The organism is Enterobacter sp. MGH 24 (assembly GCF_000493015.1).
In the GTDB taxonomy this organism is placed as follows: Bacteria; Pseudomonadota; Gammaproteobacteria; order Enterobacterales; family Enterobacteriaceae; genus Enterobacter.
This window is the reverse complement of the sequence record NZ_KI535657.1, coordinates 889,459-947,129: the sequence shown is the minus strand read 5'-3', so window position 1 is coordinate 947,129 and position 57,671 is coordinate 889,459. Positions and strand designations below refer to the sequence as shown.

The window sequence follows — 57,671 nt, the reverse complement described above, 5'->3', positions numbered from 1 at the left end:
TGCTGCACTCGCTTGAGCAGGCACTGAGTAAAGATCGCGTGAAAACCAGCATCAACGGCTTCTCACAGCTGGGGCTGGTGGAGATGACGCGTAAGCGTACCCGTGAAAGCGTTGAGCATGTGCTGTGTAATGAATGCCCAACCTGCCATGGACGCGGAACGGTAAAGACGGTTGAGACCGTCTGCTATGAAATCATGCGTGAAATCGTCCGTGTTCATCATGCCTACGACTCCGATCGTTTTCTGGTCTATGCTTCCCCTGCGGTGGCTGAAGCGCTGAAAGGCGAAGAGTCGCACGCGCTGGCGGAAGTGGAAATCTTTGTCGGCAAACAGGTAAAAGTACAAATTGAACCGCTCTATAACCAGGAGCAGTTTGACGTCGTGATGATGTAAGACGCAGTACGCTGCGTGACAAAAGCTGACAAGGAGAGATGCGTGAGGCGATTGCCGGGGATTTTATTGCTTACAGGGGCAACGCTGGTCGTGATTGTCGCGTTGCTCGTGAGCGGGCTACGCCTCGTATTACCGCATCTGGACAGCTGGCGTCCGCAGCTGCTGGCTAAAATCGAATCCACCACCGGCGTGCCGGTGAATGTAAGCCAGATTAGCGCTAACTGGCAGAATTTTGGCCCGACGCTCGATGTCCGGGATATCAACGCCAGCCTGAAAGATGGCGGCCATCTCAAAATCAAACGCGTGACTCTGGCGCTGGACGTCTGGCAAAGCCTGCTGCATCTTCGCTGGCAGTTTCGCGATCTCACCTTTTATCAACTCCAGTTTCTGACCAATACGCCGCTGTCTGGCGGCGATAGCGGTCAGGGTCTTGAGGCCAACCGCTTCAGCGATCTTTTCCTCCGCCAGTTCGATCATTTCGATCTGCGCGACAGCGAAGTGAGCTTTATTACCCTTTCCGGCCAGCGCGCCGAACTGGCGATCCCCCAGCTGACCTGGCTCAACGGCAAGGATCGGCACCGCGCCGAAGGGCAAGTCAATCTCTCAAGCCTGAACGGCCAGCACGGCGTGATGCAGGTGCGCATGGATCTGCGGGACGATGACGGCCTGCTAAACAACGGCAAAGTCTGGCTTCAGGCCGATGATGTGGACGTGAAGCCGTGGCTGGGCGACTGGATCCAGCAAAATATGCAGCTGGAGACAGCCCGTTTCAGCCTTGAAGGCTGGCTGACTCTGACCAAAGGCGAATTTGCCAGCGGCGATATCTGGCTCAAGCAGGGGGGCGCAAGCTGGAAAGGTGAAAAACAGCAGCATCAGCTTTCCGTCGATAACCTCACCGCGCACGTGACGCAGGAGAAAGAGGGCTGGCAGTTTGCCATTCCCGATACCCGCATCACCATGGACGACAAGCCGTGGCCGCGCGGTGCGCTAACGCTGGCCTGGATGCCGGAGCAGGATGTCGGCGGCACGGCCAGTAAACGCAGCGACGAGCTGCGCATCCGCGCCAGCAACCTCGATTTGGCTGCCATTGAAGGCCTGCGCTCGATGGCGGCAAAGATATCTCCGGACCTGGGCGAGATCTGGCTGGCAACGCAGCCGAGCGGGAAAATAGACGCCCTGGCGCTGGATATCCCGCTTCAGGCGACGGAAAAAACCCGTTTCCAGGCAACCTGGAAAGATCTTGCCTGGAAGCAGTGGAAGCTGCTGCCGGGGGCAGAGCACTTTAGCGGCAAGCTGGAAGGCAGCGTGGAAAACGGCAGGCTGACGGTTGATATGCACGATGCCAAAATGCCTTACGAGACGGTCTTCCGCGCGCCGCTGGAAATCGAACAGGGCAGCGCGGTGCTTAACTGGCTCCGTAACGACAAGGGTTTCCAGCTTGATGGCCGCCATATCGATGTGAAAGCTAAAGCGGTGCATGCGCGCGGTGATTTCCGCTATATGCAGCCTGAAGGTGATGAGCCGTGGCTCGGCATTCTGGCGGGGATCAGCACCGATGACGGCTCTCAGGCCTGGCGCTACTTCCCGGAAAACCTGATGGGAAAAGCGCTGGTGGACTATCTCAGCGGCGCGATTCAGGGCGGTCAGGCGGACAATGCCACGCTGGTCTACGGCGGTAATCCGCATCTTTTCCCGTACAAACATAATGAAGGCCAGTTCCAGGTGCTGGTGCCGCTGCATAACGCGACCTTTGCGTTCCAGCCCGGCTGGCCCGCGCTGAAAAACCTGGATATCGAACTCAACTTCCTCAATGACGGACTATGGATGAAGTCCGACAGCGTGGCGCTGGACGGCGTGACGGCCAGCAACCTGACGGCCAACATCCCGGACTACTCAAAAGAGAAGCTGCTGATTGATGCCGACATCAACGGTCCCGGCAAAGCGGTGGGACCGTACTTTGAAGAGACGCCGCTGAAAGAGTCGCTAGCGGCGACGCTTCAGCAGCTGCAGCTTGATGGCGATGTGAATGCTCGCTTACATCTTGATATCCCGCTGGACGGGGAGATGACCACCGCCAAAGGCGATGTCCACCTGAAGAACAACAGTCTGTTCATCAAACCCCTTGAGAGCACGCTGAAAAATCTCAGCGGGCAGTTCAGCTTTGAGAACGGTAACCTTAAGAGCGAGCCGCTTACGGCGAGCTGGTTTAATCAGCCCGTTAATATTGACTTCACGACTACCGAGGGTGAAAAGGCTTATCAGGTGGCCGTCAATCTGGATGGCAACTGGCAGCCAGCGCGTATGGACGTCCTGCCAAAGCCAATTGAGGCGTCAGTGGAGGGGGCGGTTACCTGGCAGGGTAAAGTGGCAATCGACCTGCCTTATCATGCGGGTGCCCGGTATAAGGTCGACATCACGGGCGATCTGAAAAACCTTCAGAGCCAGCTGCCTGCGCCGCTGGATAAACAGGCCGGACAGCCGCTGCCGGTAAAGCTGAACGTCGATGGCAACCTGAACAGCTTCGAGCTGACCGGCAGCGCGGGTGGGACAAACCACTTCAACAGCCGCTGGCTGCTTAATCACAAGCTCACCCTCGACAAAGCCATCTGGACAACGGATAGCCGCTCCACGCCGCCGCTGCCGGAGCAGCCGGGCATTGAGCTGAATCTCCCACCGATGGACGGTGCAGAGTGGCTGGCGCTTTTCCAGAAAGGCGTTGGGCAAAACGTTGATGAAACCGCCCAGTTCCCGCAAGCCATTACCGTACGTACGCCTTCTCTGATGCTGGGCGGACAGCAGTGGAACAACCTGAGCATTGTCTCGCAGCCTGGCGCTAACGGCACGAAGGTGGAGGCCCAGGGAAGGGAGATCAACGGCACGCTGACCATGCGCAATCACGCGCCGTGGCAGGCGGCGATCCGCTATCTCTACTACAACCCGGCAAGCGCGAGCGGAAAAGACCAGCCGGCAGGGACATCGCCGTTGAGTAAGACATCCCGCATCGATTTTAGCGGCTGGCCCGATCTCCAGCTGCGCTGTGCGGAGTGTTGGCTGTGGGGGCAGAAATATGGCCGTATTGACGGTGATTTTGCTATTCATGGAAACTCGCTAACGCTCACCGGTGGGCTGGTCGATACCGGTTTTGGCCGCATGACGGCCGCAGGAGAATGGGTGAATAACCCGGGCGAGCAGCGAACTTCCCTAAAGGGCGACATTAAAGGCAACAAGCTGGATGCGGCAGCCAATTTCTTTGGTATCAGCACGCCGCTGCGCGGCTCGTCATTTGACGTCGATTACGATCTTCACTGGCGTGACGCCCCATGGAGGCCGGATGAGGCCTCGCTGAACGGCATTCTGAAAACCCACTTTGGCAAAGGTGAAATTGCCGACGTGAGCACCGGGCGCGCCGGGCAGATCCTGCGCCTGCTGAGTTTTGATGCGCTGCTGCGCAAGCTGCGCTTCGATTTCAGCGATACCTTCAGCGAAGGTTTCTACTACGATTCCATCCGCAGTACGGCGTGGATCAAGGACGGCGTTCTGCACACGGACGACACGCTGGTGGATGGCCTGGAAGCGGATATCGCCATGAAAGGCTCCGTCAACCTCGTGCGCCGCGAGCTGGATATGGAAGCCGTGGTAGCGCCGGAAATTTCCGCAAGCGTGGGCGTTGCGGCGGCCTTTGTGGTGAACCCGATAGTCGGTGCGGCGGTGTTTGCCGCCAGTAAAGTGCTGGGTCCACTCTGGAGCAAGGTCTCCATTCTGCGCTACCGCATTACCGGTCCGGTGGATAAACCGCAGATTAACGAGGTGCTGCGCCAGCCGCGCAAAGATGCACAGCAATGATTTGACGTGGGCAGGTAATTGCCTCACTCTCAATAAATACGATTTTTATACCGCCACGGGCGGCAACGAACGAGTAGCAATACGATGAGTCTGAACCTGGTAAGTGAACATTTGCTCGCAGCGAACGGCCTGAGCCATCAGGACCTGTTCTCCATTCTTGGTCAACTGACCGAACGCCGTCTCGACTACGGCGATCTCTATTTCCAGTCGAGCTATCACGAATCCTGGGTTTTAGAAGACAGCATCATCAAAGATGGCTCCTACAACATCGACCAGGGCGTCGGCGTCCGCGCCATCAGCGGCGAGAAAACCGGTTTTGCCTATGCCGATCAGATAAGCCTCACCGCACTTGAGCAGAGCGCGCAGGCCGCACGGACCATTGTGCGTGATACCGGCGATGGCCGCGTGAAAACCCTGGGAGAAGTGCAGCACTCTGCGCTCTATACCAGCATCGATCCGCTGCAGAGCATGAGCCGTGAAGAGAAGCTGGATATCCTGCGTCGCGTGGACAAAGTTGCCCGCGCGGCGGACAAACGCGTGCAGGAAGTTTCTGCCAGCCTGAGCGGCGTGTATGAGTTGATTCTGGTTGCGGCAACGGACGGTACCCTGGCGGCAGATGTACGTCCGCTGGTGCGTCTCTCTATTAGCGTGCAGGTCGATGACGACGGCAAACGCGAGCGCGGCTCAAGCGGTGGCGGCGGTCGTTTCGGCTATGACTGGTTCCTGGGCGATGTTGACGGTGAAGCACGCGCTGACGCGTGGGCAAAAGAAGCCGTACGCATGGCGCTGGTGAATCTGAATGCCGTCGCGGCGCCGGCGGGTTCATTCCCGGTGGTGCTGGGCGCTGGCTGGCCGGGCGTGCTGTTGCACGAGGCGGTGGGCCACGGCCTGGAAGGCGACTTTAACCGTCGTGGGACCTCCGTGTTCAGCGGTCAGATCGGGCAGCTTGTCTCCTCGGAACTGTGCACCGTGGTGGATGACGGCACCATGCTCGATCGTCGCGGCTCGATTTCTATCGACGATGAAGGTACGCCAGGCCAGTACAATGTGCTGATCGAAAACGGCGTGCTGAAAGGTTATATGCAGGACAAACTCAACGCGCGCCTGATGGGCGTAGCGCCGACGGGCAACGGACGCCGTGAATCTTACGCGCACCTTCCGATGCCGCGCATGACCAACACTTACATGCTGCCGGGCAAATCCACGCCGCAGGAGATTATCGAATCCGTTGATTACGGTATCTTTGCACCAAACTTTGGCGGCGGCCAGGTGGACATCACCTCCGGTAAGTTTGTTTTCTCCACCTCAGAAGCGTATCTGATCGAGAAAGGCAAAGTGACCAAAGCGGTGAAAGGGGCGACGCTGATTGGCTCCGGTATTGAAGCCATGCAGCAGATCTCCATGGTCGGTAACGATCTGAAGCTGGATAACGGCGTAGGCGTCTGCGGTAAAGAGGGCCAGAGCCTGCCGGTTGGCGTGGGTCAGCCAACGCTGAAAGTGGACAACCTGACGGTGGGCGGTACAGCCTGACCTGACCCTGCATAAAAAAATGGCGCTACTGATGTAGCGCCTTTTTTTTAACGTAAGCTACCCAGCGGTATCTCAGGATCCGGCTCGTGAGTGATGCGGTTACGCAAGTCACGACGAATGATTTCGATCGACCAGAACCAGACCAGATGGCCCACGATCTCTGAAACGTGTTCATACCACGGTAGCTCAAACAGCGGTGGCGTCAGGCCCATCAGCGGGAAAGAGATCATATGCACAAAGAGTTGAGCCAACGCACCCGCGAGCAAACCCTGCCAGAGTTTAATTTTCGGGAAGACTTCAGCAACGACACAATAACCAACAGCGAAGACGATTGAGAAAATAATATGCGTCACGCCAACCCAGTTAAATATATGTCCGGCAAATGTATAAACCGCCGCGTTAGGATCGGCCACGCCCAGCCAGTCGCGTAAAAATACATAGGGAGGGTTTAAAAAATTACGAGAACAGTCAATCTGGCTAGCGGCTCTTAATAATTGCTCAGGCCCGCATGCGCCGGTGAATAAATCGGTGGGGCTGCGTGGCGGAAGCGGCACCTCGGCTCCCCATTTGACAAACGCGGAGACAATCCCTGCAATTAAACCAATGAACGCGGCGAGTCCATAGCGCCTGCGTGAAGGCGGAGTTTGTTCAAATAGATTCATTTCTTTTCCTTGTTTAACGTCATCCTGCGAAATACATTTTATTATTCAAATCAGCAACAAATTAATAACAGCCCGAAAGGCAGGCTTTTTATAAGGTAAAGGGCAGGCGGCAGCAGTGTCAATTAGCTATTCCTGATAGTGGCGAAGGAATATTCCAGAATGCAGAGGGGTTGCATCCCGGAAATATTCATCACTCATATACTTTCGGCGTTAAATCGATTATTCCTTTCTTCTTCCCCGCATCCCCTGAAACAGTTCCGCCACGTCCACAAAATACTCGGTCAGATAGTTAATACACACCTGTACCTTGAGCGGGAGCTTGTCTTTTTCGGTATACAGGGCGTACACCGGACGCGGATCGGACTGGTAGCGCGGGAAGAGGATCTCCAGCACGCCGCTGTTGATCTCGTTGATCACCCACATTAGCGGCACGTAGGCGATCCCGGCGCCGGCCACCAGCCAGCGCGAAATGGTCATCGGATCGTTAGTGACAAACCGTCCTTCCGGCAGCAGCCTGGTGGAGATCCCTTCCGGGGCAATCAGCTCGAATTCATTATCGGGCCGCACGCTGTACTCCAGCCATGAGTGGTTGGTGAGATCGGCGGGTTTCTCCGGAACGCCGTACTGCGCCAGATAGCTTTTCGATGCACAGACCACCATCGGCATGCTGCCCAGCCGTCGCGAGAACAGGCTGGAGTCCTGCAACGCGCCGACGCGGATCACCACGTCCAGCCCGTCGGCAATCAGGTCCGGTGCCGGGATACCCGTCACCAGATTGACGGTAAGCCCGGGATACTCTTTCAGCATATCCGCCGTCATGGCAGCGAGAACATTTTGTGCCATAGTTGAAGAACACCCGATGCGCAGCGTGCCGATGGGGGTGTTGTTGAAGGCATAGAGCTGTTCGTGAACATCCTGCACTTCAAGCAGCATGCGGCGACAGCCCTGATAGTAAATTTTGCCCGCTTCCGTCAGCCCAATGCTGCGGGTACTGCGGTTGAGCAGCTTGACCTGAAGCTCATCTTCCAGTTTGGACACCGTCTGGCTGATGGATGAGACGCTCATCTGAAGCTGGCGTGCAGCGGCGGTAAAAGAGCCCAGTTCAACCACTTTGGCGAAGACCGACATGCGTTTTAAACGTTCCATTGTTCACTCTGGCTTAAAAGTGATTTAGATCACATATTATAGATAACAGCATAACAGTTACGTTAATATATTATTAATTACATAACGGCTGCGCCATTCTCGCCCGGCGTTTCTTGCTCTCCTGCGGTGGCGTGCGCTTAAAAATTCTGAAGCCTGCACTCTCTCTTATCAAGGTCAACATGAGTCTGTTTCCCGTTATCGTGGTGTTCGGTCTGTCGTTCCCACCGATATTTTTCGAGCTTCTTTTATCACTGGCGATCTTCTGGCTGGTGCGCAAGGTGCTGGTCCCTACCGGGATCTACGATTTCGTCTGGCACCCTGCATTGTTCAATACCGCGCTGTATTGCTGCCTGTTTTACCTGATATCGCGCATGTTTGTCTGAGGTTGATGTGAAAACGCTAACAAGAAAAATCTCCCGCACTGCCATCACGATGGCGCTGGTTATCCTCGCCTTCATCGCTATTTTCCGCGCCTGGGTTTATTACACCGAATCACCGTGGACGCGTGATGCACGCTTCAGCGCCGATGTGGTGGCTATAGCCCCTGACGTGGCCGGTCTTATCACGGCGGTCAACGTCCACGATAACCAACTGGTGAAGAAAGATCAGGTCCTGTTCACCATCGACCAGCCTCGTTATCAGAAAGCGCTGGAAGAGGCGGAAGCGGACGTGGCCTATTACCAGGCGCTGGCTGCGGAGAAACGCCGCGAGGCAGGCCGTCGTAATCAACTGGGCGTTCAGGCAATGTCCCGCGAAGAGATTGACCAGTCCAACAACGTGCTGCAAACCGTGCTGCACCAGCTGGCGAAAGCGCAGGCAACGCGCGATCTGGCGAAGCTCGATCTCGAACGCACCGTGATCCGCGCGCCGTCCGATGGCTGGGTGACCAACCTGAACGTCTATGCCGGGGAATTCATTACCCGTGGTTCAACCGCCGTGGCGCTGGTTAAACAGAACTCTTTCTACGTGCTCGCCTATATGGAAGAGACCAAGCTGGAAGGTGTGCGTCCGGGTTTCCGGGCGGAAATTACGCCGCTGGGCAGCAACCGCGTCATTAAAGGTACCGTCGACAGTGTTGCCGCTGGGGTGACTAACTCCAGCAGTTCTAACGATGCCAAAGGGATGGCGACGGTAGACTCCAACCTGGAGTGGGTGCGTCTGGCCCAGCGCGTGCCGGTGCGCATCCATCTGGATGAACAGCAGGGAAATCTGTGGCCTGCGGGTACCACGGCGACGGTGGTCATCACCGGTGAAAAGGACCGGGATGCCAGCCAGGACTCGTTCTTCCGTAAAATTGCCCACCGCCTGCGCGAGTTTGGTTAATCGCCATGGGTATCTTTTCCATCGCCAGCCAGCACATTCGCTTCGCCGTGAAGCTGGCGTGCGCCATTGTGCTGGCGCTGTTTGTCGGCTTCCACTTCCAGCTTGAAACCCCTCGCTGGGCGGTGTTAACGGCCGCCATTGTCGCGGCGGGGCCTGCCTTCGCTGCGGGCGGGGAGCCCTATTCTGGCGCGATCCGCTATCGCGGGATGCTGCGTATCATCGGGACGTTTATCGGCTGTTTCGCGGCGCTGACCATTATTATTTTGATGATCCGCACCCCGCTGCTGATGCTGATGGTCTGCTGCATCTGGGCGGGTTTCTGCACCTGGATCTCGTCTCTGGTGAAAGTGGAGAACTCCTACGCCTGGGGGCTGGCGGGCTATACCGCGCTAATTATTATCATCACCATTCAGTCTGAACCGCTGCTCGCCCCGCAGTTTGCGGTGGAGCGCTGCAGCGAAATTGTGATTGGTATTGTCAGTGCGATTGTCGCTGACCTGCTTTTCTCCCCGCGCTCCATCAAGCAGGAGGTTGACCGTGAGCTTGATGCGCTGATTGTTGCCCAGTATCAGCTGATGCAGCTGTGTATTAAGCACGGTGACAGCGAAGAGGTGGATAAAGCCTGGAGCGGGCTGGTACGTCGTACGCAGGCGCTGGAAGGGATGCGCAGCAACCTTAATATGGAGTCCTCGCGCTGGGCTCGCGCGAATCGTCGCCTGAAAGCCCTCAACACCGTCTCTCTGACGCTGATTACCCAGGCATGTGAAACCTATCTGATTCAGAACACCCGCCCGGAAGTGGTCACCGATACGTTCCGCGAGCTGTTCGCAGAGCCGGTAGAAACGGTGCAGGACGTGCACAAGCAGCTGAAGCGTATGCGCAGGGTTATCGCCTGGACCGGGGAGCGCGACACGCCGGTAACTATCTACACCTGGGTCGGCGCCGCGACGCGCTACCTGCTGCTGAAGCGCGGCGTGATCGGGAATACCAAAATCAGCGCGGCGGAAGAAGAAGTGTTGCAGGGCGAAGTGGTGATCAAGGCGGAGTCCGCCGAGCGCCATCACGCCATGGTTAACTTCTGGCGTACGACGCTTGCCTGCATGCTCGGCACGTTGTTCTGGCTGTGGACGGGCTGGACGTCCGGCAGCGGCGCAATGGTGATGATTGCCGTCGTGACCGCACTGGCGATGCGTCTGCCTAACCCGCGTATGGTCGCCATTGATTTCCTCTACGGCACCATTGCCGCTCTGCCGATAGGGGCACTTTATTTCCTGGTCATCATCCCGTCGACGCAACAGAGCATGCTGCTGCTCTGTATTAGCCTCGCGGTAATGGCGTTCTTTATCGGCATTGAAGTGCAAAAGCGGCGCCTGGGATCGCTGGGGGCGCTGGCGAGTACGATTAACATCATCGTGCTTGATAACCCAATGACCTTCCATTTCAGCCAGTTTCTCGACAGCGCGTTAGGTCAGCTGGTGGGCTGTTTCCTGGCCATGATGGTGATACTGCTGGTTCGGGATAACTCGCAGGCAAGAACGGGCCGCGTGCTGCTGAACCAGTTCGTGTCGGCTGCCGTGTCGTCGATGACAACCAACACCGCGCGCCGTAAAGAGAACCACCTGCCCGCGCTTTACCAGCAGCTGTTTTTGCTGCTGAACAAGTTCCCGGGCGATATCGCGAAGTTCCGCCTGGCGTTAACCATGATCATCGCGCACCAGCGTCTGCGTAACGCCCCCGTGCCGATCAACGACGATCTGTCGGCCTGGCACCGCCAGCTGCGTCTTACCGCCGATCACGTGCTTTCCGCCAGCAGCGATGATAAACGGCGTCGTTACTTTACGCAGCTGCTTGAAGAGCTCGATATATACCAGGAGAAGCTCAAGCACTGGGAGGCACCGCCTCAGGTGACCGAGCCGGTAGGTCGGCTGGTGTTTATGCTGCATCGCTACCAGAATGCCCTCACGGATAACTGACAGAAGTAAAAAAACCGACGCCAAAAGCGTCGGTTTTTTTGTGGCTATACTTATTCCAGCACGTTCTTACATTTCAGAAAGGGAGAACACATGACGACCCAGGCGCTTCAGGACCACATCCTTTTTCAGACCGGTTATCTGGTCAACGGAATCTGGAAAACGCTGGATACAACCTTTGATGTGCTGAATCCCGCGACCGGTGAGGTAATCGCGAAAGTTGCGAAAGCGGGTAAAGCGCAAACTGAAGAAGCGATCGCAGCTGCAACCAAAGCCTTCCCGGCATGGCGTGCCAAAACCGCGAAGGAACGCTCGGCCATTCTCTACCGCTGGTACGAACTGATTATTGAGAATAAAAGCTGGCTCGGGCGGTTAATGACCACCGAACAGGGTAAACCCCTGAAAGAGGCGGAGGGAGAAGTCGAGTACGCTGCCAGCTTTATCCAGTGGTTTGCCGAAGAGGCCAAACGCGCGAACGGTGAAATTATTCCGCCGATCAAACCCGGCTCACGCATACTGGCGACCCGTGAACCCATTGGCGTGGTCGCGGCGATTACGCCGTGGAACTTCCCGATGGCCATGCTCACCCGCAAGTTAGGCCCGGCGCTGGCAGCAGGATGCACCGGTGTGATCAAACCGGCCAATAACACGCCGCTCAGCGCCTTTGCGCTGCTTACGCTGGCGAAACAGGCCGGAGTGCCCGACGGTGTTCTCAATGCCGTGGCCGGGAATACGCATGAAATCAGCGATGCAATCATGGCAAGCCGCGACGTGCGTAAAATCTCCTTTACCGGCTCAACCTCCGTCGGCAAAACGCTGGTGCGTAACGCCGCAGAAACCATGAAAAAAGTCTCGATGGAGCTGGGGGGAAATGCCCCGTATATCGTTTTTGAAGATGCGGACATCGACGCAGCGGTTAAGGGAGCGATCGCCAACAAGTTCCGCAATGCCGGGCAGGTCTGCGTCAGCGTGAACCGTTTTTATATTCAGGAAACCGTCTACGACAAATTTGTGAATAAGCTCGCCGATGCGGTGAATGCCCTGAAGGTGGGTAATGGTCTTGAGGAGGGGGTGGTCGTCGGGCCGCTGATTGAACCTTCTGCGGTCAACAAGGTGCGTGAGCATGTCGACGATGCCGTTGCCCGGGGCGCAACCGTACTGGCTGGCGGTAAGCCCCATCCGCTTGGCGGGAATTTCTGGATGCCAACCGTACTGGGCGACTGCCATGAAGGCATGAAGCTGGCAGAAGAAGAGACGTTTGGCCCGGTGGCGGCGTGCTTCCGTTTCACCTCGGAAGACGAAGTCATCCAGCGCGCCAACAATACGCCGTATGGGCTGGCGGCTTACTTCTACACCCAGAACCTCTCACGGGTCTTCCGCGTTTCACAGGCCATCGAGAGCGGGATGATCGGCATTAACGAGTGCGCCGTCTCCACGGAGCTCGGTCCCTTTGGCGGCGTGAAAGAGTCAGGCCTTGGACGAGAGGGCTCCGTACTGGGGCTGGAAGAGTATCTGGAAGTTAAAACCCTGCATATTGGGGGATTATAATAGACAGGGCGGCATCTGCCGCTCGCCTGGACTGGGTGGCTGGCAATGAAAACCTATACGTTTGATTTTGACGAGATCGACAGTCAGGAAGACTTCTACCGTGAATTTATCCGGGTGTTTGATCTTGAACGGGAAAGCGTGACGAATCTGGATACGCTGTGGGACGTGGTCACCGGCAGTCAGTTGCCGCTACCGCTGGAAGTTGAGTTCATCCATTTGCCCGACAAGCTTCGCAGACGTTTTGGCGCGCTGATATTGCTGTTTGATGAAGCGGAAGAAGAGCTTGAAGGGCAGCTGCGCTTTAACGCGCGGCATTGAATGAAAAAAGCCCCTGACCATGAGGCCAGGGGCAAGTCGTATGATGAGATACGACGAGGGTTTATTTATACAGCTCTGCCGTTGCATGCCAGTGGTCACCCTGATTCAGTTCGGTGACGCGATAGCTGCTGGCGCCTGCTTTTTCAGCTTTGGCGGCAAGTTCGTGACGGATATCCATCGGTGAACCGGTGACAGACGTTACGGAGATGCTGCCCATACGCTGTAGATTTTGTGCCTGGTCGGCATTCACCTGCTGTACGGCTGCGCTTGCGCCGAAAGAGAGAACAGATGCCAGACCGAGGGTTGCGATGATCAATTTGGTTTTCATAGTCTTTACTCCTGAATAGGGTTTTTTACTCAACGGCGAGAAGGGTTGAACCGCTATTTTTATGCCTGGTGCCGTTGAGTGGAGATTTACGTTTTCAGTTATTACTAAAACTTATTTGTACAGCTCAGCGGTGGCGTGCCAGTGGTCACCAGAACGCGCTTCGATGATGCGATAGGATGATGCACCCTGTTCTTCCGCTTTTTTGTTCAGCATCTCATGCATGTCCATTGGCGATGTGCCGACCGCGCCGACAGAAACCGTACCGATGGCCTGGCGGGATTGCGCCTGATCAGCATTGATAGCGTCAGCCGCGAAAGCACCGAATGACAGGACAGACAGGACGCTCAGCGCCGCTACAGTTGATTTGATTTTCATGATTCTTACCTCGTCGAATTTTTTAGTGGGGTCTTGTTTCGTGACCCTCATCACAAAATCAAGTATACACTAATAACGGTAAAAATTAATACCAGACTAATGGTTTCCATTGTTATTACGTGTTAACCAGTCTGTTTTTTATAACCAAATTGCATAATATTGAGCGTTTTTTGTTCGTGATTGATGGTTATATCTAATTAAATCATATGGATATGAGCTTTTGATTTTTTGTGCGTTTTTTTGATTTAGCATTCACCAGATGAATGCTAATAGGTGGTAAAAAGCACTATTTGTCAAAGTGAAGGGCAGTGGAAAAGAGGGGGAAACGCAGCGGAAGCAGAACGATCCCCGCAGCGGCGCTACGGGGAGAGGGGATTAGAGTTCCTGTTCGAACAGAACCAGAATCGCTTCGTGGAGATCTTTCACGGAGAAACCGCTAGCCGGTGTGGTAAAGATGGTGTCATCGCCAGCGATAGTCCCGAGGATACCCTCCGTTTTACCCAGCGAGTCCAGCATGCGGGCAATCAGCTGTGCGGCACCAGGGCTTGTGTGGATCACCACGACGGCATCGTTATGATCGATATCCAGAACCAGATTCTTGAGCGGGCTGGAGGTGGTCGGCACGCCAAGTTCTGCCGGCAGGCAATAGACCATCTCCATCTTGGCGTTACGGGTACGCACCGCGCCAAATTTCGTTAACATGCGGGAGACTTTCGACTGATTGATGTTATCGAAGCCTTGTTCCTGCAGCGCCTGAACAATTTCTCCCTGAGAACTGAATTTCTCTTCTTTAAGTAGCGCTTTAAACGCCTTTACTAATTCTTCTTGCTTAGACGAGCTTCGCATAAGTCACCCGGAATATGACGATAGAAACAACATTATTATGCATGTGGATGAATTTTTATGCAAATTATCTACTCAGCGCCAGGCTGAAATAATGTTATGAAAGGGAGTGATTTTATCAGATTTCGTTATCAGAAAACATGCCTGGGTCACGCCGCGCAAATAAGCTTAAAAGTAAATTAAATGTTATCAAAATGATGTTGTTTTGGTGGCGGGGCAGGGTGTATTGTAACCACCTCTTAATGCGTTGCCCTCTGTCGTCAGATAGTCTTCTGGTGAGAGATAAAGTCGCGTGACCTCAAATTCTTTAGCTACGAAAATTGTAATTATTTACTTGCTGAATTATGGTCGCCGCAACGGATTTACAGATACTTAAGTTAACCATAATAAGGAGTTTAGGATGAAAGTCGCAGTCCTCGGCGCTGCTGGTGGTATCGGCCAGGCGCTTGCCCTACTACTGAAAACCCAACTGCCTTCAGGCTCAGAACTCTCCCTGTACGATATTGCTCCGGTAACCCCAGGTGTGGCGGTTGACCTGAGCCACATCCCGACCGCTGTAAAAATCAAAGGCTTCTCCGGTGAAGATGCACGTCCTGCACTTCAGGGTGCCGACGTGGTGCTGATTTCTGCAGGCGTGGCGCGTAAGCCAGGCATGGATCGTTCAGACCTGTTCAACGTCAACGCGGGCATCGTGAAAAACCTGGTGCAGCAGATTGCAGAAATCTGCCCGAAAGCATGCATCGGTATCATCACTAACCCGGTGAACACCACCGTCGCTATCGCGGCAGAAGTGCTGAAGAAAGCGGGTGTTTACGACAAAAACAAACTGTTCGGCGTGACCACGCTGGATATCATCCGTTCCAACACCTTCGTTGCTGAGCTAAAAGGCAAGCAGCCAACAGAAGTGGAAGTTCCGGTAATCGGCGGTCACTCTGGCGTCACCATCCTGCCTCTGCTGTCCCAGATCCCTGGCGTAAGCTTCACCGAGCAGGAAGTGGCTGACCTGACCAAACGCATCCAGAACGCGGGTACCGAAGTGGTAGAAGCGAAGGCGGGTGGCGGTTCTGCAACCCTGTCTATGGGCCAGGCGGCTGCGCGTTTTGGTCTGTCACTGGTTCGTGCTCTGCAGGGCGAGAAAGGCGTTGTTGAATGCGCTTACGTTGAAGGCGATGGCGAACACGCTCGCTTCTTCTCTCAGCCGCTGCTGCTGGGTAAAAACGGTATCGAAGAGCGTAAATCTATTGGTACCCTGAGCGCGTTTGAAAAACACGCGATGGAAGGCATGCTGGATACGCTGAAGAAAGATATCACCCTGGGCGAAGAGTTCGTTAACAAGTAAAACGACCCGTCTCCCGGTAAAAAAAACGGAGCGTATCGCTCCGTTTTTTTATGCCTGTCAGTTCGTGGCCGGGTATTCCTGAATGGTTACGTGGAGCGTTAGTTTCTTATCGTTGCGCATGACTTCGACAGGAATAATAGAGCCCGGGCGAATTTCAGCCACCTGATCCATCGTCTCCAGCGCAGAGACCGCTGGCGTGCCGTTGACCGACACGATGACATCATTGACCTGAATCCCCGCGTTGGCCGCCGGACCACCCGGCGCCACCTCGTTAACCACGATGCCCTGAATCTGATCGATACCGCCGCCCTGGGTATGCATCGGTGCTATCTCGCGCCCGCCAATACCGATATAGCCGCGGATCACGCGGCCATCGCGGATCAGCTTATCCATAATTTTGGTCGCCAGCTGGAACGGAATGGCAAAGCCGATCCCTTCCGGTGTCTCACCGTCGTTACTCTTATCGAACGAGAGGGTGTTGATGCCCATCAGTTCGCCCAGCGAGTTGACCAGCGCCCCACCGGAGTTACCGTGGTTGATTGAGGCATCGGTTTGCAGGAAGTTCTGTCGCCCGGAGGGGTTCAGACCAATACGACCGGTCGCGCTGATAATCCCCTGAGTGATGGTCTGGCCGAGGTTGTAAGGGTTGCCGATAGCCATTACGACGTCACCAATATGCGGGGTACGCTTACGGTTTATCGGTATAACCGGCAAACCGCCCGTCGCGTTAATTTTAAGGACGGCCAGGTCGGTAAGGCTGTCAGACCCAACGAGTAACGCCTCAAACACGCGGCCATCCTGCAGAGCGACGATAATCTGGTCGGCATCGTTAATCACGTGCTTGTTGGTAATAATGTAGCCGCGCTCGTCCATGATCACGCCAGAGCCGAGGGTACGGATCTCCAGCTGGTTGTGGGCTGAGGTATTCAGACCACGGTTATAGACATTAACCACGGCAGGTGCGGCACGGCGGACGGCCCCGTTATAGGTGGCCGGCGTTTCATCCGTGCTATCGAACTGGGGAGCCGACAGTTTATTGAACTGACGTAAAGACGGCAGCGCCAGCAGCAGTAGGCCAGCGACAATCAAACCGATGACAATAGAACGTAAGAGCTTTAAAAGCATGATGCGCGTGTCGTTAAAAAAGGAACGATTTGCAGCATAACATGAGTTATCCGGACATCACACGCAGCGGTGATGTCCGGGTCGCAAATGCTTAGCGCAACAGAATATAGATGGACTCATTGCCACGCATGACCTGCAGGGCAATCACCGCCGGTTTACTTTCCAGCACCTTGCGCAGTTCGGCAATGGACTGCACGCGATTGCGGTTTACACCGATGATCACGTCATCCTGATGCAATCCAGCCTGTGCGGCGGGGCTGCTCTTCTCGACGGTGTCGATGCTAATGCCTTTCGTACCGTCTTTCAGCTGCCCGTCGCTCAACGTAGCCCCTTGCAGCGCCGGGGCGATAAGCTCCGCACTGGCCGAGGAAGAGGTGCTCTTATCCAGCGTCACTTCAACGTCAAGCGGCTTACCGTCACGTATCAGGCCCAGCTTCACTTTGGCGCCAGGTTCCGTTGTGGCAATTCGTGAACGCAGTTCTGCAAAGCTGCTCAGCGGTTTGTCGTTCAGGCTGACGATCACATCACCCGACTTCACGCCCGCTTTTGCCGAGCCGGAGTTTGGCAGCACTTCACTGACAAACGCCCCGCGCTGTACGTTGATGTTGAACGCTTTTGCGATATCCGCGCTCATCTCCATCCCTTTTATACCCAGCAGCCCGCGTTTGATTTCACCGAACTGGATGAGCTGCTGCGCCAGCGTTTTGGCCATATTGCTGGGGATGGCAAAACCGATCCCGATGCTGCCGCCGCCCGGTGCCAGAATCGCCGTGTTGATCCCAATCAGCTCGCCGTTAAGGTTAAGCAATGCTCCACCGGAGTTCCCACGGTTGATTGAGGCATCGGTCTGGATAAAGTTTTCCAGCCCTTCGAGATTGAGGCCGCTGCGCCCGAGCGCAGAGACAATCCCGGAGGTGGCGGTTTGCCCTAAGCCAAAGGGGTTGCCCACGGCGACGGCAAAATCGCCGACCCGCAGTTTGTCGGAATCCGCGATGGCAATCTGGGTCAGGTTGCTTGGGTTTTGAACCTGCAATAGCGCGATGTCGCTCTGGTCATCGCCGCCAATCATTTTGGCATCAAATTCACGGCCATCGTTCAGCTGGACGCTGATTTTATCGGCCTGGCTGATGACGTGATTGTTGGTCAGAATATAACCTTTTGCTGCATCAATAATGACGCCTGAGCCCAGGCCTTCAAAAGGCTGAGCCTGCTGGTCAGGAGCCTCATCGCCAAAATATTTTTTCAGTTCTTCAGGGACGCGTTGGCTTTGTACTGCGGTGCCCTCGACCTGAACGCTGACGACCGCAGGCAACACTTTTTCCAGCATTGGCGCGAGGCTTGGAATGGCCGCCTGACCAGGCACCTGGGAGGGAATGGCGGCGAATACAGGGACGGACGCCGAGAGAGATAACCCGACACTTAACGCGATAGCGCTCAACAGCTGGTTTTTTTTCTTCATCGATGTTGACTCTCGTAACCTGGAATAAAGGAAAAACGGCCCCAAAAACACGTTGATGTTATTGAATTTTAAACCGCTGAACAATGAGGTGTTTAACTAAATGATAGCTGGGGTCATCAAGAAAGGACGGGCGCAATCGCTGCGCCCGTAAAATAAATTCAGGTTGTGCGATTAATCGCGTTTTACACCGCCGCGCAGCAGGCCGGACGCGCCATCGGAATAGTCGCGAGGCATCTGAACGGGCGCCTGATCGTTACCGGCTTCAGAGTCAGCCAGACGGTTCCGGAACGGGTTGGTTTCCGCGGTCATTTCCGGCAGCAGGCTGCTGGAGCTTTTTGCCATATGTTGATACAGCTGACGATAGTCGGTCGCCATATTGTCCAGCAGCTCGGCGCTACGGGCAAAATGGCTGACCAGCTCTTCACGATACTCTTCCAGCTCGGCTTTGTTCTTTTCCAGTTCGTACTGCAGTGACTGCTGCTGACGCAATTTGCGATTACCGAAACGCATGGCCACAGCACCGATGACGATGCCGACGACTAAACCGATTAGCGCATATTCCCAGGTCATGAACTTCTCCCGTTGTCTTGTTGTTCCGTAGGGTGTTGGCTCGGCTCCTGCCTGTGCCTGATAATGCCACTATAACCGCTATTTCTGCAGAAGTGGAATCCTGACGTATCATCGCGTAGTGTAGAACGGCCTTTTTTTCATCAGTCACGTCTGCTGGTGTGCGTTAATTGAAGGAATAACAATAAGATTATGCAAAACCTGTCCCCTGCATCGCGATATCAACTGGCCCTTAACGAGGGCACTCATCAGCCTGATGACGTCCAACGTGAGGCGGTAAACCGTCTGGAGATGATTTATCAGGAGCTCACGGCAAAACCCGCTGAAGTTGAACAGAACGGTGGGCTAAAGGCGGCATTTGGGCGGTTGCTCGGTAAAAAAGCGCCACAGGCTTATGCGCCGGTTCGCGGTCTCTATATGTGGGGCGGGGTCGGACGTGGTAAAACCTGGCTGATGGACATGTTCTACCAGAGCCTGCCTGGCGCACGTAAACAGCGTCTGCACTTCCATCGTTTTATGCTGCGGGTGCATGAAGAGCTGACCGCACTGCAGGGCAAGAGCGATCCGCTGGAGATTGTGGCCGACAGGTTCAAGGCGGAAACGGACGTGCTCTGTTTCGATGAGTTTTTTGTGTCTGACATCACCGATGCCATGCTGTTAGGCGGCCTGATGAAAGCGTTATTTGCCCGCGGTATCACGCTGGTGGCCACGTCGAATATCCCGCCGGATGAGCTCTATCGTAACGGCTTGCAGCGGGCACGCTTCCTGCCCGCCATCGATGCTATCAAACAGCATTGTGACATCATGAACGTCGATGCCGGCGTCGATTATCGTCTGCGCACGCTGACCCAGGCGCACCTGTGGCTTTCGCCATTAAATGCAGAGACCAACCGCGAGATGGATGCACTTTGGCTGGCGCTGGCGGGAACAAAACGCGAGCACGCCCCGGAACTCGAGATTAACCATCGCCCGCTGCCCACCCTCGGTGTCGAAAACCAAACGCTGGCGGTCTCCTTTACGACGCTTTGCGTGGATGCCCGCAGCCAGCACGACTACATTGCGCTTTCGCGACTGTTCCACACCGTGATGGTGCTGGATGTACCGGTAATGACGCGGCTGATGGAGAGTGAAGCACGGCGCTTTATTGCGCTGGTGGACGAGTTTTATGAGCGCCACGTCAAGCTGGTGGTCAGCGCCGAGGTACCTTTATATGAGATTTACCAGGGCGAGCGGCTGAAGTTTGAGTTCCAGCGCTGCCTGTCGCGCCTGCAGGAGATGCAGAGCGAGGAATACCTGAAGCTGGAGCATATGCCGTAAAAAATGCTACCCTGTCCCTGAGAAGGGAACCTTGTAGGCCGGGTAAGGCGAAGCCGCCACCCGGCATTTGCCACACCCTCGAAAAACCCATTCCAAATCACATTTAAGGGTCGATCTTTGACCTCAACTTCTCTATAATCTTGCGACCCCACGTTACGAGAAGGTTTTTTTCCCGAAACTTTCTATGTGTCGGCATTAGCTATTCGAAGGGGTAGGTTTGCCGGACTTTGTCGTGTGAACCTCAACTGACTAAACGTTTGGGTGTTCACCAACGTGTAACTTATTATTTGGGTAAGCTTTTAATGAAAACTTTTACAGCTAAACCAGAAACCGTACAGCGCGACTGGTATGTTGTTGACGCGACCGGTAAAACTCTGGGCCGTCTGGCTACTGAACTGGCTCGTCGCCTGCGCGGTAAGCATAAAGCGGAATACACTCCGCACGTTGATACCGGTGATTACATCATCGTTCTGAACGCTGATAAAGTTGCTGTTACCGGCAACAAGCGTACTGACAAAGTGTACTATCACCACACCGGCCACATCGGTGGTATCAAAGAAGCGACCTTTGAAGAGATGATTGCTCGCCGTCCTGAGCGTGTGATTGAAATCGCGGTTAAAGGCATGCTGCCAAAAGGCCCGCTGGGTCGTGCTATGTTCCGTAAACTGAAAGTTTACGCAGGCAACGAGCACAACCACGCGGCACAGCAACCGCAAGTTCTTGACATCTAATCGGGATTATAGGCAATGGCTGAAAATCAATACTACGGCACTGGTCGCCGCAAAAGTTCCGCAGCTCGCGTTTTCATCAAACCGGGCAGTGGTAAAATCGTAATCAACCAGCGTTCTCTGGAACAATACTTCGGTCGCGAAACTGCCCGCATGGTAGTTCGCCAGCCGCTGGAACTGGTTGACATGGTAGAAAAACTGGATCTGTACATCACCGTTAAAGGTGGTGGTATCTCCGGTCAGGCAGGTGCGATCCGTCACGGTATCACCCGCGCTCTGATGGAGTACGACGAATCCCTGCGTTCTGAACTGCGTAAAGCTGGCTTCGTTACTCGTGACGCGCGTCAGGTTGAACGTAAGAAAGTGGGTCTGCGTAAAGCACGTCGTCGTCCACAGTTCTCCAAACGTTAATCCATTCTGCTTACGCAGAACGATTGGCGAAAAACCCGCTTCGGCGGGTTTTTTTATGGATAATGCGCAGGTTATCCACAATCTCCATGCATATATCTTCTCTTTTTCCACATTTCCAGAATCCCCTCACCACAAAGCCATCAAAATCTGGTAAACTATCATCCAATTTTCTGCCCAAATATCGGTGAATACTCGATTTTTGTTCGTTTCTTGAACAATGTGTTTTCTCTGGGATGGGCGATACAACATCTGGCTGGCCCCTGTTGGGCTGGTAGCAGTAAAAATTCTGAATATACCTGGAGGTTTTCATGGCTGTCGCTGCCAACAAACGTTCGGTAATGACGCTGTTTTCTGGTCCTACTGACATTTATAGCCATCAGGTTCGTATCGTGCTGGCCGAGAAGGGTGTCAGTTTTGAGATCGAGCATGTGGAAAAGGATAACCCGCCTCAGGATCTGATCGATCTCAACCCGAGCCAAAGCGTACCGACGCTGGTGGATCGCGAGCTGACCCTGTGGGAATCCCGTATCATTATGGAATATCTGGATGAGCGTTTCCCGCATCCGCCACTGATGCCTGTTTACCCTGTCGCGCGTGGTGAAAGCCGCCTGTACATGCAGCGTATCGAAAAAGACTGGTACTCTCTGATGAACGTTATCGTCAGCGGTTCCGCTTCTGAGGCCGACGCTGCGCGTAAGCAACTGCGTGAAGAGCTGCTGGCAATCGCCCCTGTGTTTGGTCAGAAACCGTTCTTCCTGAGCGACGAGTTCAGCCTGGTGGATTGCTACCTGGCTCCGCTGCTGTGGCGTCTGCCTACGCTGGGCGTTGAGTTCAGCGGCCCTGGCGCGAAAGAGCTGAAGGGCTACATGACTCGCGTATTTGAACGCGACTCTTTCCTGGCATCTTTAACTGAACCGGAACGTGAAATGCGTCTCGGCCGAGGCTAATGACTGTGGAAATGTCACAACTTACCCCACGCCGTCCGTATCTGCTGCGCGCCTTCTATGAATGGCTGCTGGATAACCAGCTCACGCCGCACCTGGTTGTGGATGTGACGTTGCCGGGCGTGCAGGTTCCTATGGAATACGCGCGTGACGGGCAAATCGTACTGAACATAGCCCCGCGCGCGGTGGGTAACCTGGAGCTGGCAAACGACGAAGTGCGCTTTAATGCGCGTTTCGGCGGCGTGCCGCGCGTGGTCTCCGTACCGCTGGCAGCGGTGCTGGCTATCTATGCGCGTGAAAACGGTGCAGGTACCATGTTCGAGCCGGAAGCGGCGTATGATGAAGATGTTGCCAGCCTGAATGATGACAACGCATCCGATGAGCGCGAAAGCGACACGGTGATGTCACTTATTGATGGCGATAAACCCGATCGTCACGACGACAATGACCCTGATGACGATCCGCCTCCGCGCGGTGGTCGTCCGGCTCTTCGCGTCGTGAAATAAAAAAACAGGCCCAATCGGGCCTGTTTTTTTACACTTCCAGGTAGTTCAGTATCCCGTCAGCCGCTTTACGCCCTTCGGCAATCGCCGTCACCACCAGGTCAGAACCGCGAACGATATCGCCGCCGGCGAAGATTTTCGGGTTACTGGTCTGGAACGCATTATCGCTGCCTTCTGGCGCGATTACGCGGCCCTGAGAATCCAGCTCGACGCTGTGCTTCGCCAGCCACTCCATGCTGTGAGGACGGAAACCGAACGCCATCACCACGGCATCGGCCGGGATCACGTGCTCAGAACCGGCGACGATCTCGGCGCGACGACGGCCTTTCGCATCCGGTGCCCCCATCTCAGTGCGCGCCATCTTCACGCCGCTCACTTTACCGTTAGCATTCACTTCAATACCCAGAGGCTGGATGTTGAACTGGAACTCCACGCCCTCTTCACGCGCGTTTTTCACTTCGCGTTTAGAGCCCGGCATGTTCTCTTCGTCACGACGGTAGGCGCAGATCACGTGTGCCGCGTTCTGACGAATAGACGTACGCACGCAGTCCATCGCGGTATCACCGCCGCCCAGCACCACTACGCGTTTGCCTTCCATGCTGACGAAAGGTTCTTCGGCGGTTTCGCCGTAGCCCATAATTTGCTTGGTGTTGGCAATCAGGAACGGCAGCGCGTCGTACACGCCTGGCGCATCTTCGTTCTCCAGACCGCCGCGCATGGACTGGTAGGTGCCCACGCCGAGGAACACGGCGTCGTAATCCTTCAGCAGGTCGTCGAGCTGCACGTCGCGGCCCACTTCCACGTTCAGTTTGAACTCAATGCCCATGCCGGTGAAGATTTCACGGCGACGGGTCATGACCTCTTTTTCCAGCTTGAAGGCCGGGATACCGAAGGTCAGCAGACCGCCGATTTCCGGATGACGGTCAAAGACCACCGCCTTCACGCCGTTGCGGGTCAGCACGTCCGCACAGGCCAGGCCCGCCGGGCCCGCACCGATGATGGCCACGCGCTTGTCGGTTTGCTTCACGCCGGTCATATCCGGACGCCAGCCCATCTCGAACGCTTTATCGTTGATATAGCGCTCAATGTTACCGATGGTTACCGCGCCAAACTCGTCGTTCAGCGTACAGGAGCCTTCGCACAGGCGGTCCTGAGGACACACGCGGCCGCACACTTCCGGCAGGGTGTTGGTCTGGTGAGACAGCTCGGCGGCTTCAAAAATACGTCCTTCATTGGCCAGCTTCAGCCAGTTCGGGATGTAGTTGTGTACCGGACATTTCCATTCGCAGTAAGGGTTACCGCAGGACAGGCAGCGGTCTGCCTGTGCTTTGGCCTGGCCTTCTGAAAACGGCTCGTAGATTTCAACAAATTCAATTTTACGGATCTTCAGCGGTTTCTTTGGCGGATCAACACGCTGCAGGTCGATAAACTGGTATACGTTCTGGCTCATCTGAATTCCTTACTGCGCCTGCACGCGCAGCTCTGCTGCGCTACGACTACGGTGACCCAACAGGGCTTTAACATCGCTGGACTTCGGCTTAACCAGCGCGAATTTCGCAGAGAACGCCGGCCAGTTCGCCAGGATCTCTTCGCCGCGCGAAGAACCGGTATGCTGCACGTGTTCGGTAATCAAACCGCGCAGGTGTTCTTCGTGAATAGCCAGGGTATCAACGTCCAGCACTTCCACCAGCTCCGGGTTCACGCGTTTGCGGAACTCACCGTCTTCATCCAGGACGTACGCAAAACCGCCCGTCATGCCTGCGCCGAAGTTCACGCCGGTTTTACCCAGAACGCAAACAATCCCGCCCGTCATGTATTCACAACCGTTATCGCCAATGCCTTCCACCACGGTAATAGCACCGGAGTTACGCACCGCGAAACGCTCGCCCGCACGGCCCGCGGCAAACAGACGACCGCCGGTCGCGCCGTACAGGCAGGTGTTACCGATGATGCTGGCTTCATGGCTGCGGAAGGCTGAGCCTACCGGAGGACGCACCGCCAGCAGACCGCCCGCCATGCCTTTGCCGACGTAGTCGTTGGCATCGCCGGTCAGATACAGCTCAACGCCGCCTGCGTTCCACACGCCGAAGCTCTGACCCGCGGTCCCGCTGAAGTGTGCAGTAATCGGATCCGCCGCCAGCCCCTGGTCACCGTGCGTTTGCGCGATGTAGCCGGAGAGCGACGCACCCACCGAGCGGTCGGTGTTGCGGATATCAAACCAGAACGTTTTGCTCTGCTTGTCGTCCACGTACGGTTTCGCCTGCTGCAACAGCTGCGCGTTCAGCACGCCGTTATCGAACGGCGGGTTGTTCTCGGTGCAGTAGACCGCTTTGCCAGGGTGCGGCTGCGCGGTTTCCAGCAGCTTAGACAGCTCAAGCTTCTGCTGCTTAGCGGTGAAACCGTCCAGCTCATTCAGCAGGTCGGTACGGCCAATCAGGTCCACCAGACGCTTCACGCCCAGCTGCGCCATCAGCTCGCGGGTTTCGCGGGCGATGAAGTCAAAGTAGTTGGTCACTTTGAACGGCAGGCCGTGGTAGTGATTCTTACGCAGCTTCTCGTCCTGGGTCGCAACGCCCGTTGCGCAGTTGTTCAGGTGGCAAATACGCAGGTATTTACAGCCGAGCGCAACCATCGGGCCGGTGCCGAAGCCGAAGCTTTCCGCGCCCAGAATCGCCGCTTTGATGATGTCGAGGCCGGTTTTCAGGCCACCGTCCACCTGCAGACGGATCTTGTGACGCAGACCGTTAGCCACCAGCGCCTGCTGGGTTTCCACCAGGCCAAGCTCCCAAGGACAGCCCGCATATTTCACGGAGGAGAGCGGGCTTGCGCCAGTACCGCCGTCGTAGCCAGCGATGGTGATGAGATCCGCATAGGCTTTCGCCACGCCGGTAGCGATGGTACCCACGCCCGGTTCGGAAACCAGCTTCACGGAGATCATCGCCTTCGGGTTGACCTGCTTCAGGTCGAAAATCAGCTGCGCTAAGTCCTCGATAGAGTAGATATCGTGGTGCGGCGGCGGGGAGATCAGCGTCACGCCCGGCACGGAATAGCGCAGTTTGGCGATGTACGGGGTAACTTTATCACCCGGCAGCTGACCGCCTTCGCCCGGTTTAGCGCCCTGAGCGACTTTAATCTGAATCACGTCGGCGTTGACCAGGTACGCAGGCGTTACGCCAAAACGACCGGATGCCACCTGCTTGATACGGGAGACTTTGTTAGTACCGTAACGTGCAGGGTCTTCACCGCCCTCGCCGGAGTTGGAGTTGCCGCCGATGCTGTTCATGGCTTCCGCTAGCGCTTCGTGGGCTTCCGGGCTAAGCGCGCCGATGGACATCGCCGCGGTATCGAAGCGTTTGAACAGTTCGGATGCAGGCTCAACCTCGTCAATGCTGACCGCTTCATCACCCGGGTTCAGAGCAATGAGATCGCGCAGCGTTGCCGCCGGACGGTTATTTACCAGCTCAGCGTACTGCTGGTAATCACTGTATTCGCCGCTCTGAACCGCCTGCTGCAGCGTGCGCACCACGTCCGGGTTGTAGGCGTGGTATTCGCCACCGTGAACGTATTTCAGCAGACCGCCCTGATCCAGCGGCTTACGTGCCAGCCAGGCGCGTTTGGACAGGTTCACCAGATCCTGCTGGAAGTCAGCAAAACCAGCGCCGCCGATGCGGCTGACCACGCCCTGGAAGCAGAGGTTGGCGACCTCGTCATGCAGGCCGACCGCTTCAAACAGCTTCGAACAGCGGTAGGAGGCAATGGTCGAGATGCCCATTTTGGACATGATCTTGTACAGACCTTTGTTGATGCCGTTACGGTAGTTCAGCATCACCGCGCGGTAATCTTTGTCGATCGCGCGGGTATCCACCAGGCGGGCCAGCGTTTCGTAGGCCAGGTATGGGTAGATCGCCGTCGCACCGAAGCCTAACAGCACGGCAAAGTGGTGCGGGTCGCGGGCGCTGGCGGTTTCCACAATGATGTTGGCGTCGCAGCGCAGGCTCTTGTCGACCAGACGCGTCTGGATAGCGCCGACCGCCATCGGGGCAGGCACCGGCAGACGGTTTTTCGCGATATTACGGTCGGACAGCACCAGCAGAACGGTACCGTTACGCACCATCTGTTCGGCCTTATCACACAGCGCATTCACCGTCTCTTCGAGGCTCGCGTCGTTCACGTCGAAAGTAATATCGAGCGTGTCGGCGCGGTAGTGCTCCTCTTTCATGGTGGTGAGCTGTTTGAAATCGGAGTACAGCAGGATCGGCGATTTAAAGGTCAGACGGTGCGCCTGGCCTTCTGCTTCGCAGAAGACGTTCATCTCGCGACCGATGCTGGTCGCCAGCGACATCACGTGCGCTTCACGCAGCGGGTCGATCGGCGGGTTGGTGACCTGCGCGAACTGCTGACGGAAGTAATCGTAAATGATGCGCGGCTGGCTGGAGAGCACGGCAAACGGGGTATCGTCACCCATAGAGCCGACCGCTTCCTGGCCGTTTTCACCCAGGACGCGAATAACAGAGTCCAGCTCTTCCGCGCTGTAGTTAAACTGTTTCTGGAAGCTCGCAAGCGCATCGTCGTCCAGTTCGCGACGACCCACTTCTTCATCCGATAAATCTTCGAACGGCACGAGGCGACGCACGTTCTTTTCCATCCACTCTTTGTACGGATGGCGGCTTTTCAGATCGTGATCGGTTTCGGCTGAGTGCAGAATGCGCCCGCCGCGGGTGTCGATAACCATCAGCTCACCCGGACCGACGCGGCCTTTCTCGACCACTTCGTCAGGCTGGTAATCCCAGATACCAACTTCAGAGGCGCAGGTGATGAGCTTGTCTTTGGTGATGACGTAGCGCGCCGGACGCAGACCGTTACGGTCCAGGTTACAGGCAGCGAAACGTCCGTCGGACATGACGATGCCCGCCGGGCCGTCCCACGGCTCCATGTGCATGGAGTTAAAGTCGAAGAAGGCGCGCAGCTCAGGGTCCATATCCGGGTTGTTCTGCCATGCCGGCGGCACAAGCAGACGCATGGCGCGCACGATGTCCATCCCGCCGGCCAGCAGCAGTTCAAGCATGTTATCCATTGAGCTGGAGTCAGAGCCGGTTTCGTTCACGAACGGCGCGGCATCGTGCAGGTCAGGGATCAGTGGCGTCTGGAACTTATAGGTACGAGCGCGGGCCCACTGGCGGTTACCAGTGATGGTGTTGATCTCGCCGTTGTGCGCCAGGTAGCGGAACGGCTGAGCCAGCGGCCAGCGAGGAACGGTGTTGGTGGAGAAGCGCTGGTGGAACAGGCAAATGGCCGATTCCAGACGCAGGTCCGCCAGGTCCAGGTAGAAGCGCGGCAGGTCAGCCGGCATACACAGACCTTTATAGATGTTCACCAGGTTAGAGAGACTACAAACGTAGAACTCTTTATCGTCCTGGAGACGTTTTTCAATGCGGCGGCGGGCGATAAACAGACGGCGTTCCATATCACGTGGACGCCAGCCCGCAGGCGCGTTAACGAAAATCTGTTCAATACGAGGCAGCGAGGAGAGGGCGATTTCACCGAGTACCCCTTCGTTGGTTGGCACATTGCGCCAGCCGACAATCGACAGGGTTTCACGCTGAAGTTCTTCTTCGACGATGCGGCGTGAGGCGGCAGCCTTTTCAGGATCCTGATTCAGGAACAGCATGCCGACAGCGTAGTTTTTGGCTAAACGCCAGCCGCGCTCTTCCGCCACGATGCGGAAGAAACGATCCGGTTTTTGCAGCAGCAGGCCGCAACCGTCGCCGGTTTTACCATCGGCAAGAATCGCGCCACGGTGCTGCATTCGGGCCAGTGCGTGAATAGCAGTACGCACTACCTTGTGGCTAGGTTCGCCTTCTATGTGGGCGATCAGGCCGAAACCACAGTTATCCTTCTCAAGGGATTTATCGTACAACATATCAGTGAACCTCCCCAGGCTCGTCGGGCTTCCCACTGAACTTAACCGTGGCGCACAGGCACAGAAAGAGCATGGCGACGGGGTTTGCGTATCATACGCGTACCTCGCATTCGCCCTCTTTTTCATCCTTTCGCGCAGGTAAACAAGTTTGAGGACTTGCTTCAGAGGGAATCTCAATTACTGCATAAATATGATGAGCAGGCCGCTCATCCAGAAAGCTTCCAGCGGATTTCCAACTTATCGGGAATTGGTACACAGGTCAAATGGCAATCTTATTTATACAAAAATGTGCTAAAGAGAGTTTATGCTATTGTAATTAAAGGTTATTTAACTATTTTTACATTGATTGCATGCCCTGACAGGACGCGGCGGAGTGTGATCTGACTCACTATATGAAAGCGGTATTATCAATGTAGCGTGCTGAATAGCAGTTTTATAGCAGAATAATAATCTGGCATTGGCTGCAAACCCGCATAAAGCCACTGTTTTTCAGTGGTGGCGCTATAAATGAAAAAAACAATCAGAACATAAGGAAAAGTAATCACGGGAGGTGTGAATGAAATTGCAGTAATCCTGAGTATTTATTCATATAGATAAAGGCCGTCCGGGGCGATTGATCCAGGTCATCGCCGACAGAGGCTAAAAGTGGCAGGCTTGTCCCCTTTCTCCGGGACGGTCTATCAGATTATGCAGTTACAGAAATTAGTCAATATGTTTGGTGGGGATCTTTTGCAGCGGTACGGGCAAAAGGTTCATAAGCTGACGCTGCACGGCGGGTTTAGCTGCCCGAATCGCGATGGCACCATCGGGCGCGGCGGCTGCACCTTCTGTAACGTTGCGTCCTTTGCTGATGAAGCCCAGCAGCATAAATCTATCGCCGAACAGCTTGCCCATCAAGCGAGCCTGGTGAACCGCGCGAAGCAGTATCTGGCCTATTTCCAGGCCTACACCAGCACGTGGGCGGAGGTCCAGGTGCTGCGCTCGATGTACCAGCAGGCCGTCAGCCAGGCTAACATCGTTGGGCTATGCGTGGGCACGCGCCCGGACTGCGTGCCGGAGGCGGTGCTGGACCTGCTCAGCGAGTACAAAGAGCAAGGCTACGAGATTTGGCTGGAGCTGGGCCTGCAGACCGCGCACGACAAAACGCTGCACCGTATCAATCGCGGCCATGATTTCGCCTGCTACCAGCGTACAACGCGGCTTGCCCGCGAGCGGGGGCTGAGGGTCTGTTCGCACCTGATTGTTGGGTTGCCCGGCGAAGGTCAACAGCATGGCCTTGAAACGCTGGAAAAGGTGGTTGAGACCGGCGTGGACGGCATTAAGCTGCACCCGCTGCATGTCGTTACGGGAAGCATTATGGCGAAAGCCTGGGAAGCGGGGCGGTTAAGCGGTATTGCGCTAGAGGACTATACGGTGACGGCGGGGGAGATGATTCGCCACACGCCGCCTGAAATTGTCTACCACCGCATCTCGGCCAGCGCCCGCCGTCCAACGCTTCTGGCACCGCTATGGTGTGAGAACCGCTGGACGGGGATGCTGGAAATCGACCGCTATCTGCAGGAGAACGGCGTACAGGGGTCGGCGCTTGGCCGCCCGTGGGTTCCTCGATTACCGGCGACGGCCGCCTAACAAACTTCCCAGCATGCCGCGCACTATCTGATTGGTGACCTGTCGCGCTGCGCTTTTCGCCATGGTTTGTACCACGCCGTCGCGCTTGCCGCCGCGCGGCCCGGTGCTGCCGAACAGGATGTCTTTCAGCCCGCCCAGAATGCCGTCATCTACCGCGACGGACTGCCCTTTAGCGGCAGGCGCATCCTGCGATTCGGTTGTCGCCTGCACCCCTTTTTGCAGCATTTCGAACGCGGACTCGCGATCAATCTCGTCTTCGTACTTCCCGTAAACCGGAGAGTGGTTAATCAGGCCGTTACGTTCATCGTCGGTAACCGGCCCCATGCGCGAGCATGGCGCGATTACCATGGCTCGCTCCACTACGGACGGGCTGCCCTTCGCATCAAGGAATGAGATCAGTGCTTCACCGGTGCCCAACGCCTGAATCGCCGCTTCGGTATCAAAGGCAGGATTGGCGCGCATGGTTTGCGCGGCGGCTTTCACCGCTTTCTGATCTTTCGGCGTAAAGGCGCGCAGGGCGTGCTGCACGCGGTTACCAAGCTGGCCGAGCACGTTATCCGGGATATCCGACGGGTTTTGCGAGACAAACCAGACGCCAACGCCTTTGGAGCGGATCAGGCGGATGACCTGTTCAATTTTATCCAGCAGGACCTGCGGTGCGTCGTTGAACAGCAGGTGCGCTTCGTCGAAGAAGAAGACCAGCTTCGGTTTATCCAGATCGCCTGCTTCGGGTAACTGCTCGTAAAGCTCAGAGAGCATCCACAGCAGGCTGGCGGCGTAGAGCTTTGGCATCTGGTAAAGTTTTTCCGAACTCAGAATGTTGATGATGCCTTTGCCGCTGCTGTCGGTGCGCATCCAGTCTTTGATATCCAGCATCGGCTCGCCGAAGAAGTGCTCGGCACCCTGCTGCTCCAGGGTCAGCAACCCACGCTGAATGGCGCCCACCGAGGCGCTGCTGATATTGCCGTACTGGTTCTGGAAGGATTTGGCGTTATCGCCGATGTACTGGGTAATGGCGCGCAGATCTTTGAAATCAAGCAGCAGCAGTCCCTGATCGTCAGCAATGCGGAAGATGATATTCAGCACGCCGGACTGCACGTCGTTGAGGTTAAGCAGACGGGCCAGCAGCAGCGGGCCGAGATCGGAGACGGTGGCGCGCACCGGGTGGCCTTTCTCACCAAAGATATCCCACACCACCACCGGATTGTTATGCGGCGTCCAGTCCGTGATGCCAATATTCTTCAGCCGTTCGAGCAGTTTTTCAGAGGCCGTCCCTTCCTGAGCCACACCGGTTAAATCGCCTTTCACGTCAGCCATAAAGACCGGAACGCCAATCTCCGAAAGCGACTCCGCCAGCTTTTGCAGGGTGACGGTTTTCCCCGTTCCGGTCGCTCCGGTGATCAGACCGTGGCGGTTCGCCATCGCGGGCAATAAATACAGCTCTTTTTCCAGCGTCCGGGCAATTAACAATGGTGTACTCATGATGCGCTTCCTCTCTTAGTCCTGGGTGGAGTATAGGCAACCTGAAAGCAATTTGGTTGAGTAAATTCCTGACTTTGCGGCGCATTATCCAGCGCGGACTATGCTTTTGCATACGGTTCACAAAATAGTGGGAAACTATGTCCAGATTCTTCTTTAACGATCGCAAACAGCTGGTCAACGATGCCATTGAAGGCATACTGCTTTCTGCGCCACACGCAAATCTCGTCAAACTTGATATCGATCCGGCCATCAGGATCGTCGCACGCGGCGACTGGGACAAAAGCCGCGTGGCGGTGATCTCCGGTGGCGGCTCCGGCCATGAACCGGCACATGCCGGGTTTGTCGGCAAAGGGATGCTGACGGCGGCAGTGTGTGGCGATCTGTTTGCCTCGCCGAGCGTGGATGCGGTGCTGAATGCCATTGTGGCGGTCACGGGCGATCGCGGCTGCCTGCTGATCGTCAAAAACTACACCGGCGATCGCCTGAACTTTGGTCTGGCGGCTGAAAAGGCCAAACGCTATGGCCTCAAGGTGGAGATGGCGATCGTGGCGGACGATATCGCGCTGCCGGATAACAAACAGCCGCGCGGTATTGCCGGTACGGCACTGGTGCATAAGATTGCGGGCTATGCGGCGGAGCAAGGGAAATCGTTGAGTGAGGTGCGGGATATTGCGCAGCAGGCCTGCGACAACCTCTGGAGTCTGGGCGTTGCGATGCAAACGTGCAACCTGCCGGGCAGCGACGATGAAGAGGGACGCATTAAGCAAGGCCATGTCGAGCTGGGTCTGGGCATTCACGGTGAGCCGGGTGCTTCCGTCGTGGATACGCAGAACAGCAAAGCCATTATCGACACGCTGGTGGCGCCGTTACGCGCGCAGGCGGGTGAGGGGCGGTTTGCGGTATTGATTAACAACCTCGGCGGCGTATCGGCGCTGGAGATGGCGCTGCTGACCAAAGAGCTGGCGCATTCGGCGCTGAAAGAGGAGATCGCGTACCTGATAGGCCCCGCGCCGCTGGTGAGCGCGCTGGACATGAAGGGCTTTTCGCTCACGCTGCTGAAGCTCAACGATTTCTTTGAAAAGGCGATTCACGCCGAGGTCGAAACGCTGGGCTGGCAGAAGCCTGTTGCGTTTGCGCCACTGCGCACCGTGGCGCATACCGCCATTCACGATCGCGTGGAATACACTCCGTCGGACAATCTGCGGGTGGGCGAGTATGTTTCCTCGGTGACGAAAACGCTGCTCCAGCTGGAAAACCGACTGAACGCGCTGGATGCCAAAGTGGGCGACGGTGATACCGGCTCTACCTTTGCGCAAGGTGCGCGGGATATTGCGCAGCGTCTGGAGGATCGCAAGCTCCCGCTTGATAACCTATCGACGCTGCTGCTTCTGGTGGGCGAGCGGCTGGCCACGGTGATGGGCGGATCGAGCGGGGTGCTGATGTCGATCTTCTTTACCGCGGCCGGTCAAAAGCTTCACGATGGCCAGCCGCTGCCCGAGGCATTGCTCAGCGGGCTGGCGCAGATGAAGCAATACGGTGGCGCAGATCTCGGCGATCGTACCCTGATCGACGCGCTGCAGCCGGCGCTGGAGGCGTTGCGGAAAGGCGATATCGAGTCAGCGGCGAAGGCCGCACAGCAGGGGGCTGAAGCGACTGCGAAGATGATGAAAGCGGGCGCGGGGCGCTCGTCGTATGTGAATAAAGAGAACCTGGACGGGGTAATGGACCCGGGGGCGGTCGCGGTGGCAGAGGTGTTTTCTGCGCTGGTGCGATAGGTGAGAATAGCCCGGTAGCGCTGCGCTTACCGGGCCTACAAAATCAGATCCAGACCGGGTAAGGCGAAGCCGCCACCCGGCACTGTCACATCAGAAATCCGCTTTCAACACCACGCGGTAGCGGGCTTTGCCGTCACGCACGTGCTGGATTGCTTCGTTGATTTTCGACATCGGATACAGTTCGGTGGTCGGGGCCACTTTGGTGCGTCCGGCAAACTTCATCAGCTTGCGCAACTCAAACGGCGTACCGGTCGCGGAGCCTGACACGCTGCGATCGCCGCCGATCAGGGTAAACGCCGGAACCGGCAGCGGCTTCATCACGGCACCTACGGTGTGGAAGTTACCGCCGTAGGCCAGTGCTTCAAAGTACGGCTGCCAGTCGAGATCGACGTTTACGGTATTGATGATCAGATCAAACTGCCCAGCCAGCGCGTTCAGCGCTTCCGGATCGCGGCTGTTCACAACTTTATCCGCACCCATCGCCAGCACTTCTTTCTCTTTCGCCGGGTTCGAGCTGAACGCCGTGACTTCACAGCCCATCGCGTGCAGCAGCTTGATGGCGATATGCCCCAGGCCGCCAATACCGATCACGCCCACGCGGCTGGTGGCGGTGATATGATGCATCAGCAGCGGTTTGAAGACGGTGATACCGCCGCACAGCAGCGGACCAGCGGATTCGATATCAATGCTGTCCGGCAGCGGGATCACCCATTGCCAGTCGGCGCGAAGCTTGTCGGCAAAACCGCCTTTGTTCAGGATAGTGGGAACGGCGCCTTCGAGGCAGTTGATCTGGTTGCCGCTGATACAGGCGTCGCAGTGGCCGCAGCTGCGTGCCGTCCAGCCAATGCCCACGCGCTGGCCCACTTTCAGCCCTTTGTCCTGCGCGGCGCTACCGAGCGCCACGACGCGACCAATGACTTCGTGCCCGGCAACCAGCGGATAGCTCGAGAAGCCCCATTCGTTGTCGATCATCGAGAGATCCGAGTGGCAGATCCCGCAGTAATCAACCTGTACTTCGACGTCTTCTGCTTTTAGAACGCCTGCATCGTATTCATACAGCTCAAGTTCTGCACCCGCCTGCGGTGCGGCGTAGCTTTTTATCTTCGACATCGTGTTTCCCCCGTTATGGTGTGAACTGTGAGTGTAGAGCATTCAGTTTACAGCCGCTTAACAGAAGAGGGCAGGAACGAAAGTTACAGGCTTTTCAGCATTCTGACTTCGCAATCAACGTGGCCGGTACAGCCCAGCGGCGCATCGATATGCTCAAAGCCCAGATGTTCATACAGGCCGATGGCCTCTTTGAGGAAAGCAGTGGTTTCAAGGTAGCAGCGGGTAAACCCCTGCTCGCGCGCGTGGTCCAGCGCCATCAGCGCCAGCTTTTTCGCCAGCCCTTGCCCGCGCGCCGTTGGCAGGAAATACATTTTCTGTAGTTCACAGATATCCGGCTCGCTGCAGCTGAGGGGCGCCACGCCGCCGCCGCCCACCACCAGGCCGTTCTGCTCGATTACCCAGTAGGCATGCCCTGGCTGGCTGTAGAGCTGGTAAAGCTCGTCCAGGTTCGGGTCAGCAACCGTGTAGCCTTTGTCAGCCGTCAGGCCATATTCGGCAGAAACGGTGCGGATAACGGCGGCGATAGCCGAATTATCCTGCTCAGTGATCCGACGCATCGTCGTCGCGACGGGGGTAATCACGCTCATAGCATTACTCATAACAAAAATTGACACATAACTGCTGTTAATAGCACCGCAGAAAGGGGAGTGCAAGCGAGGAGTTTTCAGGAAGGATACCCCTTACGCCCTGAAGCGTAAGGGGTAAAAGCATTACAGTGCGGCAATAACCGCCTGCTGCTCAATCAGTTTGGTCTTCGCATCGGCGAAAGCAACCAGACGCTCACGCTCTTTGGCGATGACCGCTTCCGGCGCGCGGGCCACAAAGCCTTCATTCGCCAGCTTGCTTTCGATTTTGCCAATTTCCACGTCGACTTTCGCCACTTCTTTCGCCAGACGCGCCAGCTCGGCATCTTTGTCGATCAGGCCCGCCATCGGGATCAGCAGCTCGGCGCCGTCGATGATTTTGGTCACGGAAACCGGACCTTTGTCATCGGCAGGCAGCACGGTGATGCTTTCCAGACGCGCCATGGTCTTGAGGAAGGTGTTGTTCTCGGTGACGCGACGAACGGCAGCCTCGCTGCAGCCACGAAGCAGCAGCTCCAGCGGTTTGCCAGGGGCGATGTTCATTTCAGCACGGATGTTACGTACCGCAACGATCGCCTGTTTCAGCCACTCGGTGTCCGCGGACGCCGCTTCATCAACCTTGGCCGAATCGAATTCCGGGAACGGCTGCAGCATGATGGTATCGGCGTTGATGCCTGCAATCACCTTCACGCGCTGCCAGATAGTTTCGGTGATAAATGGAATGACCGGATGCGCCAGGCGCAGCAGACCTTCCAGAACGGTAATCAGCGTGTTGCGCGTGCCGCGCAGTTCCGCCTCAGTACCGCCGTTCATCACCGGCTTCGCCAGCTCCAGATACCAGTCACAGAACTGGTTCCAGGTGAATTCATACAGGATGCCCGCCGCGATATCGAAGCGGTAGCTGTCCAGCGCCTCGCGGAAGGCTTTCACCGTCTGGTTGAATTCCGCCAGGATCCAGCGGTCCGCCAGAGACAGGGTCATTTCGCCGCCGTTGAAGCCGCAATCCTGATCTTCGGTGTTCATCAGCACGAAGCGGCTGGCGTTCCACAGCTTGTTACAGAAGTTACGGTAACCTTCCAGACGCTTCATGTCCCAGTTGATGTCACGACCGGTTGAGGCCAGTGCCGCCAGGGTGAAGCGCAGGGCGTCGGTACCGTGAGACTCGATCCCGTTCGGGAACTGCTTCTCGGTGCGCTTGCGGATTTTCTCGGCCAGCTGCGGCTGCATCATGTTGCCGGTACGTTTTTCCAGCAGGTCTTCCAGAGAAATACCGTCAACCATATCCAGCGGGTCAATCACGTTCCCCTTCGACTTGGACATCTTCTGGCCTTCGTCGTCGCGGATCAGACCGGTCATGTAGACGGTATGGAACGGAACCTGCGGCTTACCGTCTTCGTCTTTGATGAAGTGCATGGTCATCATGATCATGCGGGCAATCCAGAAGAAGATAATGTCGAAGCCGGAGACCATCACGCTGGTTGGGTGGAACTGACGCAGCGCGTCGGTGTTTTCCGGCCAGCCGAGGGTGGAGAAGGTCCAGAGCGCGGAGGAGAACCAGGTGTCCAGCACGTCTTCGTCCTGACGCAGCGCAACGTCTGCGCTCAGGTTGTTTTCCTGACGCACTTCGTCTTCGCTACGGCCAACGTAAACGTTGCCTTCGTTGTCGTACCACGCCGGAATACGGTGACCCCACCACAGCTGACGGGAGATACACCAGTCCTGAATGTCACGCATCCAGGAGAAGTACATGTTTTCGTACTGCTTCGGCACGAACTGAATGCTGCCGTTTTCAACCGCTTCGACAGCCGGTTTCGCCAGCACGTTGGCACGCACGTACCACTGGTCGGTCAGCATTGGCTCGATCACCACGCCGCCACGGTCGCCGTACGGTACGGTCAGATCGTGAGGTTTGATCTCTTCCAGCAGGCCGAGTGCGTCGACGGCAGCCACAATCGCTTTACGCGCGGCAAAGCGTTCCAGCTTCTGGAACTCAGCCGGGATGTCGCTGGAATAAACGTCGGATTCGTTGCCTTTGGTGTCATACACTTCTGCGCTTTCGCGGATATCGCCGTCGAAGGTCAGAATGTTGATCATCGGCAGGGCGTGACGACGACCGACTTCATAGTCGTTGAAATCGTGCGCCGGGGTGATTTTTACGCAGCCGGTGCCTTTTTCCATGTCGGCGTGTTCGTCGCCCACAATCGGAATACGGCGGTTTACCAGCGGCAGCACCACGAATTTGCCGATCAGATCTTTATAACGCGGATCTTCCGGGTTAACGGCCACGCCGGTATCGCCCAGCAGGGTTTCCGGACGGGTAGTGGCAACCACCAGGTAATCTTTACCGTCGGCGGTTTTTGCGCCATCGGCCAGCGGATAGCGGATATGCCACATGGAGCCTTTAGACTCGCGGTTTTCCACTTCCAGGTCAGAGATGGCGGTACGCAGTTTTGGATCCCAGTTTACCAGGCGTTTGCCACGGTAAATCAGGTCTTCTTTGTACAGGCGGACAAAGACTTCTTTAACGGCGTTGGACAGGCCTTCATCCATGGTGAAGCGCTCGCGCTCCCAGTCCACCGAGTTGCCGAGACGGCGCATCTGACGGGTAATGGTGCCGCCGGATTCTGCCTTCCACTGCCAGATTTTGTCGATGAACGCGTCGCGACCGTAGTCGTGGCGGGTTTTTCCTTCTTCAGCGGCAATTTTACGCTCAACCACCATCTGGGTCGCGATACCCGCGTGGTCAGTCCCCGCCTGCCACAGGGTGTTTTTACCCTGCATGCGCTGGTAGCGGATCATGGTGTCCATGATGGTCTGCTGGAAAGCATGACCCATATGCAAACTGCCGGTGACGTTCGGCGGCGGGATCATGATGCAGAAGGACTCTTTGCTTTCGTCGCCGTTAGGCTTGAAATAGCCCTGCTGTTCCCAGTGCTCGTAAAGCGGCTGTTCGATATCGCGTGGGTTATATGTCTTTTCCATTATTTCCAGGTTGCCGTATTCAGGTTAAAACCAGCCAGGCGGTACGCTTTATAGCGTTCGCGCGCCAGTTGTTTCAAAGATTCTTCGTAAGGGACAAAGTCTACCACTTCTGTGAAAGCGGTGGCAAAATCTGCAAAATCTATCCGCAGGCTAATCAGAATATCGCGCGCGCTGCTGTTGCGCTTTTGCGGCCAGGCAATTTCAACCGGTGCTCCACCGCGCGGGCCTTCGCCCGACAGGTTATGCGGGACAAAACTCTCCGGCGGGCGCGCCCACAGCGCTTCATCCAGGCGAATGGCCTGCTGTTCATCTTCACAGGCAATCAGAACGCGTTTACCTGCGCGCCAACGTTCTGCGGCAATTTCACACACCAGCTGTTCGACGGCGCTGAGGCCATCCTGATGGGTGTCGTTGTCCAGAAGGTAGAACGTTGCATTCTTCATATATGGGGCTTCTTGTCGTGGATTTAAATGCAAAGCCGGGTGGCGCTACGCTTACCCGGCCTACGGTTGAGTGATGCTGTAGGCCGGGTAAGGCGAAGCCGCCACCCGGCGTTATGCATCACTCGTCGCCGTTAAAACCCGCACGATTGAGCAGGAACTGCGACAGCAGCGCCACTGGACGACCGGTGGCGCCTTTGGCTTTACCGGAGCGCCATGCGGTGCCCGCGATATCCAGGTGTGCCCAGTTGTACTTGCGGGTGAAGCGTGCCAGGAAGCAGCCCGCGGTGATCGCACCGCCAGGACGTCCGCCAATGTTCGCCATATCCGCAAAGTTAGACTCCAACTGATCCTGATATTCATCGCCCAGCGGCAGACGCCATGCGCGGTCTCCGGCCTGCTCTGAGGCACCAATAAGCTCGTGCGCCAGCGGATTGTGGTTCGACATCAGGCCGGTGATGTGGTGACCCAGCGCAATCACACAGGCACCGGTGAGGGTGGCGACGTCAATCACCGCTTCCGGCTCAAAGCGTTCCACATAGGTCAGCACGTCACAGAGTACCAGACGGCCTTCGGCGTCGGTGTTCAGTACTTCAACCGTCTGCCCGGACATGGTGGTCAGGACGTCACCCGGACGATAGGCGCGACCGCCAGGCATGTTTTCGCAGCCTGCCAGCACGCCAATCACGTTAATCGGCAGCTGAAGCTCCGCCACCATGCGCATCACGCCGTAAACTGCCGCCGCGCCGCACATGTCGTACTTCATCTCGTCCATGCCTTCGGCAGGCTTGATGGAGATACCGCCGGAGTCGAAGGTCAGGCCTTTACCGACAAGCACGATAGGGCGTGCGTCTTCGGACGGATTGCCTTTGTACTCAATGACGGACATCAGGGATTCGTTCTGAGAGCCGTTACCGACCGCCAGATAAGAGTGCATCCCCAGCTCTTTCATCTGCTGTTCGCCGATGACGCGGGTAATGACATTCTTGCTGTAGGCGTCGGCCAACTGACGCGCCTGCGAGGCCAGGTACGCGGCGTTACAGATGTTAGGCGGCATGTTGCCGAGATCTTTGGCGGCTTTAATGCCGGCCGCGATCGCCAAACCGTGCTGGATGGCGCGCTCGCCGCTGGTCAGCTCGCGACGGGTTGGCACGTTAAAGACCATTTTACGCAGTGGACGACGCGGCTCGCTTTTATTGGTCTTCAGCTGATCGAAGCTGTACAGGCTCTCTTTTGCCGTTTCGACCGCCTGGCGCACTTTCCAGTAGGTGTTACGCCCCTTAACGTGCAGCTCTGTCAGGAAGCAGACGGCTTCCATTGAACCGGTGTCATTCAGCGTATTAATCGTTTTCTGAATCACCTGTTTATACTGACGTTCATCCAGTTCGCGTTCTTTGCCGCAGCCAATCAGCAGAATACGTTCTGACAGTACGTTCGGAACATGGTGCAGTAACAGCGTCTGCCCAGGTTTGCCTTCCAGTTCGCCACGGCGCAGCAGGGCGCTAATATAGCCGTCACTGATTTTATCGAGTTGCTCGGCGATCGGGGAGAGTCGACGCGGTTCAAAGACGCCCACAACGATGCAGGCACTCCGCTGTTTCTCCGGGCTACCGCTTTTTACACTGAACTCCATGCACTACGCTCCTGAATCTTAAAGACAACGGCGGCTGCTACGGATAGAATTGAAACCTTTCGTAACTCATGTCCGCTGTTGTGGTGACTTCGTGTTAATCTTACGTTACTACGGTTTCGACACGTCAGAAAAAGTCCTGAAGCGTGAATCCGCTGGATGTTTTAATCTTAGCGATGATTTCGACGACTCAAGAGAATAAATGACGTTTAAGCCATGAAACAAGCGAAATTCCTGCAAAGAGACGGGTTTTTACGGGCGTATTTAAAGTGATAATCATAAGATATCTGGTGCGGGAGACGCTCAAGAGCCAACTGGCGATCCTCTTCATCCTGCTGCTGATTTTTTTCTGTCAGAAGCTGGTTAAGATCCTCGGTGCGGCTGTTGACGGCGAAATTCCAACAAATCTGGTGCTTTCCCTGCTTGGTTTAGGGATCCCGGAAATGGCGCAGCTCATCCTGCCGCTAAGTCTTTTCCTTGGCCTGCTCATGACGCTTGGGAAACTCTACACCGAGAGTGAAATCACGGTGATGCATGCCTGTGGCCTTAGCAAAGCGGTACTGGTGAAAGCGGCCATGATACTGGCGCTGTTCACGGGTATTGTTGCTGCGGTGAATGTGATGTGGGCGGGCCCCATGTCTTCCCGTCATCAGGACGAAGTGCTGGCCGAAGCGAAAGCCAACCCCGGCATGGCGGCGTTAGCCCAGGGGCAGTTCCAGCAGGCGACCGACGGCAACTCCGTGCTGTTTATTGAGAGCGTTGACGGCAGTAAATTCAACGACGTATTCCTGGCGCAGTTACGTCCCAAAGGTAACGCGCGTCCATCAGTGGTGGTTGCAGACTCCGGTCAGCTTGCTCAGCGCAAAGATGGTTCGCAGATCGTGACGCTGAACAAAGGCACCCGTTTCGAAGGCACCGCGATGCTGCGCGACTTCCGTATTACGGATTTCCAGAACTATCAGGCTATTATCGGCCATCAGGCGGTGGCGCTCGATCCAACGGATACCGAGCAAATGGACATGCGCACGCTGTGGAACACCGATACCGACAGAGCGCGCGCTGAGTTCCACTGGCGTATTACGCTTGTCTTCACCGTGTTTATGATGGCGCTGATTGTCGTGCCGCTGAGCGTGGTGAACCCGCGTCAGGGCCGCGTGCTCTCTATGCTGCCGGCGATGCTGCTGTACCTGATCTATTTCCTGCTGCAAACCTCGATTCGTTCTAACGGCGCGAAGGGTAAGCTGGACCCTATGGTCTGGACATGGTTCGTCAACAGCCTGTACATCTTACTGGCGCTGGGATTAAACCTGTGGGATACGGTGCCTGTGCGCCGCATACGTGCCCGATTCTCGCGTAAAGGAGCCATCTAATGCAGGCGTTTGGCGTTCTTGATCGCTATATCGGTAAAACCATTTTTACCACCATCATGATGACGTTGTTCATGCTGGTGTCGCTCTCCGGCATTATCAAATTTGTCGACCAGCTGAAAAAAGCCGGGCAGGGGAGCTATGACGCGCTGGGCGCGGGGATGTATACCCTGCTCAGCGTGCCGAAAGATGTGCAAATCTTCTTCCCGATGGCGGCCCTGCTGGGCGCACTGCTGGGGCTGGGGATGCTGGCGCAGCGCAGTGAGCTTGTCGTTATGCAGGCCTCGGGTTTTACCCGCATGCAGGTTGCGCTGTCGGTAATGAAAACCGCGATCCCACTGGTGCTGTTGACCATGGCGATTGGCGAGTGGGTCGCGCCGCAGGGCGAACAGATGGCGCGTAACTACCGTGCCCAGGCCATGTACGGCGGCTCACTGCTCTCGACTCAGCAAGGTTTATGGGCGAAAGACGGTAAAAACTTCGTCTACATCGAACGGGTCAATGGCAATGATGAACTGGGTGGGGTGAGCATCTACGCTTTTGATGACCAGCGCCGTCTGGAATCAGTCCGCCACGCCTCTTCGGCGAAATTTGACGCTGAAAAAAAACAGTGGCGCTTGTCCCAGGTCGATGAGTCTGACCTGACCGATCCGAAACAGATCGCCGGTTCTCAGACGGTGACCGGCACGTGGAAGACCAATCTGACTCCCGATAAGCTCGGAGTTGTAGCGCTGGATCCTGACGCGCTCTCCATCAGCGGTTTACACAACTATGTGAAATACCTGAAGTCGAGCGGGCAGGATGCAGGACGGTATCAGCTCAACATGTGGAGCAAGATCTTCCAGCCGATGTCCGTGGCGGTGATGATGCTGATGGCGCTGTCGTTTATCTTCGGCCCGTTGCGTAGCGTGCCGATGGGCGTGCGCGTTGTGACCGGTATCAGCTTCGGCTTTGTATTCTACGTGCTCGACCAGATCTTCGGTCCGCTGACGCTGGTTTATGGTATTCCGCCGATGATTGGTGCGCTGCTGCCAAGCGCCAGTTTCCTCCTGATCAGCCTCTGGCTGCTGTTGAAACGCTCCTGATTGACCTCTCCTCGCTTCCGGTTAACCGGGAGCGAGGCTAATCTCCTGTTTCACTCCGCACTTTTTCTCACAACCTTCAACGCCTCGCCCTGAATTTGAGTATTATTGAGCGATAAAGTCGTGAAGGGATCCTCTATGAAGCAAATTCGAATGCTTGCCCAGTATTACGTCGACCTGATGATGAAGCTTGGGCTGGTGCGTTTCTCCATGCTGCTTGCGCTGGCGCTGGTCGTTCTGGCCATTGTCGTGCAAATGGCCGTCACCATGGTTCTGCATGGTCAGGTCGAGAGTATCGACGTCATCCGCTCCATCTTCTTTGGCTTGCTCATTACGCCCTGGGCGGTCTATTTCCTTTCCGTGGTGGTTGAACAGCTGGAAGAGTCCCGTCAGCGTTTGTCAAAACTGGTCGATAAACTGGAAGAGATGCGCGAGCGCGACCTGAAGCTCAACGTCCAGCTCAAAGACAACATCGCGCAGCTGAACCAGGAGATTTCAGATCGTGAGAAGGCGGAAGCCGAGCGTCAGGCCACGCTGGAGCAGCTGAAAATCGAAATGAAAGAGCGCGAGGTCACGCAGATCCAGCTTGAGCAGCAGTCCTCTTTCCTGCGGTCATTTCTTGATGCTTCACCGGATCTGGTGTTCTACCGTAATGAAGATAAAGAGTTTTCCGGCTGTAACCGTGCGATGGAGCTGCTCACCGGAAAAAGCGAGAAGCAGCTGATTCACCTGAAGCCGCAGGACGTTTACTCTGAAGAGGCGGCGGCCAAGGTTATGGAGACGGACGAAAAAGTCTTCCGCCATAACGTCTCGCTGACCTATGAACAGTGGCTGGATTACCCGGACGGACGCAAAGCCTGCTTTGAGATCCGTAAGGTGCCTTACTATGACCGCGTCGGGAAACGCCACGGCCTGATGGGCTTTGGCCGCGATATCACCGAGCGTAAGCGCTATCAGGACGCCCTGGAGCGCGCCAGCCGCGACAAGACTACCTTTATCTCCACCATCAGCCACGAGCTGCGTACGCCGCTTAACGGCATTGTCGGGCTGAGCCGAATTCTGCTGGATACCGACCTGACCGCAGAACAGGAAAAATACCTCAAGACTATCCATGTCTCAGCGGTCACGCTGGGTAATATCTTCAACGATATTATTGATATGGATAAGATGGAGCGCCGTAAAGTTCAGCTTGATAACCAGCCTGTTGATTTCACCAGCTTCCTTGCCGATCTCGAAAACCTGTCCGGCTTACAGGCGCAGCAGAAGGGGCTGAGTTTTGTCATGGAGCCAACCCTACCGCTGCCGCATAAAGTGGTGACTGACGGCACGCGTCTGCGCCAGATCCTGTGGAACCTTATCAGCAACGCGGTGAAATTTACCCAGAAGGGGCAGGTGGCAGTACGCATCCGCTTTGACGACGGCGATATGCTGCACTTCGAGGTGGAGGACTCCGGGATTGGTATTCCGCAGGAGGAGCAGGACAAAATTTTCGCGATGTACTACCAGGTGAAGGACAGCAACGGCGGGAAGCCTGCTACCGGAACGGGCATTGGTCTGGCGGTCTCTAAACGGCTGGCAAAGAGTATGGGGGGCGATATCACCGTTGCCAGCCAGCCGGGGAAAGGGTCAACCTTCACGCTGACGGTCCATGCACCGGCGGTGGCGGAGGAGGTTGAGGATACCTTTGAAAACGACGACATGCCGCTGCCTGCGCTGCACGTTCTGCTGGTGGAAGATATTGAGCTGAACGTTATTGTGGCGCGCTCCGTGCTGGAAAAGCTGGGCAATAGCGTGGATGTCGCGATGACCGGTAAAGCCGCACTCGAGATGTTTAAACCGGGCGAATACGATCTTGTCCTGCTGGATATCCAGTTACCGGACATGACAGGGCTGGATATCTCGCGTGAGCTGACGCGTCAGTACGCGGCCGACGAACTGCCGCCGCTGGTGGCGCTGACGGCGAACGTACTGAAAGATAAAAAAGAGTATCTCGATGCCGGTATGGACGATGTACTCAGCAAGCCGCTGGCGGTGCCTGCTCTGACCGCCATGATTAAGAAGTTCTGGGATACCCGTGATGAAGAGGAGAGCACCATGACGTCTGTTGATAGCGCAAAAGCCCAAACGATACTCGATACCGCGATGCTGGAGCAGTACATCGATCTGGTCGGCCCGAAACTGATTACCGACGGTCTGGCGGTATTCGAAAAAATGATGCCGGGCTATCTGAGCGTGCTGGAATCAAACCTGACGGCTCGTGACCAGAAGGGCATCGTGGAAGAAGGACATAAAATTAAAGGTGCCGCCGGCTCGGTTGGCTTACGCCACCTGCAGCAGCTGGGTCAACAGATTCAGTCCCCTGATTTACCTGCATGGGAAGATAACGTGGGTGATTGGGTTGAAGAGATGAAACAAGAGTGGCAAAACGATGTTGCGGTGCTGAAGGCCTGGGTTGACGCCAGAAAAAAATGACCCCGGCTTAACCGGGGTGCGCGAATACTGCGCCAACACCAGGGAAATCGTGGCTGCGCCTGTTTTTTAAAGTTATTTTCGAAAGGGCGCCGCCTGAAAAAATTTAGGCCGCACGCAGATAAGATAGCAAATCTTAAATGGTTTGTTACATGAATCAGTGAAATGTGTGAAGCATAGCGTTTTAATCAAAATTATTAATGTGCTTCAGCAAGTTGCAGAAAAGGATTGTCATGATGAAAAAGATTGGTGTCGTGCTGAGCGGATGCGGTGTTTACGATGGTTCTGAGATACATGAAGCCGTCATTACGCTGTTGGCCCTGGCTAAGCACGGAGCAGAAGTTATTTGCTTTGCGCCAGACAAAAATCAGGCGGATGTGATTAATCATCTGACCGGTGAGCCGATGGCGGAAACCCGTAATGTACTGATTGAGGCCGCGCGTATCGTGCGAGGTGATATCCATCCTCTTATTCAGGCAGATCCTACAGAGCTTGATGCGCTGATTGTACCGGGTGGGTTTGGCGCGGCCAAAAATCTCAGTACCTTCGCTGCGCAGGGCGCGGAGTGTCAGATCGATCCTCATCTGAAAGCGCTGTCGCAGGCCATGCATGCGGCAGGAAAACCGCTGGGCTTTATCTGCATCGCGCCGGCCATGCTGCCCAGGATTTTCGATTTCCCGCTGCGCCTGACTATCGGGACGGATATTGATACCGCAGAGATCGTCGAGGAAATGGGGGGCGAACACGTTCCCTGCCCGGTTGATGACATTGTGGTTGATGAAGATAACAAAGTTGTCACCACGCCGGCGTATATGTTGGCGAACAATATCGCTGAGGCGGCCTCAGGTATTGAAAAGCTGGTGGCTCGCGTGCTGGTGCTGACTGAATGAGGCGTAAATTTGCCGCAGGCGCAGGGGTGAAACGCATCCTTTTGCGTATTGTTCTTGTACTGGCGGTATTCTGGGGAGGCGGGCTGGCTTTATTCAGCATTATGCCGGTTCCGTTCTCTGCCGTTATGGTTGAGCGCCAGCTTAGCGCGTGGTTCAGCGGTGATTTCGGCTATGTTGCCCACTCTGACTGGGTGAGCATGGACGAGATTTCACCGTTCATGGGGCTGGCGGTCATCGCGGCGGAGGACCAGAAATTCCCGGAGCACTGGGGGTTCGACGTGGCGGCAATTGAGAAGGCGCTAGCCCATAACGAACGCCATGAAAACCGCGTGCGCGGCGCGTCAACCTTGTCGCAGCAGACGGCCAAAAATCTGTTTCTGTGGGATGGCCGAAGCTGGGTGCGAAAAGGGCTGGAAGCGGGGCTCACCCTTGGGATGGAAACGGTCTGGAGCAAAAAACGCATTCTGACCGTCTATCTCAACGTCGCTGAGTTTGGCGACGGCATATTTGGCGTGGAAGCTGCCGCGCAACGGTATTTCAATAAGCCAGCCAGCCGTCTGAGCATGTCAGAAGCAGCGCTATTGGCCGCTGTTTTACCGAATCCCATCCGCTTTAAAGCCAGCGCCCCATCAGGGTACGTGCGAAGTCGTCAGGCGTGGATCATGCGTCAAATGCGTCAGTTGGGAGGAGAAGGATTTATGGAGAGCAATAAATTAATGTAGGGCGGGTAAGCGCAGCGCCACCCGCCTGACTGGCAGACCTTAATCTTCGTCGAACCCTGCGTTGAACAGCGCAATCACTGCCGCCAGCGCTTCCTCTTCCTGAGGTCCGGTGGCCTCGACTTCAATCTGGCGCCCTTTGGCGGAGTCCAGCATCAGCAGGGCGATCACGCTGTTCGCTTCCGCTTCGGTGCCTTCGTCATTCCGCAGCAGAACCTCTGCATCGAACCCCTGCATCAGCTCAAACAGTTTCATCGCCGGGCGTGCATGCATGCCCAGCTTATTGGTGATCTCAACGGTTTGTTTTACGGTCATGTTTTACGTTTTTCCAGCGTGCGATGACGGGACTGAACGTTCTTCCCGCGCGAGCGGAAATAGTCGGCCAGCTGTTCGGCGATGTAAACCGAACGATGTTTACCGCCGGTACAGCCAATCGCCACCGTGAGGTAGCTACGATTGTTTGTCTCCAGCATAGGTAACCATAGCTCAAGGTAGCTTCGCGTCTGGTAGATAAAATTGTGAACTTCTGTGTGCCGGTCGAGGAAGGCCGCGACGGGTTTATCCAGACCGGTCATTGGACGCAGCTTTGGATCCCAGTGCGGGTTCGGCAGGAAGCGCACGTCAAAAACGTAATCCGCATCAATCGGAATACCGTGCTTAAAGCCGAAGGATTCGAACACCATCGTCAGTTCACGCTCGCGCTTACCCAACAACCGGGTACGCAGCATTTCCGCCAGCTCGTGAACGGACATCTCAGAGGTGTCGACAATCAGGTCGGCACGAGAACGCAGCGGCTCCAGCAGGTCACTCTCTTCATCGATAGCGCTCTCCAGAGAGAGGTTCTTACTGGAAAGCGGGTGCAAACGACGGGTATCGCTGTAGCGGCGGATCAGCGTATTGCGGTCTGCATCAAGGAACAGCAGCTGTGGCGAGAATGTATCAGGCAGGTTGCTCATGGCCTGTTCGAAGATCTCGGGCGATTCCGGCATGTTACGGACGTCGATACTGACGGCGGCAGAGGTTTGTCTCTCCGCAAGCGTGCGGGCCAGGTCGGGCAACAACACGACCGGCAGGTTATCGACGCAGTAAAAACCCATGTCTTCCAGCGCGCGCAGAGCAACGGATTTCCCCGACCCTGAACGGCCACTGACAATCATCAGCACCATGTTCCGTTTCTCCTCAGGACAACAGATGTGAAGGCCATCTCCTGATTATGCATCATCCTGATTGCCTTCTGCTTCAGTGATAATTTGATAGAGCTCTTCATCACTTTGGGCCGAGCGCAGTCGACGGCATATGGTTTTATCGGCCAGACGTTTTGCGACCAGCGACAGCGTATGCAAATGGGTTTTCGTCTGGTCGGCAGGCACCAGCAGCGCGAAGAGGAGATCGACGGGCTGGTTATCAATAGCATCGAAGGCGATAGGTGTTTCAAGCTGCACAAACACACCAACGGCACGCAGGGTATCCTCTTCCAGTTTGCCGTGCGGGATCGCGATGCCGTTGCCGATACCGGTACTGCCCATTTTTTCACGGGTCAGAATCGCTTCGAACACCACCTGTGGCGGCAGGCCCAGCTGTTTGGCAGCCAGTTCACTGATGATCTCCAGCGCACGTTTTTTGCTCTGGCAGTGAACCGCACTGCGGGTACATTCCTGGTTAAGGACATTGCTCAGTTGAAGAGCGGAATCGTTGTTCATCATAATTTCACCTAAGCGCTAACTGTACAAATGGCCTGTTGTGTTTCACAACAGGCCGTCCTGCACCCGTTAACTGCCCGGACAATTAGTGTTGTTTCAGTTTATCTTTATGTTTATTGAGCTGTCGTGCAAGCTTATCAATCAAGCCGTCGATAGCAGCGTACATGTCTTGCCCTTCCGCACTGGCATGCAGTTCACCCCCGTTAACATGCAGGGTGGCATCCGAGATATGAGTCACTTTCTCCACTTTCAACACAATATAGACCTGATTGATCCTTTCGAAATACTGTTCGAGTTTTGCAAACTTCGCGTTCACGAAGTCGCGTAAAGCCTCGGTAATTTCGACGTTTTGTCCAGTGATGTTGAGCTGCATAGTGTCTTCCTTATCGGTTGTGTCAGACCAGCTGTTTACGCTGGTTGGACGGCGGAATGGATAAAGACTCTCGATACTTCGCAACAGTACGACGTGCCACCATAATACCCTGATCGGACAGCATGGTGGTTAACTTACTGTCGCTTAGTGGCTTCGCGGGGTTCTCCGCGGCGATCAACTTCTTCACCAGAGCACGAATGGCCGTTGACGACGCTTCGCCGCCGCCCTCGGTATTCACATGGCTGGAGAAGAAATACTTAAGCTCAAAAATACCGCGTGGACTGTGCAGATACTTCTGCGTGGTGACACGGGAAATGGTTGATTCATGCATTTCGACGGCCTGGGCGATATCCGCCAGTACCATCGGTTTCATAAACTCTTCGCCCTGCTCAAAGAACGCCTGCTGCTGTTCCACAATACAGCGACTGACGCGCAGCAGCGTATCATTTCGGCTCTCAAGACTTTTGATCAGCCATCGTGCTTCCTGAAGATTGCTACGAATATATTGATTGTCGGAGTCGTTACGCGCGCTGGTGCACATGGAGGCGTACTGCTGGTTGATTTGCAGGCGAGGAATGCTGTCTGAATTCAGTTCAACGACCCAGCGGTCATTGTGTTTTCTGACCAGCACGTCCGGGATGACGTACTCGGGCTCGCTGGTCTGGATCGACTGACCCGGGCGCGGATCGAGCGACTGGATCAGATTCACCGCTTCTTTCAGCACCTCTTCCTTCAGGCGCGTGACGCGCATCAGGGAGCGGAAATCGTGGTTAGCCAACAGATCCAGATGATCGCTGATGATTAAGCGCGCCTCGTCGATCCATGGCGTCTCTTTGCTGAACTGGGAAAGCTGGATCAGCAGGCAATTGCGCAGATCTTTTGCAGCCACGCCTACCGGATCGAAACGCTGAATGCGCTTCAGAACGGCTTCGATCTCCTCAAGCTCAATCTCTTCATCGCCCATGCTTTCCAGAATATCGTCCAGCGTGACGGTCAAATAGCCGGTGTCGTCAACGGCATCGACAATTGAGGTGGCAATCGCGCGGTCGGTATCGGAGAAGGGGGTGAGTTCCACCTGCCACATCAGGTAATCCTGCAGCGACTGGGTGGTTTCTCCCTGATAGACCGGTAGCTCATCGTCCTGGTAGTCTGCACGCGTACCGGAAGGGGTTCCGGCGGTGTAGATTTCATCCCAGCTGGCATCCAGCGGAAGCTCGTCGGGCATCTCTTTTTGTTCGAGTGCATCCGCGGTGTCGAGCGCTTCTGTATCCTGCGATTGCTGGGTATCTACCTCGTCATGAAGATCGGTTTGTTCCAGCAGGGGGTTGCTGTCCAGCGCCTGCTGGAGCTCCTGCTGAAGTTCTAACGTGGACAGTTGCAACAGGCGAATTGCCTGCTGTAGCTGCGGCGTCATCGCCAGTTGTTGGCTGAGCCTTAATTGCAAACCTTGCTTCATGTTCAGAGCATTTTTCTCCGGTTCGGCGTTACGTTACCTCTACCCTATCAGAGTCTGAAGTCTTCCCCAAGATAGACGCGCTTAACATGATCGTCTTCGAGGATCTGCTGCGGCGTACCGTGGGCGATCAGATTGCCCTGGCTCACAATATACGCGCGTTCACACACGGCCAGCGTTTCACGGACGTTGTGGTCGGTGATCAGTACGCCCAGCCCGCTGTCACGCAGGTGTTCAATGATGCGTTTAATATCGATAACCGAGATCGGGTCAACGCCCGCAAACGGTTCATCCAGAAGGATAAATTTCGGGTTTGCGGCCAGCGCACGCGCAATCTCAACGCGGCGGCGTTCCCCCCCGGAGAGCGCCTGACCGAGACTGTCACGCAGATGCTCAATATGGAACTCTTCCATCAGCTCGTTGGCACGATCCTGACGCTGTTCGCTGGTCAGGTCGTTACGAATTTGCAGGACCGCCATCAGGTTATCGTAAACGCTAAGACGACGGAAAATGGAGGCTTCCTGCGGCAGGTAGCCGATCCCGCGACGCGCTCGCGCGTGCAGCGGCAGAAGACTGATGTCTTCATCGTCAATGATTATGTTGCCGGCATCGCGCGGCACAATGCCAACGACCATGTAGAAGGTGGTGGTTTTACCCGCACCGTTAGGGCCAAGCAGCCCTACAATTTCGCCGGAGTTGACGGTCAGACTGACATCTTCTACGACACGGCGGCCCTTATAGGCCTTCGCGAGATTTTTTGCAGTTAATGTTGCCATAACGAATTAGTTACTCTTCTTCTGTGCCGGGGCCTGGCCTTTGCCTTTGTCCTGCAGCTGCGACGGAACCAGTACGGTCGTGACGCGTTTGCCTTTCTCGCTGGAGGCCTGCATTTTTTGCTCTTTCACCAGATAGGTGATTCGGTCGCCGGTAATGTTGCTGTCCAGCTGTTCCAGATACGCGTTTCCGGTCAGGATGACCAGGTCCTTCGCCAGCTCGTAGTGCATATGCGAGGCGTGACCTTTCACCGGCTTGCCGTTGTCCTGCATTTGGTAGAAGGTGGCCGGGTTACCGTAACCATCAATGATCTCTTTGCCCTGCTCGCCACCCGGACGGGTCACGACCACTTTGTCGGCGTTGATTTTAATGGTGCCCTGAGTCATGACGACGTTACCCGTGAAGGTGACGACGTTACCCTGCATATCGAGAGACTGGGTATCGGACTCGATATGGATCGGTTGGTCGGTATCGCCCGTTACAGCAAGCGCGGGGAGACTGGTCGCCAGCATCGCGCTGGCGATAATTACTTTAAGGCTGAGTTTGTTTGTTTTGAATTTCATAGGAGGTTCTAACCTTTTCAATCAGCTCGGCGTTCTTGCTGCGTAAGTTCCCGCGCATTCTCAAACCGCTGGAATTAAATGTTGTGCCATACAGTGTGACCAGATCCTGCGAGGTCACGTCCTGGGTTACCAGGTTAATCTGGGCATTATCCGTCGTAATTTTTCGCAGTTGTGAGTCAGCGGTCAGGGCGTTGACTTCAACGTGGCCATACAGATAAAGCATACGGTCATTTGTCAGTTTTGCCCGATCTGACTTAATTGACCACGTCGGCACCTTGTCCTTATCAAACGTGGTCATGACAGGTCGGGTAAACCACGAAATACCGTCATCTGAAAAATATTCAACATGCTGGGCAATCAAACGATAGTTCAGCGCACCTTCCGGGCTGTAGACCACAGTGTCGCTGTGATCGCTTTTATAGGTTGGATCGTTATTGTTGACCACTTCCGTTTGCGTATCGTCGCGATCGGCAAGGTTCACGCCAATCAATACCAGTGCGACAAGTGACAGCAAAATGATAATCCAACGTCTGGTTTTACTCATATCGATTGCCCTTTGGCCTCATCAAGCTTGCCCTGCGCCAGCAAAAGCAGATCGCAGACTTCACGTACGGCACCACGGCCCCCGTTGATGTGGGTAACATAGTCAGCGCGCGGGATCAGCAGCGGATGCGCATCGGCAACAGCGATACTCAGACCGACTTCAGCCATCACGGGCCAGTCAATCAGATCGTCCCCGACGTAGGCCACGTTTTCCGGTGCGATAGCCAGTTTACCCAGTAAATCCTTAAACGCCGCCATTTTATCGGACTGACCCTGATACAGATGGGTAATGCCTAAGGTTTCACAGCGGTCTTCTACCAGTTTAGCTTTTCGCCCGGTGATGATAGCCACCTCAATACCAGAAGTGAGCGCACAGCGGATACCGTAGCCGTCGCGAACGTTAAAGGCTTTCAGCTCTTCGCCATTATTGCCCATGTAAATCAGGCCATCGGAGAGTACCCCATCCACATCCAGGATGAGCAGACGAATGTTTTCCGCCTTTGCCATCATCTGGGTACTAACCGGACCATAACAGGTTGCAAGGGATGCACCCGCATTACTCATTGTCTTATCCTTCATTACACTACGCCTGCGCGCAGCAGATCATGCATATGTACCACACCCAGCAACTGGTCGCCATCGGCAACCATAACGGAGGTGATATGACGGGACTGCATCAGATTCAGCACATCCACTGCCAGCGTACCCGGACGCACGCGGATACCGCCCGGCGTCATCACGTCGGCAATGCCGAGCGTGCGGACATCGACACCCATGTCGAACACGCGACGCAGGTCGCCATCGGTGAAGATCCCCTGAATTTTCATCAGATCGTCGCACACGACCGTCATACCCAGATTCTTGCGGGTGATTTCCAGTAGCGCATCACGCAGGGAGGCTTCTTTACTGACGTGAGGGATCTCATCCCCTGTGTGCATAATATCGTTTACCCGAAGCAGCAGTTTGCGCCCCAGCGCACCGCCCGGATGGGAAAGCGCGAAATCTTCCGGCGTAAAACCGCGGGCTTCGAGCAGCGCGACGGCGAGCGCATCGCCCATAACCAATGCTGCGGTTGTGCTGGACGTCGGTGCCAGGCCGAGCGGACAGGCCTCCTTGGGCACTTTCACGCACAGGTGAATATCAGCCGCGCGCGCCATGCTGCTTTCCGGACGGCTGGTCATGCAAATAAGCGGCACCTGCAGTCGCTTCAGTACCGGGATCAGCGCCAGGATCTCATTGGACTCACCGGAGTTGGACAGCGCGATGACGATATCCTGCGGCGTGACCATACCCAGGTCGCCGTGCGCGGCTTCCCCCGGATGTACAAAGAAGGAAGAGGTTCCGGTGCTGGCAAATGTTGCCGCCATTTTGCGTCCAATGTGGCCGGACTTGCCCATCCCCATCACCACGACTTTGCCGGCACAGTAGAACATCTTCTCACATGCCAGACTAAAATCCTGATTAATGTACTGATCTAACTGCGCCAGACCTTCACGTTCAATCTCCAGAACCTCTTTGCCTGCTTTCTGAAAGTCAAACCCCGGCTGCAATTCTATTTGCGACATAATGCGTTTCCGTTTACCCAGAGAGAAGAGGCGAGAGCCAGTACAGCATCGCCATCCATACGATAAATCCACCCGTCAGCAGCGCGCCAGCGCCTTTGCCGATCTGTCGTTGCCGCCGCCAGCAGAGCAGGGCAAATATCACGCTGACCAATAACATCACGCCATAGTCGCGTGAGAACGCCAGGGGATTAAAGGGGCCTGGCGTAATCAGTGCCGGCAGGCCCATCACAATGGCGATATTAAAAATGTTGGAACCGATGATATTACCAATGGCAATGTCGTCCTCACCTTTACGCGCCCCTGCAATAGCTGTGGCCAGCTCCGGCAGGCTGGTACCGATGGCAATCACCGTCAGACCAATGGTCAGTTCACTGATGGCGAAATAGTTCGCCAGCACCGTCGCGTTATCCACGACCATGCGCGTTGCCATCGGCATGATGATCAGCGCAACGCCAAGCCAGAGCAGAGCAACAGGCAGCGTGCCTTCTCGTGGAAGCTCGGCGACCTGCTCACGGGTCAGGCTATCCTGGCCCTGCTTCTCAGCCAGTCGGGCGATTTTAACACTATACAGCAGCCAAATGACGGCCAGCGCCAGCAAGAATATGCCGTCGCTGTAGCTCAGTACACCATCGTAAAATACGCAGCCTGCCAGCAGGCTTACGATTAACATTAGCGGCAATTCACGGCGCAGAACATCAGAATGCACGCGAAATGGATGGAGCAGGGCGGCAAGCCCTAATATCAAGAGTATATTGACGATGTTAGAGCCAATCGCGGTGCCGACTGCCAGGTCTAGCTGACCATGCAGCGACGCCGAGACAGAGACGATGATCTCAGGAAGTGACGTTCCAACACTGACAACGGTCATCCCGATGACGACAGGCGGTACGCCCGTCAGGCGACACAGGATAGATGCAGCAAACACTAAACGGTCAGCACTGTAGACCACCAATAGTAAACCAATTATTAACAGTGCTGTTGCTAAAAGCATCAAAAGTCCTTTCTTCAGGTATACTCGTTGGTCCATCGCGCGGGAATGGCTGGACTGCATACAGTCTGAGGCGTAACGAATTCCTAATTTTGACTTTATGCGCCGGAAAAGTAAAACAAATGCCAGCTTTCGCTAACCTCAACGGCTATTATTCTGTAAAAATGCGGAGTTGAGGGCTGATTCAGGCGGCATGCCTTAACGTGAGCAGGGTAATAAAGGAACCATAAATGAGCCAAACGATGGCGAATTTAGTCGATGTTCGCGGTGTGAGTTTTTCTCGCGCCAACAGATTGATATTTGATGATATTTCGTTGACCGTACCGCGTGGCAAGATCACTGCCATTATGGGGCCGTCCGGGATTGGTAAAACGACCCTGCTGCGCCTTATTGGTGGGCAGATCCCACCCGATCGCGGTGAAATCCTCTTTGATGGCGAAAACATCCCGGAGATGTCACGCTCGCGTCTGTATACTGTTCGCAAACGCATGAGCATGCTCTTTCAGTCTGGAGCCTTGTTCACCGACATGAATGTCTTTGATAACGTGGCCTATCCGCTGCGCGAGCATACCAGCCTGCCGCCGGAACTGCTGAAAAGCACGGTGATGATGAAGCTCGAAGCCGTCGGTTTGCGGGGCGCCGCGAAGCTGATGCCTTCAGAGCTCTCCGGGGGGATGGCGCGCCGTGCCGCGCTGGCGCGAGCCATTGCATTAGAACCTGATTTAATCATGTTCGACGAACCGTTTGTTGGACAGGATCCCATCACGATGGGCGTGCTGGTGAAGCTCATCTCTGAACTGAACAGCGCGCTTGGCGTCACCTGCATTGTGGTATCTCACGATGTGCCGGAAGTATTGAGCATTGCCGATTACGCCTATATCGTGGCGGACAAAAAGATCGTCGCACACGGTAGCGCCCAGGCGCTGCAGGAAAATTGCGATCCGCGCGTGCGGCAGTTCCTCGACGGTATTGCCGATGGCCCTGTGCCGTTCCGCTACCCGGCGGGCGACTATCGTGACGATTTACTGGGAATAGGGAGTTAAGCCACTCATGCTGTTAAATGCGTTGGCCGCTCTCGGACACCGTGGCATAAAAACCATCAGGACGTTCGGGCGTGCCGGATTGATGTTATTCAACGCGCTGGTCGGCAAGCCGGAATTCCGTAAGCATGCACCGCTGCTGGTGCGGCAGCTTTATAATGTCGCCGTGCTGTCGATGCTCATCATCATTGTTTCCGGTCTGTTTATCGGTATGGTGCTTGGGCTACAGGGCTATCTTGTGCTGACAACCTACAGCGCGGAAACCAGTCTCGGGATGCTGGTGGCGCTCTCGCTGCTGCGTGAACTGGGGCCGGTTGTGGCGGCGCTGTTGTTCGCCGGGCGTGCGGGGTCGGCATTAACGGCGGAAATTGGCCTGATGCGTGCGACCGAGCAGCTCTCCAGCATGGAGATGATGGCGGTCGATCCGCTGCGTCGCGTGATCTCGCCGCGTTTCTGGGCGGGGGTGATCTCTTTACCGCTGCTGACGATTCTGTTTGTCGCCGTGGGTATCTGGGGCGGTTCGCTGGTTGGCGTGCACTGGAAAGGCATTGACGCCGGTTTCTTCTGGTCCGCGATGCAGGACGCCATTGACCTGCGAATGGATCTGGTTAACTGCCTGATTAAAAGCGTGGTATTTGCCATTACGGTCACCTGGATTGCATTGTTCAATGGTTACGATGCCATCCCGACGTCGGCGGGCATTAGCCGTGCAACTACACGTACAGTCGTACATTCGTCGCTGGCCGTACTGGGTCTGGATTTTGTGCTCACCGCACTGATGTTTGGGAATTGAGTTCATGCAAACGAGAAAAAATGAAATTTGGGTCGGTGTATTCCTGCTGCTGGCGCTGCTGGCCGCGCTGTTTATCTGCCTGAGAGCGGCGGATATCACGTCTGTGCGCACCGAGCCGACGTATCGCATCTATGCCACCTTCGATAACATCGGCGGGCTGAAGGCGCGTTCACCGGTCCGTATCGGCGGCGTGGTGATCGGACGCGTATCTGACATTACGCTTGATGAGAAAACTTATCTGCCACGCGTCGCGATGGATATCGAAGAGCGCTACAACCATATCCCGGATACCAGTTCCCTTTCTATCCGTACTTCCGGCCTGCTGGGCGAACAATATCTGGCGCTTAACGTTGGCTTTGAAGACCCCGAACTGGGAACGACTATCCTTAAAGACGGTAGCGTCATTCAGGATACGAAATCCGCGATGGTGCTGGAGGATATGATTGGTCAGTTCCTTTACAGCAGTAAAGGGGATGAGAAAAAATCCGACGCTGCCCCAGCGCAGAGCGAAGATCATACCGACGTCGCACCGACGCCAGGTGCTGCGAATTAATATCAGGAGAAGTCATTCATGTTTAAACGACTGTTAATGGTTGCCATGCTGGTCATCGCCCCTCTTACCGCCGCTCACGCTGCGGATCAGAGTAACCCGTACAAACTGATGGACGAAGCGGCGAAGAAGACCTTCGACCGTCTTAAAAACGAACAGCCTAAAATTCGTGCTAATCCTGACTATCTGCGTGACGTCGTTGACCAGGAGCTGCTGCCGTATGTGCAGATTAAATATGCGGGTGCGCTGGTGCTGGGACGTTATTACAAAGACGCGACCCCTGCGCAGCGCGATGCCTACTTTGCCGCGTTCCGTGAATACCTGAAACAGGCTTATGGCCAGGCGCTGGCGATGTACCACGGCCAGACCTATCAGATTGCGCCTGAGCAGCCGCTGGGCGATGCAACTATCGTCCCTATCCGCGTGACGATCATCGATCCTAACGGTCGTCCGCCGGTTCGTCTGGATTTCCAGTGGCGTAAAAACAGCCAGACCGGTCACTGGCAGGCGTATGACATGATTGCCGAAGGGGTAAGCATGATCACCACCAAACAGAACGAATGGAGCGACCTGCTGCGC

At 55.7% G+C, this 57,671-nt stretch carries 52 protein-coding genes (2 of these 52 only partly in view); 25 read left to right on the top strand and 27 right to left on the bottom strand.

Features of this window, described 5'->3' with window-relative positions:
- From rng to tldD, 3 genes are all read left to right on the top strand, one after another.
- On the top strand, positions 1-392 hold the 3' portion of the coding sequence (rng, locus tag L370_RS17335; protein ID WP_010436156.1) for a ribonuclease G. It extends 1,078 nt beyond the left edge of the window; only the last 392 of its 1,470 coding nucleotides appear in the window; the start codon falls outside the window, past its left edge; the stop codon is at positions 390-392.
- 42 nt (positions 393-434) lie between these two features.
- Entirely contained in the window at positions 435-4,235 is a 3,801-nt protein-coding gene (yhdP, locus tag L370_RS17340; protein WP_023333637.1) for an AsmA2 domain-containing protein YhdP, read from the top strand.
- An 84-nt stretch (positions 4,236-4,319) separates the two neighbouring features.
- Positions 4,320-5,765, top strand: a complete 1,446-nt coding sequence (gene tldD / locus L370_RS17345; RefSeq protein WP_023333636.1) for a metalloprotease TldD — start codon at positions 4,320-4,322, stop codon at positions 5,763-5,765.
- A gap of 47 nt (positions 5,766-5,812) precedes the next feature.
- On the opposite strand, the gene L370_RS17350 is transcribed toward tldD, so the two are convergent.
- Both L370_RS17350 and aaeR read right to left on the bottom strand, forming a co-directional pair.
- Positions 5,813-6,427, bottom strand: a complete 615-nt coding sequence (locus tag L370_RS17350; protein WP_023333635.1) for a YagU family protein — start codon at positions 6,425-6,427, stop codon at positions 5,813-5,815.
- Between the two features lie 219 nt (positions 6,428-6,646).
- On the bottom strand, positions 6,647-7,573 hold the full coding sequence (gene aaeR, locus L370_RS17355; protein ID WP_023309395.1) for an HTH-type transcriptional activator AaeR: 927 nt from the start codon (positions 7,571-7,573) through the stop codon (positions 6,647-6,649).
- Positions 7,574-7,752: 179 nt separating this feature from the next.
- Here aaeR and aaeX point away from each other — a divergent pair, with 179 nt between their 5' ends.
- The 5 genes from aaeX to L370_RS17380 all read left to right on the top strand — a co-directional run bounded on the left by aaeX (position 7,753) and on the right by L370_RS17380 (position 12,732).
- Positions 7,753-7,956 carry a p-hydroxybenzoic acid efflux pump operon protein AaeX gene (gene aaeX / locus L370_RS17360; protein ID WP_003860416.1) on the top strand — a complete coding sequence of 68 codons (204 nt, stop codon included), beginning with the start codon at positions 7,753-7,755 and terminating at the stop codon, positions 7,954-7,956.
- A gap of 7 nt (positions 7,957-7,963) precedes the next feature.
- Positions 7,964-8,896, top strand: a complete 933-nt coding sequence (aaeA, locus tag L370_RS17365) for a p-hydroxybenzoic acid efflux pump subunit AaeA (RefSeq protein WP_023333634.1) — start codon at positions 7,964-7,966, stop codon at positions 8,894-8,896.
- A gap of 5 nt (positions 8,897-8,901) precedes the next feature.
- Positions 8,902-10,869 carry a p-hydroxybenzoic acid efflux pump subunit AaeB gene (gene aaeB / locus L370_RS17370; protein ID WP_023333633.1) on the top strand — a complete coding sequence of 656 codons (1,968 nt, stop codon included), beginning with the start codon at positions 8,902-8,904 and terminating at the stop codon, positions 10,867-10,869.
- Positions 10,870-10,959: 90 nt separating this feature from the next.
- Complete coding sequence (locus L370_RS17375) at positions 10,960-12,414, top strand: NAD-dependent succinate-semialdehyde dehydrogenase (protein ID WP_023333632.1); 1,455 nt, start codon at positions 10,960-10,962, stop codon at positions 12,412-12,414.
- Positions 12,415-12,459: 45 nt separating this feature from the next.
- The gene (locus tag L370_RS17380; protein ID WP_023333631.1) at positions 12,460-12,732 is read left to right on the top strand and encodes a barstar family protein; all 273 of its coding nucleotides are present in this window, start codon (positions 12,460-12,462) and stop codon (positions 12,730-12,732) included.
- A gap of 61 nt (positions 12,733-12,793) precedes the next feature.
- Here the strand turns inward: L370_RS17380 and yhcN (L370_RS17385) are convergent, their stop codons facing one another.
- From yhcN (L370_RS17385) to argR, 3 genes are all read right to left on the bottom strand, one after another.
- Entirely contained in the window at positions 12,794-13,060 is a 267-nt protein-coding gene (gene yhcN, locus L370_RS17385) for a peroxide/acid stress response protein YhcN (protein ID WP_023333630.1), read from the bottom strand.
- 111 nt (positions 13,061-13,171) lie between these two features.
- The gene (gene yhcN / locus L370_RS17390) at positions 13,172-13,435 is read right to left on the bottom strand and encodes a peroxide/acid stress response protein YhcN (RefSeq protein ID WP_023333629.1); all 264 of its coding nucleotides are present in this window, start codon (positions 13,433-13,435) and stop codon (positions 13,172-13,174) included.
- 375 nt (positions 13,436-13,810) lie between these two features.
- Positions 13,811-14,281, bottom strand: a complete 471-nt coding sequence (argR, locus tag L370_RS17395; protein ID WP_023309388.1) for a transcriptional regulator ArgR — start codon at positions 14,279-14,281, stop codon at positions 13,811-13,813.
- 397 nt (positions 14,282-14,678) lie between these two features.
- Between argR and mdh the strand changes: the two genes are divergently transcribed.
- A complete protein-coding gene (mdh, locus tag L370_RS17400) occupies positions 14,679-15,617 on the top strand; it encodes a malate dehydrogenase (RefSeq protein ID WP_023333628.1) in 939 nt (312 codons plus the stop codon).
- 57 nt (positions 15,618-15,674) lie between these two features.
- Here the strand turns inward: mdh and degS are convergent, their stop codons facing one another.
- From degS to zapG, 3 genes are all read right to left on the bottom strand, one after another.
- Positions 15,675-16,742, bottom strand: coding sequence for an outer membrane-stress sensor serine endopeptidase DegS (gene degS / locus L370_RS17405; protein ID WP_023333627.1), 1,068 nt, complete (start codon positions 16,740-16,742; stop codon positions 15,675-15,677).
- Between the two features lie 91 nt (positions 16,743-16,833).
- On the bottom strand, positions 16,834-18,201 hold the full coding sequence (gene degQ, locus L370_RS17410) for a serine endoprotease DegQ (RefSeq protein WP_023333626.1): 1,368 nt from the start codon (positions 18,199-18,201) through the stop codon (positions 16,834-16,836).
- A 171-nt stretch (positions 18,202-18,372) separates the two neighbouring features.
- On the bottom strand, positions 18,373-18,771 hold the full coding sequence (zapG, locus tag L370_RS17415) for a Z-ring associated protein ZapG (protein WP_008502832.1): 399 nt from the start codon (positions 18,769-18,771) through the stop codon (positions 18,373-18,375).
- A gap of 189 nt (positions 18,772-18,960) precedes the next feature.
- Between zapG and zapE the strand changes: the two genes are divergently transcribed.
- The 5 genes from zapE (at position 18,961) to sspB (ending at position 22,674) form a co-directional block, all read left to right on the top strand.
- Positions 18,961-20,085: a cell division protein ZapE gene (gene zapE, locus L370_RS17420; RefSeq protein ID WP_023333625.1), complete on the top strand. Its 1,125-nt coding sequence runs from the start codon at positions 18,961-18,963 to the stop codon at positions 20,083-20,085.
- A gap of 302 nt (positions 20,086-20,387) precedes the next feature.
- Positions 20,388-20,816: a 50S ribosomal protein L13 gene (gene rplM, locus L370_RS17425; RefSeq protein ID WP_006178824.1), complete on the top strand. Its 429-nt coding sequence runs from the start codon at positions 20,388-20,390 to the stop codon at positions 20,814-20,816.
- Positions 20,817-20,831: 15 nt separating this feature from the next.
- On the top strand, positions 20,832-21,224 hold the full coding sequence (rpsI, locus tag L370_RS17430; protein ID WP_003860436.1) for a 30S ribosomal protein S9: 393 nt from the start codon (positions 20,832-20,834) through the stop codon (positions 21,222-21,224).
- A 308-nt stretch (positions 21,225-21,532) separates the two neighbouring features.
- Complete coding sequence (gene sspA, locus L370_RS17435; protein ID WP_023333624.1) at positions 21,533-22,171, top strand: stringent starvation protein SspA; 639 nt, start codon at positions 21,533-21,535, stop codon at positions 22,169-22,171.
- Positions 22,172-22,176: 5 nt separating this feature from the next.
- A complete protein-coding gene (gene sspB / locus L370_RS17440; RefSeq protein WP_032639781.1) occupies positions 22,177-22,674 on the top strand; it encodes a ClpXP protease specificity-enhancing factor in 498 nt (165 codons plus the stop codon).
- A gap of 28 nt (positions 22,675-22,702) precedes the next feature.
- On the opposite strand, the gene gltD is transcribed toward sspB, so the two are convergent.
- Positions 22,703-24,121, bottom strand: a complete 1,419-nt coding sequence (gltD, locus tag L370_RS17445; protein ID WP_023333622.1) for a glutamate synthase subunit GltD — start codon at positions 24,119-24,121, stop codon at positions 22,703-22,705.
- Between the two features lie 9 nt (positions 24,122-24,130).
- On the bottom strand, positions 24,131-28,591 hold the full coding sequence (gltB, locus tag L370_RS17450; RefSeq protein ID WP_023333621.1) for a glutamate synthase large subunit: 4,461 nt from the start codon (positions 28,589-28,591) through the stop codon (positions 24,131-24,133).
- A 687-nt stretch (positions 28,592-29,278) separates the two neighbouring features.
- On the opposite strand from gltB, the gene L370_RS17455 reads away from it, so the two are divergent.
- The gene (locus L370_RS17455) at positions 29,279-30,220 is read left to right on the top strand and encodes a tRNA modification radical SAM protein MnmL/YtqA (RefSeq protein ID WP_155858018.1); all 942 of its coding nucleotides are present in this window, start codon (positions 29,279-29,281) and stop codon (positions 30,218-30,220) included.
- On the opposite strand, the gene L370_RS17460 is transcribed toward L370_RS17455, so the two are convergent.
- Positions 30,200-31,702, bottom strand: a complete 1,503-nt coding sequence (locus L370_RS17460) for a helicase HerA-like C-terminal domain-containing protein (protein WP_023333619.1) — start codon at positions 31,700-31,702, stop codon at positions 30,200-30,202. The genes L370_RS17455 and L370_RS17460 overlap by 21 nt on opposite strands.
- A gap of 137 nt (positions 31,703-31,839) precedes the next feature.
- Between L370_RS17460 and L370_RS17465 the strand changes: the two genes are divergently transcribed.
- A complete protein-coding gene (locus L370_RS17465) occupies positions 31,840-33,477 on the top strand; it encodes a dihydroxyacetone kinase subunit DhaK (RefSeq protein WP_023333618.1) in 1,638 nt (545 codons plus the stop codon).
- Positions 33,478-33,567: 90 nt separating this feature from the next.
- Here L370_RS17465 and L370_RS17470 read toward each other — a convergent pair whose 3' ends face one another.
- From L370_RS17470 to pepA, 5 genes are all read right to left on the bottom strand, one after another.
- Positions 33,568-34,587 (bottom strand): NADPH-dependent aldehyde reductase Ahr, encoded by a 1,020-nt coding sequence (locus L370_RS17470; RefSeq protein WP_023333617.1) that lies wholly within the window; start codon positions 34,585-34,587, stop codon positions 33,568-33,570.
- 83 nt (positions 34,588-34,670) lie between these two features.
- Positions 34,671-35,174 (bottom strand): GNAT family N-acetyltransferase, encoded by a 504-nt coding sequence (locus tag L370_RS17475; protein WP_023333616.1) that lies wholly within the window; start codon positions 35,172-35,174, stop codon positions 34,671-34,673.
- A gap of 123 nt (positions 35,175-35,297) precedes the next feature.
- Positions 35,298-38,153 (bottom strand): valine--tRNA ligase, encoded by a 2,856-nt coding sequence (locus L370_RS17480; protein ID WP_023333615.1) that lies wholly within the window; start codon positions 38,151-38,153, stop codon positions 35,298-35,300.
- Positions 38,153-38,596 carry a DNA polymerase III subunit chi gene (gene holC, locus L370_RS17485; RefSeq protein WP_008502815.1) on the bottom strand — a complete coding sequence of 148 codons (444 nt, stop codon included), beginning with the start codon at positions 38,594-38,596 and terminating at the stop codon, positions 38,153-38,155. Before holC ends, L370_RS17480 begins: the two co-directional genes overlap by 1 nt.
- 118 nt (positions 38,597-38,714) lie before the next feature.
- On the bottom strand, positions 38,715-40,226 hold the full coding sequence (gene pepA / locus L370_RS17490) for a leucyl aminopeptidase (RefSeq protein ID WP_023309366.1): 1,512 nt from the start codon (positions 40,224-40,226) through the stop codon (positions 38,715-38,717).
- A gap of 266 nt (positions 40,227-40,492) precedes the next feature.
- Between pepA and lptF the strand changes: the two genes are divergently transcribed.
- The 5 genes from lptF (at position 40,493) to mtgA (ending at position 46,753) form a co-directional block, all read left to right on the top strand.
- Positions 40,493-41,593: an LPS export ABC transporter permease LptF gene (gene lptF / locus L370_RS17495; RefSeq protein WP_024906345.1), complete on the top strand. Its 1,101-nt coding sequence runs from the start codon at positions 40,493-40,495 to the stop codon at positions 41,591-41,593.
- Positions 41,593-42,675, top strand: a complete 1,083-nt coding sequence (gene lptG, locus L370_RS17500) for an LPS export ABC transporter permease LptG (RefSeq protein ID WP_023333613.1) — start codon at positions 41,593-41,595, stop codon at positions 42,673-42,675. The genes lptF and lptG overlap by 1 nt, the downstream gene beginning before the upstream one ends.
- A 135-nt stretch (positions 42,676-42,810) precedes the next feature.
- A complete protein-coding gene (gene arcB, locus L370_RS17505; RefSeq protein ID WP_023333612.1) occupies positions 42,811-45,144 on the top strand; it encodes an aerobic respiration two-component sensor histidine kinase ArcB in 2,334 nt (777 codons plus the stop codon).
- Between the two features lie 233 nt (positions 45,145-45,377).
- Positions 45,378-46,031, top strand: a complete 654-nt coding sequence (gene elbB / locus L370_RS17510) for an isoprenoid biosynthesis glyoxalase ElbB (RefSeq protein ID WP_032666547.1) — start codon at positions 45,378-45,380, stop codon at positions 46,029-46,031.
- On the top strand, positions 46,028-46,753 hold the full coding sequence (gene mtgA / locus L370_RS17515) for a monofunctional biosynthetic peptidoglycan transglycosylase (RefSeq protein WP_023333610.1): 726 nt from the start codon (positions 46,028-46,030) through the stop codon (positions 46,751-46,753). Before elbB ends, mtgA begins: the two co-directional genes overlap by 4 nt.
- Before the next feature lie 39 nt (positions 46,754-46,792).
- Here mtgA and npr read toward each other — a convergent pair whose 3' ends face one another.
- From npr to L370_RS17570, 11 genes are all read right to left on the bottom strand, one after another.
- Entirely contained in the window at positions 46,793-47,065 is a 273-nt protein-coding gene (gene npr / locus L370_RS17520; RefSeq protein ID WP_003861872.1) for a PTS phosphocarrier protein NPr, read from the bottom strand.
- The gene (gene rapZ, locus L370_RS17525) at positions 47,062-47,916 is read right to left on the bottom strand and encodes an RNase adapter RapZ (RefSeq protein ID WP_008501442.1); all 855 of its coding nucleotides are present in this window, start codon (positions 47,914-47,916) and stop codon (positions 47,062-47,064) included. The genes npr and rapZ overlap by 4 nt, the downstream gene beginning before the upstream one ends.
- 45 nt (positions 47,917-47,961) lie before the next feature.
- The gene (gene ptsN, locus L370_RS17530) at positions 47,962-48,453 is read right to left on the bottom strand and encodes a PTS IIA-like nitrogen regulatory protein PtsN (RefSeq protein ID WP_008501443.1); all 492 of its coding nucleotides are present in this window, start codon (positions 48,451-48,453) and stop codon (positions 47,962-47,964) included.
- A gap of 82 nt (positions 48,454-48,535) precedes the next feature.
- Entirely contained in the window at positions 48,536-48,823 is a 288-nt protein-coding gene (gene hpf, locus L370_RS17535; RefSeq protein WP_008501444.1) for a ribosome hibernation promoting factor, read from the bottom strand.
- 22 nt (positions 48,824-48,845) lie between these two features.
- Positions 48,846-50,279 carry an RNA polymerase factor sigma-54 gene (gene rpoN / locus L370_RS17540; protein ID WP_023333609.1) on the bottom strand — a complete coding sequence of 478 codons (1,434 nt, stop codon included), beginning with the start codon at positions 50,277-50,279 and terminating at the stop codon, positions 48,846-48,848.
- A gap of 47 nt (positions 50,280-50,326) precedes the next feature.
- Entirely contained in the window at positions 50,327-51,052 is a 726-nt protein-coding gene (gene lptB / locus L370_RS17545; protein WP_023309359.1) for an LPS export ABC transporter ATP-binding protein, read from the bottom strand.
- 6 nt (positions 51,053-51,058) lie between these two features.
- On the bottom strand, positions 51,059-51,613 hold the full coding sequence (lptA, locus tag L370_RS17550; RefSeq protein WP_023333608.1) for a lipopolysaccharide ABC transporter substrate-binding protein LptA: 555 nt from the start codon (positions 51,611-51,613) through the stop codon (positions 51,059-51,061).
- On the bottom strand, positions 51,582-52,157 hold the full coding sequence (gene lptC / locus L370_RS17555) for an LPS export ABC transporter periplasmic protein LptC (protein ID WP_023333607.1): 576 nt from the start codon (positions 52,155-52,157) through the stop codon (positions 51,582-51,584). Before lptC ends, lptA begins: the two co-directional genes overlap by 32 nt.
- The gene (kdsC, locus tag L370_RS17560) at positions 52,154-52,720 is read right to left on the bottom strand and encodes a 3-deoxy-manno-octulosonate-8-phosphatase KdsC (RefSeq protein WP_023309356.1); all 567 of its coding nucleotides are present in this window, start codon (positions 52,718-52,720) and stop codon (positions 52,154-52,156) included. The genes lptC and kdsC overlap by 4 nt, the downstream gene beginning before the upstream one ends.
- A 14-nt stretch (positions 52,721-52,734) precedes the next feature.
- Entirely contained in the window at positions 52,735-53,721 is a 987-nt protein-coding gene (gene kdsD, locus L370_RS17565; RefSeq protein WP_023333606.1) for an arabinose-5-phosphate isomerase KdsD, read from the bottom strand.
- A 13-nt stretch (positions 53,722-53,734) separates the two neighbouring features.
- Positions 53,735-54,712, bottom strand: coding sequence for a calcium/sodium antiporter (locus L370_RS17570; RefSeq protein ID WP_023309354.1), 978 nt, complete (start codon positions 54,710-54,712; stop codon positions 53,735-53,737).
- A gap of 227 nt (positions 54,713-54,939) precedes the next feature.
- Between L370_RS17570 and mlaF the strand changes: the two genes are divergently transcribed.
- The 4 genes in view from mlaF to mlaC are tightly spaced (at most 18 nt apart) and all read left to right on the top strand, a layout consistent with a single transcriptional unit that may run on beyond the window.
- Positions 54,940-55,752 carry a phospholipid ABC transporter ATP-binding protein MlaF gene (mlaF, locus tag L370_RS17575; protein WP_023309353.1) on the top strand — a complete coding sequence of 271 codons (813 nt, stop codon included), beginning with the start codon at positions 54,940-54,942 and terminating at the stop codon, positions 55,750-55,752.
- Between the two features lie 7 nt (positions 55,753-55,759).
- Positions 55,760-56,542 carry a lipid asymmetry maintenance ABC transporter permease subunit MlaE gene (gene mlaE, locus L370_RS17580; RefSeq protein WP_023333605.1) on the top strand — a complete coding sequence of 261 codons (783 nt, stop codon included), beginning with the start codon at positions 55,760-55,762 and terminating at the stop codon, positions 56,540-56,542.
- A gap of 4 nt (positions 56,543-56,546) precedes the next feature.
- Positions 56,547-57,095 (top strand): outer membrane lipid asymmetry maintenance protein MlaD, encoded by a 549-nt coding sequence (gene mlaD, locus L370_RS17585; RefSeq protein WP_023309352.1) that lies wholly within the window; start codon positions 56,547-56,549, stop codon positions 57,093-57,095.
- 18 nt (positions 57,096-57,113) lie between these two features.
- On the top strand, positions 57,114-57,671 hold the 5' portion of the coding sequence (mlaC, locus tag L370_RS17590; RefSeq protein WP_023333604.1) for a phospholipid-binding protein MlaC. 78 nt of this gene lie beyond the right edge of the window; the window shows 558 of its 636 coding nt (coding positions 1-558); the start codon lies at positions 57,114-57,116; its stop codon lies off the right edge, out of view.

What these genes read in the sequence shown, in the direction of transcription:
- L370_RS17570 (WP_023309354.1), bottom strand. Translation starts at nt 54,712, where the DNA reads ATGCTTTTAGCAACAGCACTGTTAATAATTGGTTTACTATTGGTGGTC.
- L370_RS17380 (WP_023333631.1), top strand. Translation starts at nt 12,460, where the DNA reads ATGAAAACCTATACGTTTGATTTTGACGAGATCGACAGTCAGGAAGAC.
- yhcN (WP_023333629.1), bottom strand. Translation starts at nt 13,435, where the DNA reads ATGAAAATCAAATCAACTGTAGCGGCGCTGAGCGTCCTGTCTGTCCTG.
- arcB (WP_023333612.1), top strand. Translation starts at nt 42,811, where the DNA reads ATGAAGCAAATTCGAATGCTTGCCCAGTATTACGTCGACCTGATGATG.
- ptsN (WP_008501443.1), bottom strand. Translation starts at nt 48,453, where the DNA reads ATGATGAACAACGATTCCGCTCTTCAACTGAGCAATGTCCTTAACCAG.
- L370_RS17350 (WP_023333635.1), bottom strand. Translation starts at nt 6,427, where the DNA reads ATGAATCTATTTGAACAAACTCCGCCTTCACGCAGGCGCTATGGACTC.
- gltD (WP_023333622.1), bottom strand. Translation starts at nt 24,121, where the DNA reads ATGAGCCAGAACGTATACCAGTTTATCGACCTGCAGCGTGTTGATCCG.
- gltB (WP_023333621.1), bottom strand. Translation starts at nt 28,591, where the DNA reads ATGTTGTACGATAAATCCCTTGAGAAGGATAACTGTGGTTTCGGCCTG.
- holC (WP_008502815.1), bottom strand. Translation starts at nt 38,596, where the DNA reads ATGAAGAATGCAACGTTCTACCTTCTGGACAACGACACCCATCAGGAT.
- tldD (WP_023333636.1), top strand. Translation starts at nt 4,320, where the DNA reads ATGAGTCTGAACCTGGTAAGTGAACATTTGCTCGCAGCGAACGGCCTG.
- sspA (WP_023333624.1), top strand. Translation starts at nt 21,533, where the DNA reads ATGGCTGTCGCTGCCAACAAACGTTCGGTAATGACGCTGTTTTCTGGT.
- zapE (WP_023333625.1), top strand. Translation starts at nt 18,961, where the DNA reads ATGCAAAACCTGTCCCCTGCATCGCGATATCAACTGGCCCTTAACGAG.
- kdsC (WP_023309356.1), bottom strand. Translation starts at nt 52,720, where the DNA reads ATGAGTAATGCGGGTGCATCCCTTGCAACCTGTTATGGTCCGGTTAGT.
- zapG (WP_008502832.1), bottom strand. Translation starts at nt 18,771, where the DNA reads ATGACCTGGGAATATGCGCTAATCGGTTTAGTCGTCGGCATCGTCATC.
- aaeB (WP_023333633.1), top strand. Translation starts at nt 8,902, where the DNA reads ATGGGTATCTTTTCCATCGCCAGCCAGCACATTCGCTTCGCCGTGAAG.
- L370_RS17460 (WP_023333619.1), bottom strand. Translation starts at nt 31,702, where the DNA reads ATGAGTACACCATTGTTAATTGCCCGGACGCTGGAAAAAGAGCTGTAT.
- lptC (WP_023333607.1), bottom strand. Translation starts at nt 52,157, where the DNA reads ATGAGTAAAACCAGACGTTGGATTATCATTTTGCTGTCACTTGTCGCA.
- mlaD (WP_023309352.1), top strand. Translation starts at nt 56,547, where the DNA reads ATGCAAACGAGAAAAAATGAAATTTGGGTCGGTGTATTCCTGCTGCTG.
- L370_RS17470 (WP_023333617.1), bottom strand. Translation starts at nt 34,587, where the DNA reads ATGTCGAAGATAAAAAGCTACGCCGCACCGCAGGCGGGTGCAGAACTT.
- mtgA (WP_023333610.1), top strand. Translation starts at nt 46,028, where the DNA reads ATGAGGCGTAAATTTGCCGCAGGCGCAGGGGTGAAACGCATCCTTTTG.
- L370_RS17480 (WP_023333615.1), bottom strand. Translation starts at nt 38,153, where the DNA reads ATGGAAAAGACATATAACCCACGCGATATCGAACAGCCGCTTTACGAG.
- rpoN (WP_023333609.1), bottom strand. Translation starts at nt 50,279, where the DNA reads ATGAAGCAAGGTTTGCAATTAAGGCTCAGCCAACAACTGGCGATGACG.
- argR (WP_023309388.1), bottom strand. Translation starts at nt 14,281, where the DNA reads ATGCGAAGCTCGTCTAAGCAAGAAGAATTAGTAAAGGCGTTTAAAGCG.
- rpsI (WP_003860436.1), top strand. Translation starts at nt 20,832, where the DNA reads ATGGCTGAAAATCAATACTACGGCACTGGTCGCCGCAAAAGTTCCGCA.
- rapZ (WP_008501442.1), bottom strand. Translation starts at nt 47,916, where the DNA reads ATGGTGCTGATGATTGTCAGTGGCCGTTCAGGGTCGGGGAAATCCGTT.
- mdh (WP_023333628.1), top strand. Translation starts at nt 14,679, where the DNA reads ATGAAAGTCGCAGTCCTCGGCGCTGCTGGTGGTATCGGCCAGGCGCTT.
- mlaF (WP_023309353.1), top strand. Translation starts at nt 54,940, where the DNA reads ATGAGCCAAACGATGGCGAATTTAGTCGATGTTCGCGGTGTGAGTTTT.
- lptB (WP_023309359.1), bottom strand. Translation starts at nt 51,052, where the DNA reads ATGGCAACATTAACTGCAAAAAATCTCGCGAAGGCCTATAAGGGCCGC.
- L370_RS17455 (WP_155858018.1), top strand. Translation starts at nt 29,279, where the DNA reads ATGCAGTTACAGAAATTAGTCAATATGTTTGGTGGGGATCTTTTGCAG.
- npr (WP_003861872.1), bottom strand. Translation starts at nt 47,065, where the DNA reads ATGACCGTAAAACAAACCGTTGAGATCACCAATAAGCTGGGCATGCAT.
- elbB (WP_032666547.1), top strand. Translation starts at nt 45,378, where the DNA reads ATGAAAAAGATTGGTGTCGTGCTGAGCGGATGCGGTGTTTACGATGGT.
- lptG (WP_023333613.1), top strand. Translation starts at nt 41,593, where the DNA reads ATGCAGGCGTTTGGCGTTCTTGATCGCTATATCGGTAAAACCATTTTT.
- pepA (WP_023309366.1), bottom strand. Translation starts at nt 40,226, where the DNA reads ATGGAGTTCAGTGTAAAAAGCGGTAGCCCGGAGAAACAGCGGAGTGCC.
- lptA (WP_023333608.1), bottom strand. Translation starts at nt 51,613, where the DNA reads ATGAAATTCAAAACAAACAAACTCAGCCTTAAAGTAATTATCGCCAGC.
- kdsD (WP_023333606.1), bottom strand. Translation starts at nt 53,721, where the DNA reads ATGTCGCAAATAGAATTGCAGCCGGGGTTTGACTTTCAGAAAGCAGGC.
- mlaE (WP_023333605.1), top strand. Translation starts at nt 55,760, where the DNA reads ATGCTGTTAAATGCGTTGGCCGCTCTCGGACACCGTGGCATAAAAACC.
- hpf (WP_008501444.1), bottom strand. Translation starts at nt 48,823, where the DNA reads ATGCAGCTCAACATCACTGGACAAAACGTCGAAATTACCGAGGCTTTA.
- aaeR (WP_023309395.1), bottom strand. Translation starts at nt 7,573, where the DNA reads ATGGAACGTTTAAAACGCATGTCGGTCTTCGCCAAAGTGGTTGAACTG.
- L370_RS17475 (WP_023333616.1), bottom strand. Translation starts at nt 35,174, where the DNA reads ATGAGCGTGATTACCCCCGTCGCGACGACGATGCGTCGGATCACTGAG.
- degS (WP_023333627.1), bottom strand. Translation starts at nt 16,742, where the DNA reads ATGCTTTTAAAGCTCTTACGTTCTATTGTCATCGGTTTGATTGTCGCT.
- L370_RS17465 (WP_023333618.1), top strand. Translation starts at nt 31,840, where the DNA reads ATGTCCAGATTCTTCTTTAACGATCGCAAACAGCTGGTCAACGATGCC.
- yhcN (WP_023333630.1), bottom strand. Translation starts at nt 13,060, where the DNA reads ATGAAAACCAAATTGATCATCGCAACCCTCGGTCTGGCATCTGTTCTC.
- aaeX (WP_003860416.1), top strand. Translation starts at nt 7,753, where the DNA reads ATGAGTCTGTTTCCCGTTATCGTGGTGTTCGGTCTGTCGTTCCCACCG.
- rplM (WP_006178824.1), top strand. Translation starts at nt 20,388, where the DNA reads ATGAAAACTTTTACAGCTAAACCAGAAACCGTACAGCGCGACTGGTAT.
- degQ (WP_023333626.1), bottom strand. Translation starts at nt 18,201, where the DNA reads ATGAAGAAAAAAAACCAGCTGTTGAGCGCTATCGCGTTAAGTGTCGGG.
- L370_RS17375 (WP_023333632.1), top strand. Translation starts at nt 10,960, where the DNA reads ATGACGACCCAGGCGCTTCAGGACCACATCCTTTTTCAGACCGGTTAT.